Origin of the sequence: Ramlibacter henchirensis (assembly GCF_004682015.1) — a bacterium.
GTDB classification, from domain to species: domain Bacteria; phylum Pseudomonadota; class Gammaproteobacteria; order Burkholderiales; family Burkholderiaceae_C; genus Ramlibacter; species Ramlibacter henchirensis.
In genome coordinates this window covers 1,161,248-1,215,262 of record NZ_SMLM01000001.1, presented here as the reverse complement: position 1 = coordinate 1,215,262, position 54,015 = coordinate 1,161,248, and the positions used below count along the sequence as shown (strand labels likewise).

At 69.0% G+C, this 54,015-nt stretch carries 56 protein-coding genes and 1 pseudogene (2 of these 57 only partly in view); 24 read left to right on the top strand and 33 right to left on the bottom strand.

Annotated features, from left to right (window positions below):
- Positions 1-408, bottom strand: partial view of a metallophosphoesterase family protein gene (locus EZ313_RS06045; protein ID WP_135262291.1) — the 5' portion only. The gene continues 381 nt to the left of window position 1, outside the view; only the first 408 of its 789 coding nucleotides appear in the window; its start codon is at positions 406-408; its stop codon lies beyond the left edge, outside the window.
- Positions 409-607: 199 nt separating this feature from the next.
- Between EZ313_RS06045 and EZ313_RS06040 the strand changes: the two genes are divergently transcribed.
- Both EZ313_RS06040 and EZ313_RS06035 read left to right on the top strand, forming a co-directional pair.
- Positions 608-1,504, top strand: a complete 897-nt coding sequence (locus EZ313_RS06040) for a nucleotidyltransferase (RefSeq protein ID WP_135262290.1) — start codon at positions 608-610, stop codon at positions 1,502-1,504.
- Positions 1,501-1,785, top strand: coding sequence for a GNAT family N-acetyltransferase (locus EZ313_RS06035; RefSeq protein WP_167772532.1), 285 nt, complete (start codon positions 1,501-1,503; stop codon positions 1,783-1,785). Before EZ313_RS06040 ends, EZ313_RS06035 begins: the two co-directional genes overlap by 4 nt.
- A gap of 12 nt (positions 1,786-1,797) precedes the next feature.
- On the opposite strand, the gene EZ313_RS06030 is transcribed toward EZ313_RS06035, so the two are convergent.
- Positions 1,798-3,315 carry a hybrid sensor histidine kinase/response regulator gene (locus EZ313_RS06030; protein WP_135262288.1) on the bottom strand — a complete coding sequence of 506 codons (1,518 nt, stop codon included), beginning with the start codon at positions 3,313-3,315 and terminating at the stop codon, positions 1,798-1,800.
- A 174-nt stretch (positions 3,316-3,489) separates the two neighbouring features.
- Complete coding sequence (locus tag EZ313_RS06025) at positions 3,490-4,671, bottom strand: DNA topoisomerase IB (RefSeq protein WP_135262287.1); 1,182 nt, start codon at positions 4,669-4,671, stop codon at positions 3,490-3,492.
- Positions 4,672-4,819: 148 nt separating this feature from the next.
- Between EZ313_RS06025 and EZ313_RS06020 the strand changes: the two are divergent.
- The 3 genes and pseudogenes from EZ313_RS06020 to EZ313_RS06015 form a co-directional block, all read left to right on the top strand.
- A pseudogene (locus tag EZ313_RS06020) lies at positions 4,820-5,821 on the top strand (PAS domain-containing sensor histidine kinase); the annotation flags it as partial.
- Between the two features lie 57 nt (positions 5,822-5,878).
- Complete coding sequence (locus EZ313_RS23860) at positions 5,879-6,325, top strand: sensor histidine kinase (RefSeq protein WP_476748473.1); 447 nt, start codon at positions 5,879-5,881, stop codon at positions 6,323-6,325.
- Positions 6,326-6,463: 138 nt separating this feature from the next.
- Positions 6,464-8,071, top strand: a complete 1,608-nt coding sequence (locus tag EZ313_RS06015) for a 4-hydroxyphenylacetate 3-hydroxylase family protein (RefSeq protein ID WP_135262285.1) — start codon at positions 6,464-6,466, stop codon at positions 8,069-8,071.
- Between the two features lie 12 nt (positions 8,072-8,083).
- Here the strand turns inward: EZ313_RS06015 and EZ313_RS06010 are convergent, their stop codons facing one another.
- A complete protein-coding gene (locus EZ313_RS06010) occupies positions 8,084-8,368 on the bottom strand; it encodes a DUF2917 domain-containing protein (RefSeq protein ID WP_135262284.1) in 285 nt (94 codons plus the stop codon).
- 78 nt (positions 8,369-8,446) lie between these two features.
- Here EZ313_RS06010 and EZ313_RS06005 point away from each other — a divergent pair, with 78 nt between their 5' ends.
- Together EZ313_RS06005 and EZ313_RS06000 are read left to right on the top strand one after the other, a co-directional pair.
- Positions 8,447-9,421: a LysR substrate-binding domain-containing protein gene (locus EZ313_RS06005; RefSeq protein ID WP_135262283.1), complete on the top strand. Its 975-nt coding sequence runs from the start codon at positions 8,447-8,449 to the stop codon at positions 9,419-9,421.
- The gene (locus EZ313_RS06000; RefSeq protein WP_135262282.1) at positions 9,421-9,849 is read left to right on the top strand and encodes an SRPBCC family protein; all 429 of its coding nucleotides are present in this window, start codon (positions 9,421-9,423) and stop codon (positions 9,847-9,849) included. Before EZ313_RS06005 ends, EZ313_RS06000 begins: the two co-directional genes overlap by 1 nt.
- On the opposite strand, the gene EZ313_RS05995 is transcribed toward EZ313_RS06000, so the two are convergent.
- The 9 genes from EZ313_RS05995 to paaA form a co-directional block, all read right to left on the bottom strand.
- Complete coding sequence (locus EZ313_RS05995) at positions 9,809-10,975, bottom strand: PAS domain-containing sensor histidine kinase (RefSeq protein ID WP_135262281.1); 1,167 nt, start codon at positions 10,973-10,975, stop codon at positions 9,809-9,811. The genes EZ313_RS06000 and EZ313_RS05995 overlap by 41 nt on opposite strands.
- A 32-nt stretch (positions 10,976-11,007) precedes the next feature.
- The gene (locus EZ313_RS05990) at positions 11,008-12,078 is read right to left on the bottom strand and encodes an RNA methyltransferase (protein WP_135262280.1); all 1,071 of its coding nucleotides are present in this window, start codon (positions 12,076-12,078) and stop codon (positions 11,008-11,010) included.
- 173 nt (positions 12,079-12,251) lie between these two features.
- Positions 12,252-14,300: a phenylacetic acid degradation bifunctional protein PaaZ gene (paaZ, locus tag EZ313_RS05985; protein WP_135262279.1), complete on the bottom strand. Its 2,049-nt coding sequence runs from the start codon at positions 14,298-14,300 to the stop codon at positions 12,252-12,254.
- A complete protein-coding gene (locus EZ313_RS05980) occupies positions 14,297-15,010 on the bottom strand; it encodes a TetR/AcrR family transcriptional regulator (protein WP_135262278.1) in 714 nt (237 codons plus the stop codon). Before EZ313_RS05980 ends, paaZ begins: the two co-directional genes overlap by 4 nt.
- An 11-nt stretch (positions 15,011-15,021) precedes the next feature.
- Positions 15,022-16,110 (bottom strand): 1,2-phenylacetyl-CoA epoxidase subunit PaaE, encoded by a 1,089-nt coding sequence (gene paaE, locus EZ313_RS05975; protein WP_135262277.1) that lies wholly within the window; start codon positions 16,108-16,110, stop codon positions 15,022-15,024.
- Positions 16,107-16,613, bottom strand: a complete 507-nt coding sequence (gene paaD, locus EZ313_RS05970) for a 1,2-phenylacetyl-CoA epoxidase subunit PaaD (protein WP_135262276.1) — start codon at positions 16,611-16,613, stop codon at positions 16,107-16,109. The genes paaE and paaD overlap by 4 nt, the downstream gene beginning before the upstream one ends.
- A complete protein-coding gene (gene paaC / locus EZ313_RS05965; protein ID WP_135262275.1) occupies positions 16,613-17,389 on the bottom strand; it encodes a 1,2-phenylacetyl-CoA epoxidase subunit PaaC in 777 nt (258 codons plus the stop codon). The genes paaD and paaC overlap by 1 nt, the downstream gene beginning before the upstream one ends.
- 8 nt (positions 17,390-17,397) lie before the next feature.
- On the bottom strand, positions 17,398-17,697 hold the full coding sequence (gene paaB / locus EZ313_RS05960) for a 1,2-phenylacetyl-CoA epoxidase subunit PaaB (RefSeq protein WP_135262274.1): 300 nt from the start codon (positions 17,695-17,697) through the stop codon (positions 17,398-17,400).
- Positions 17,694-18,701: a 1,2-phenylacetyl-CoA epoxidase subunit PaaA gene (gene paaA, locus EZ313_RS05955; protein ID WP_135262273.1), complete on the bottom strand. Its 1,008-nt coding sequence runs from the start codon at positions 18,699-18,701 to the stop codon at positions 17,694-17,696. Before paaA ends, paaB begins: the two co-directional genes overlap by 4 nt.
- Before the next feature lie 262 nt (positions 18,702-18,963).
- On the opposite strand from paaA, the gene glgP reads away from it, so the two are divergent.
- Complete coding sequence (gene glgP / locus EZ313_RS05950; protein ID WP_135262272.1) at positions 18,964-20,640, top strand: alpha-glucan family phosphorylase; 1,677 nt, start codon at positions 18,964-18,966, stop codon at positions 20,638-20,640.
- Positions 20,641-20,663: 23 nt separating this feature from the next.
- Here the strand turns inward: glgP and EZ313_RS05945 are convergent, their stop codons facing one another.
- The 4 genes from EZ313_RS05945 to EZ313_RS05930 all read right to left on the bottom strand — a co-directional run bounded on the left by EZ313_RS05945 (position 20,664) and on the right by EZ313_RS05930 (position 22,790).
- Positions 20,664-21,167, bottom strand: a complete 504-nt coding sequence (locus EZ313_RS05945; protein WP_135262271.1) for a hypothetical protein — start codon at positions 21,165-21,167, stop codon at positions 20,664-20,666.
- 92 nt (positions 21,168-21,259) lie between these two features.
- A complete protein-coding gene (locus EZ313_RS05940; RefSeq protein WP_135262270.1) occupies positions 21,260-21,688 on the bottom strand; it encodes a VOC family protein in 429 nt (142 codons plus the stop codon).
- Between the two features lie 31 nt (positions 21,689-21,719).
- Complete coding sequence (locus EZ313_RS05935) at positions 21,720-22,166, bottom strand: SRPBCC family protein (RefSeq protein WP_135262269.1); 447 nt, start codon at positions 22,164-22,166, stop codon at positions 21,720-21,722.
- A 120-nt stretch (positions 22,167-22,286) separates the two neighbouring features.
- Positions 22,287-22,790 carry an Lrp/AsnC family transcriptional regulator gene (locus EZ313_RS05930; RefSeq protein WP_135262268.1) on the bottom strand — a complete coding sequence of 168 codons (504 nt, stop codon included), beginning with the start codon at positions 22,788-22,790 and terminating at the stop codon, positions 22,287-22,289.
- A gap of 181 nt (positions 22,791-22,971) precedes the next feature.
- Here EZ313_RS05930 and EZ313_RS05925 point away from each other — a divergent pair, with 181 nt between their 5' ends.
- Complete coding sequence (locus tag EZ313_RS05925; protein ID WP_135262267.1) at positions 22,972-26,556, top strand: indolepyruvate ferredoxin oxidoreductase family protein; 3,585 nt, start codon at positions 22,972-22,974, stop codon at positions 26,554-26,556.
- A 13-nt stretch (positions 26,557-26,569) separates the two neighbouring features.
- Here EZ313_RS05925 and EZ313_RS05920 read toward each other — a convergent pair whose 3' ends face one another.
- Entirely contained in the window at positions 26,570-27,628 is a 1,059-nt protein-coding gene (locus EZ313_RS05920; protein WP_135262266.1) for a GlxA family transcriptional regulator, read from the bottom strand.
- A gap of 88 nt (positions 27,629-27,716) precedes the next feature.
- On the opposite strand from EZ313_RS05920, the gene EZ313_RS05915 reads away from it, so the two are divergent.
- Together EZ313_RS05915 and EZ313_RS05910 are read left to right on the top strand one after the other, a co-directional pair.
- Positions 27,717-29,045, top strand: a complete 1,329-nt coding sequence (locus EZ313_RS05915) for a tetratricopeptide repeat protein (protein ID WP_135262265.1) — start codon at positions 27,717-27,719, stop codon at positions 29,043-29,045.
- Positions 29,046-29,058: 13 nt separating this feature from the next.
- Positions 29,059-29,751, top strand: a complete 693-nt coding sequence (locus tag EZ313_RS05910; RefSeq protein WP_135262264.1) for a response regulator transcription factor — start codon at positions 29,059-29,061, stop codon at positions 29,749-29,751.
- Positions 29,752-29,784: 33 nt separating this feature from the next.
- Here EZ313_RS05910 and EZ313_RS23240 read toward each other — a convergent pair whose 3' ends face one another.
- Entirely contained in the window at positions 29,785-29,937 is a 153-nt protein-coding gene (locus EZ313_RS23240) for a hypothetical protein (protein ID WP_167772530.1), read from the bottom strand.
- A 234-nt stretch (positions 29,938-30,171) separates the two neighbouring features.
- On the opposite strand from EZ313_RS23240, the gene EZ313_RS05905 reads away from it, so the two are divergent.
- From EZ313_RS05905 to EZ313_RS05890, 4 genes are all read left to right on the top strand, one after another.
- The gene (locus tag EZ313_RS05905; protein ID WP_135262263.1) at positions 30,172-30,552 is read left to right on the top strand and encodes a hypothetical protein; all 381 of its coding nucleotides are present in this window, start codon (positions 30,172-30,174) and stop codon (positions 30,550-30,552) included.
- 82 nt (positions 30,553-30,634) lie between these two features.
- Positions 30,635-33,292, top strand: a complete 2,658-nt coding sequence (locus tag EZ313_RS05900) for a hybrid sensor histidine kinase/response regulator (protein WP_135262262.1) — start codon at positions 30,635-30,637, stop codon at positions 33,290-33,292.
- 38 nt (positions 33,293-33,330) lie between these two features.
- Positions 33,331-34,098 (top strand): response regulator, encoded by a 768-nt coding sequence (locus EZ313_RS05895; RefSeq protein ID WP_135262261.1) that lies wholly within the window; start codon positions 33,331-33,333, stop codon positions 34,096-34,098.
- Complete coding sequence (locus EZ313_RS05890) at positions 34,098-34,406, top strand: acylphosphatase (RefSeq protein WP_135262260.1); 309 nt, start codon at positions 34,098-34,100, stop codon at positions 34,404-34,406. Before EZ313_RS05895 ends, EZ313_RS05890 begins: the two co-directional genes overlap by 1 nt.
- Before the next feature lie 7 nt (positions 34,407-34,413).
- Here the strand turns inward: EZ313_RS05890 and EZ313_RS05885 are convergent, their stop codons facing one another.
- Both EZ313_RS05885 and EZ313_RS05880 read right to left on the bottom strand, forming a co-directional pair.
- Positions 34,414-35,409, bottom strand: coding sequence for a Bug family tripartite tricarboxylate transporter substrate binding protein (locus EZ313_RS05885; RefSeq protein ID WP_135262259.1), 996 nt, complete (start codon positions 35,407-35,409; stop codon positions 34,414-34,416).
- Positions 35,406-36,191: an IclR family transcriptional regulator gene (locus EZ313_RS05880; protein ID WP_167772529.1), complete on the bottom strand. Its 786-nt coding sequence runs from the start codon at positions 36,189-36,191 to the stop codon at positions 35,406-35,408. Before EZ313_RS05880 ends, EZ313_RS05885 begins: the two co-directional genes overlap by 4 nt.
- Positions 36,192-36,268: 77 nt before the next feature.
- Here EZ313_RS05880 and EZ313_RS05875 point away from each other — a divergent pair, with 77 nt between their 5' ends.
- Genes EZ313_RS05875 through EZ313_RS05865 form a run of 3 tightly spaced genes read left to right on the top strand, consistent with a single transcriptional unit; the run spans position 36,269 to position 38,918 of the window.
- Entirely contained in the window at positions 36,269-37,501 is a 1,233-nt protein-coding gene (locus tag EZ313_RS05875; RefSeq protein ID WP_135263583.1) for an aromatic ring-hydroxylating oxygenase subunit alpha, read from the top strand.
- Complete coding sequence (locus tag EZ313_RS05870) at positions 37,501-37,959, top strand: aromatic-ring-hydroxylating dioxygenase subunit beta (RefSeq protein WP_135262257.1); 459 nt, start codon at positions 37,501-37,503, stop codon at positions 37,957-37,959. Before EZ313_RS05875 ends, EZ313_RS05870 begins: the two co-directional genes overlap by 1 nt.
- Positions 37,956-38,918, top strand: coding sequence for a PdxA family dehydrogenase (locus tag EZ313_RS05865; protein ID WP_135262256.1), 963 nt, complete (start codon positions 37,956-37,958; stop codon positions 38,916-38,918). The genes EZ313_RS05870 and EZ313_RS05865 overlap by 4 nt, the downstream gene beginning before the upstream one ends.
- On the opposite strand, the gene EZ313_RS23570 is transcribed toward EZ313_RS05865, so the two are convergent.
- The 3 genes from EZ313_RS23570 to EZ313_RS05850 all read right to left on the bottom strand — a co-directional run bounded on the left by EZ313_RS23570 (position 38,915) and on the right by EZ313_RS05850 (position 41,621).
- Entirely contained in the window at positions 38,915-39,757 is an 843-nt protein-coding gene (locus EZ313_RS23570; protein ID WP_167772528.1) for a glycine zipper 2TM domain-containing protein, read from the bottom strand. The two genes, EZ313_RS05865 and EZ313_RS23570, sit on opposite strands and share 4 nt — an antisense overlap.
- Before the next feature lie 198 nt (positions 39,758-39,955).
- Positions 39,956-40,558: a DUF2239 family protein gene (locus tag EZ313_RS05855; protein WP_135262254.1), complete on the bottom strand. Its 603-nt coding sequence runs from the start codon at positions 40,556-40,558 to the stop codon at positions 39,956-39,958.
- Positions 40,559-40,640: 82 nt separating this feature from the next.
- A complete protein-coding gene (locus EZ313_RS05850) occupies positions 40,641-41,621 on the bottom strand; it encodes an MYG1 family protein (protein ID WP_135262253.1) in 981 nt (326 codons plus the stop codon).
- Between the two features lie 104 nt (positions 41,622-41,725).
- Between EZ313_RS05850 and EZ313_RS05845 the strand changes: the two genes are divergently transcribed.
- Positions 41,726-43,237, top strand: a complete 1,512-nt coding sequence (locus tag EZ313_RS05845; RefSeq protein WP_135262252.1) for a protein adenylyltransferase SelO — start codon at positions 41,726-41,728, stop codon at positions 43,235-43,237.
- Positions 43,238-43,246: 9 nt separating this feature from the next.
- Here the strand turns inward: EZ313_RS05845 and EZ313_RS05840 are convergent, their stop codons facing one another.
- From EZ313_RS05840 to EZ313_RS05830, 3 genes are all read right to left on the bottom strand, one after another.
- Positions 43,247-44,875, bottom strand: coding sequence for an alpha/beta fold hydrolase (locus EZ313_RS05840; RefSeq protein WP_135262251.1), 1,629 nt, complete (start codon positions 44,873-44,875; stop codon positions 43,247-43,249).
- Positions 44,872-46,005, bottom strand: coding sequence for a PAS domain-containing sensor histidine kinase (locus tag EZ313_RS05835; protein ID WP_167772527.1), 1,134 nt, complete (start codon positions 46,003-46,005; stop codon positions 44,872-44,874). The genes EZ313_RS05840 and EZ313_RS05835 overlap by 4 nt, the downstream gene beginning before the upstream one ends.
- A gap of 69 nt (positions 46,006-46,074) precedes the next feature.
- Positions 46,075-47,181 (bottom strand): CapA family protein, encoded by a 1,107-nt coding sequence (locus EZ313_RS05830; RefSeq protein WP_135262249.1) that lies wholly within the window; start codon positions 47,179-47,181, stop codon positions 46,075-46,077.
- 180 nt (positions 47,182-47,361) lie between these two features.
- Between EZ313_RS05830 and EZ313_RS05825 the strand changes: the two genes are divergently transcribed.
- Positions 47,362-47,529 carry a hypothetical protein gene (locus EZ313_RS05825; protein ID WP_167772526.1) on the top strand — a complete coding sequence of 56 codons (168 nt, stop codon included), beginning with the start codon at positions 47,362-47,364 and terminating at the stop codon, positions 47,527-47,529.
- A 34-nt stretch (positions 47,530-47,563) separates the two neighbouring features.
- Here the strand turns inward: EZ313_RS05825 and EZ313_RS05820 are convergent, their stop codons facing one another.
- Positions 47,564-47,836, bottom strand: coding sequence for a hypothetical protein (locus EZ313_RS05820; protein WP_135262248.1), 273 nt, complete (start codon positions 47,834-47,836; stop codon positions 47,564-47,566).
- Entirely contained in the window at positions 47,833-48,231 is a 399-nt protein-coding gene (locus tag EZ313_RS05815; protein WP_135262247.1) for a GreA/GreB family elongation factor, read from the bottom strand. Before EZ313_RS05815 ends, EZ313_RS05820 begins: the two co-directional genes overlap by 4 nt.
- 413 nt (positions 48,232-48,644) lie before the next feature.
- On the opposite strand from EZ313_RS05815, the gene EZ313_RS05810 reads away from it, so the two are divergent.
- Positions 48,645-49,532 (top strand): universal stress protein, encoded by an 888-nt coding sequence (locus EZ313_RS05810; RefSeq protein ID WP_135262246.1) that lies wholly within the window; start codon positions 48,645-48,647, stop codon positions 49,530-49,532.
- Here the strand turns inward: EZ313_RS05810 and EZ313_RS05805 are convergent.
- Entirely contained in the window at positions 49,529-50,020 is a 492-nt protein-coding gene (locus EZ313_RS05805; RefSeq protein ID WP_135262245.1) for a PAS domain-containing protein, read from the bottom strand. The genes EZ313_RS05810 and EZ313_RS05805 overlap by 4 nt on opposite strands.
- Before the next feature lie 75 nt (positions 50,021-50,095).
- On the opposite strand from EZ313_RS05805, the gene EZ313_RS05800 reads away from it, so the two are divergent.
- Together EZ313_RS05800 and EZ313_RS05795 are read left to right on the top strand one after the other, a co-directional pair.
- Positions 50,096-50,857 (top strand): metallophosphoesterase, encoded by a 762-nt coding sequence (locus EZ313_RS05800; RefSeq protein ID WP_135262244.1) that lies wholly within the window; start codon positions 50,096-50,098, stop codon positions 50,855-50,857.
- Between the two features lie 302 nt (positions 50,858-51,159).
- Entirely contained in the window at positions 51,160-51,786 is a 627-nt protein-coding gene (locus EZ313_RS05795) for a DUF3014 domain-containing protein (RefSeq protein ID WP_167772525.1), read from the top strand.
- A gap of 24 nt (positions 51,787-51,810) precedes the next feature.
- On the opposite strand, the gene EZ313_RS05790 is transcribed toward EZ313_RS05795, so the two are convergent.
- The gene (locus tag EZ313_RS05790; protein ID WP_135262242.1) at positions 51,811-52,263 is read right to left on the bottom strand and encodes a universal stress protein; all 453 of its coding nucleotides are present in this window, start codon (positions 52,261-52,263) and stop codon (positions 51,811-51,813) included.
- Positions 52,264-52,303: 40 nt separating this feature from the next.
- Entirely contained in the window at positions 52,304-52,918 is a 615-nt protein-coding gene (locus EZ313_RS05785) for a DUF1326 domain-containing protein (RefSeq protein WP_135262241.1), read from the bottom strand.
- 260 nt (positions 52,919-53,178) lie between these two features.
- On the opposite strand from EZ313_RS05785, the gene EZ313_RS05780 reads away from it, so the two are divergent.
- The gene (locus EZ313_RS05780; RefSeq protein WP_240788538.1) at positions 53,179-53,871 is read left to right on the top strand and encodes a DUF2182 domain-containing protein; all 693 of its coding nucleotides are present in this window, start codon (positions 53,179-53,181) and stop codon (positions 53,869-53,871) included.
- Between the two features lie 41 nt (positions 53,872-53,912).
- Here EZ313_RS05780 and EZ313_RS05775 read toward each other — a convergent pair whose 3' ends face one another.
- A protein-coding gene (locus tag EZ313_RS05775) for a VOC family protein (RefSeq protein WP_135262239.1) crosses the window boundary here: on the bottom strand, positions 53,913-54,015 show its final stretch. The gene runs 377 nt beyond the window's last position; 103 of the gene's 480 nt are visible here — the last part of the coding sequence; its start codon lies beyond the right edge, outside the window; the stop codon is at positions 53,913-53,915.

Sequence of the window (54,015 nt, the reverse complement as noted above, 5' to 3'; positions counted from 1 at the left end):
CTTGATCGCCGGCTCGCCCCAGGAACCCAGCGAGCCGCGGCCGAAGCCGCCGGCGAAGCCCTTCGCGCCCGCGATGCCCACGCCCTCGATCTCGCAGGCCTCGCCATCGAGCACGCGCACGCCGGCGTGCGTGAGGATCTCCCTGACCTTCTCCGGCGTGCCGCTTTCGTGGTCATGGTTGCCCAGCACGGCGACGATCGGCACCGAAACGCTGCCCAGTTCATCGGCCAGCACCTTCGCCTCCTCCGCCGTCCCGTAGTCGGTGAGGTCGCCGCAAAGCAGCAGCACGTCGGCGGCGTCCGAGGCCTGGGCGAAGAAATCGCGCAGCGTGCCCGCGTGGTCCTTGGTGACGTGGATGTCGCCGACGGCGGCGAAGCGGATGCTGCTGGCGGATTTGGGTTTGGGCATGAATGGCGCGGCGGTCGAGGCAGGGGCTGGAAGACCCGCACATGCTGCCGTGCCATGCTTGCGCGGGACATGTCCATCCGCCGTCGCGATCTGTAGGCGCAGGCCGACGCTTGCTGGAGCCACGGCGCCGGTGGCGGCCCTGGGCCCGGCCGTTACGCTGACCTGACCCCAACGCCGGAGCATCCGGAACTGGAGTCGAATGAGCACCACGCCGCTCGCGCCTTCCCTCGAGGAAGAGGTCCTGCCCGAGACCGCCGCGTTCTACCGCCGGGCCCTGACCGTGCTGACCGAGGCAGGCGTGCCCTTCCTCGTGGGCGGCGCCTTCGCGCACGCCTGTTACACCGGGATCCGGCGGTCCACCAAGGACCTGGACCTGTTCATCCGCCGGGAGGATTACGAACGCGTGGCCGCGCTCATGCAGGCCGAGGGCTGGCGTTCGGAGCTGACCTACCCGCACTGGCTGGCCAAGGTCTACGCGGGCCAGGACTTCATCGACCTCATCTTCAACTCGGGCAACGGCGTGACGCCGGTGGACGGCCGCTGGTTCCACGACAACCCCGAAGCCGACGTGCTGGGCGTGCCGGTGCGCGTGGCCAACATGGAGGACAGCCTCCTTTCGAAGGCCTTCATCATGGAGCGCGAGCGCTACGACGGCGCCGACATCGCGCACCTGCTGCAGGTCAACGCCGAGCGGCTGGACTGGCCGTCGCTGCTCGATCGCTTCGGCGGGAACTGGCGCGTGCTGCTGGCCCACCTGACGCTGTTCGGCTTCATCTATCCGGGCGAACGCCACCATGTTCCCGCGTGGGTGATGGAAGAACTCATGAGCCGCCTGGCGACGGAGATCCGCCAGCCCCCCGCGCAGGATCCGCACATCTGCGCCGGCACGCTGCTGTCGCGCGAGCAGTACCTGCACGACATCGAACAGCTGGGCTACGTCGACGGGCGCCTCACGCCGGCCAGCACGATGACCCCTGAGGACGTCACGCACTGGACCGAGGCCATCCCCGCGCGGCAGGCCGAACCCGAGGTGCCGACGGTGCCCGCCCCAAAGGCGGTGGCGGCGGCGGCCGCGCACGAGATCCCGCCCCAGTGACGCAACCCACCGTTCGCCGCAACGCGGGCCGCCGGCGCTTCGAAGCCGAAGCCGGCGGAAAAGTCGTCGGCTTCCTCGACTACCGCGAATCCGGCGACCGCCTGGACCTGGTCCACACCGAGGTCGCGCCGGAACACCAGGGCCGCGGCTTCGGCGAGCGCATCGTGAAGTTCGCGCTGGACGAAGCGCAGCGCGAGGGCCGCAAGGTCCTGCCGTCCTGTTCCTTCGTGGCCGCCTTCATCGAGCGGCATCCGCAGTACCAGCCGCTCGTGGTGGACTGAAGGCGCGCGCGTCTAGTGCGGCGCGTCGGCCGGGCTGGGCCGCTGCACGGTTGCCAGCAAGCGTGCGAGCTGGTCCGGGTCCACCGGCTTGACCAGGTGATGGTCGAAGCCCGCGGCTGCGGCCTCGCGCATGTCCTCGCGGCGGCCCCACCCGGTGATGGCGATCTGCATGGTGCCGGGCAGCTTCTCGCGGATGCGCCGCGCGGCGGCGTAGCCGTCCATGCGCGGCATGCCGATGTCCAGCAGCACCACGTCGGGCGCGAAGGAGAAGGCGGTTTCCACCGCTTCCTGGCCGTCGACGGCGACGCGAACCTCGTGCCCCATCACCTCCAGCAGCACGGCCAGCGTCTGGGCGGCATCGTGGTTGTCGTCGGCCACCAGCACGCGCAGCCGCTCCGGCGACGCCTCGCGCTCCGGCGGCCGCGGCGCAGGAGCGATGGCGTGCAGCAGAGGCAGGCGCACGATGAATTCGCTGCCGCGGCCGGGGCCTTCCGACCTGGCTTCCACCGTGCCGCCCTGCATCTCCACCAGGCCGCGCACCAGCGACAAGCCGATGCCCAGGCCGCCCTGCGCCCGCTCGCGCGCCGGCCCGGCCTGCGAGTACATGCGGAACAGGTGCGGCAGCATCGAGGCTTCGATGCCCATGCCGTTGTCGCGCACCCGCACCACGGCCTGGCCGTCCTCGACCCCGGCGAGCAGGCCGACCTCGCCGCCGCGGTCGGTGTACTTGGCCGCGTTGTTCAGCAGGTTGGCGAACACCTGGGCCAGCCGCGGCGCGTCGCCCTCGACCAGCATCGGCTCCTGCGGCAGCTGCGCGTGGAAGCGGTGGCCGTGCGCATCCAGGATCGGGCGGCTGGTCTCGATGGCGCGTTCGAGCGATTCGTTCAGGTCCACCCGCTCGCGCCGCACTTCCAGCTTGCCGCGGGCGATGCGCGTCACGTCCAGCAGGTCTTCGAGCAGCCTCGACATCTGGTCGACCTGCCGTTCGATGATGCTGCGAGCCCAGGCCGAGCGGGCATCGTCGTCACGGCAGACCTTGAGCACGTGCACGGCATTGCGGATGGGCGCGAGCGGATTGCGCAACTCGTGCGCCAGCACGGCCATGAATTCATCCTTGCGGCGATCCGCCACGCGCATGGCCTGCTCGGCGGTGCGGCGGTCGTGCACGTCGATGCAGGTGCCGATCCATTGGCGGATCTCGCCCTGCTCGTCGGTGTTGGGAACGGCGCGCACTTCGAAGAACCGCCAGCGGCCGGTCGGTGCGTGCCACATGCGGCCTTCGGCGATGAAGAGCGACCGGTTGGCCCGTGCGGAGAGCCAGCCCTGCCACATCGCCTGCAGGTCGTCAGGATGGATCGCCTTCTGCCAGCCCAGCGCCTGGTGCTCTTCCCACGGCTGGCCGGTGTAGGCGGACCAGGTCGGCTGCGGGGCGGTGAAGTGGCCCTCCGCGTCCGTGATCCACGCGATGTGCGCAAGCGCCCGCGTGATCGCGTCGAAGCGCGATCCGGTCGGGTCGGATGCGGGGACCATCGTGTCGCCTCCCTGGGCCGCAGCAGCGGCCGAGGCAGATTAACAAAGGCTCGGCTTGCGCGCCAAGCCAACGACAAAAAAACCTCGTGGGAAGGTCGCTCGTTCGCACGTAAGAATCCGTCGCCGTGGTGACGGCGCGAAACGGCGGCGCGTGGTCATCAGCATGTCATCGTTTCAGTGCGCGGTTTCGGCCGCAACGCGGCGGGTCTTTCGCGGACGCGCCTGCTTCTTCTTTTTCTCGTTGAGCGCAACCAGGCTCCTGCCGAGCTGCCCTTCCAGCGTGCGCTCGAGCCGGCTCTGCAGCAGCGCCAGCACGGCCGACTCTTCAGGGCGCAGTGCCGCCTGGTCGCGCAGCTCCCGTTCGGCGCGCCGCTCGATCTCCAGCAACAGCTCGCCTTCGGCATAGGCCGCGAACACCTCGGGATGCACGTAGCACTTGCGGCATATCGCCGGGGTGTTGCCCAGCCGTGCCGCGACGCGCTCGACCGCAGTGCGAACGTTCTTCTTCATCGCGGCCTGGGTGTCCACCCGTTCCACTTCCTGCAGGGCCAGGGCGGCCATGACGGTGCCGGCCCAGGTGCGGAAGTCCTTGGCCGTGATGTCGCGGCCCGTGATCTCGCGAAGGTAGGCGTTGACGTCCGAGGAGGTCACCTCGCGCAGCTCGCCTTCGTCGTCGTGGTACTGGAACAGGCGCTGGCCCGGCAGTTCCTGGCAGGCCCGCACCACCTTGGCGACCCGCCGGTTCTGCACCTGCAGGCGCCACGTCTTGCCGCTCTTGCCCTTGAACTCGAAGCGGAGCTGGCCGCCTTCGATCGACACGTGCTTGTCGCGCAGCGTGGTCAGCCCATAGCTCTTGTTGTCGCGCGCGTAGTCGTCGTTGCCGACGCGGATCAGCGTGGTTTCCAGCAGGTGCACCACGGTCGCGAGCACCTTCTCGCGCGGCAGGCCGCGCAGGCCCATGTGCCCGGCCACGCGTTCGCGCAACGCGGGCAGCGCCCGGGCGAACTCGAGCATGTGCTCGTACTTGGTCTCCTCGCGGACCTCGCGGAAACGCGGGTGGTAGCGGTACTGCTTGCGGCCGCGGGCATCGCGGCCGGTGGCCTGCAGGTGGCCGTCGGCGGATGGGCAGATCCACACCTCGGTCCAGGCCGGAGGGATGGCCAGCTTGCGGATGCGTTGGAGCGTCTGCTCGTCGCGCACCTCGGAGCCGTTCGGCCGCAGGTAGGTGAAGCCGTCGCGCACTGCTTCGCGTCGCAGGCCGGGCTCCTCATCCGTGACATACGCAAGCCCGGCCGAGCGCGCCGCCTCGACCGGGTCGACGGCGGGGGCGGTCTCGTCGATGCGCTCTTCCTTCATGGCTGTCCTGCGAGCGTGCATGCTCGCCGTGCGCAAGCTGATGAGGCGTAGGACGGCGGCGTCGCTTGAACCGGGGCGAAGCCGACAAATCTGCGGTAGAGCTCAGCCATTCACATCCGCGCCGCATAATCCGGTCGTTCACGCGTCAATGGATTTGAACGAAACCAACCCCTCTTCGGCTTCCATCGACCAGCGGCTGCAGCTGCTGGTCGAGGCCGTGGTCGACTACGGCATCTTCCTGCTCGACCCGGACGGCCGGATCGTCTCCTGGAACAGCGGCGCCCAGAAGCTCAAGGGCTGGACGCGCGAGGAGATCCTCGGCCGTCACTTCTCCATCTTCTACCCGCCTGACGCGGTGGCGCGCGGCTGGCCCGACGAGGAGCTGCGCCGCGCGATCGCCGGAGGGCGCTTCGAGGACGAGGGCTGGCGCGTGCGCAAGGACGGCACCCGCTTCTGGGCCAACGTGGTGATCACGGCGCTGCACGACCCCACGACGGGCGAGCTGGCCGGCTTCGCCAAGGTGACGCGCGACCTGACCGAGCGGCGCCGCCATGAAGAGGAGCTCACCGCCAGCGAGGAGCGCCTGCGGCTGCTGGTCGACAGCATCTCGGACCACGCGGTCTTCATGCTCGACGCCGAAGGCCGAATCCAGAGCTGGAACCGCGGGGCCGAATTGATCAACGGCTACACCGGCAGCGAGATCGTCGGCAAGCACTTCAGCGTGTTCTTTTCGCTCGAAGACCGGCGCGCCGGCAAGCCCGCCCGCGAGCTGGAGCAGGCTCGCAACCACGGCGTGTTCGAGGACGAGGGCTGGCGCATCCGCAAGGACGGCAGCCGCTTCTGGGGCAAGGTGGTGGTGCGGACGGTTTATGGCCGCGATGGCGAGCTGGTGGGCTTCGCCAAGGTGACGCAGGACCTCTCCCTGCAGCGGCGACTGGAGGAGATGGAGCAATCCACCCAGCGCACCAACGAATTCCTGGCGATGCTGGCGCACGAATTGCGCAACCCGCTGGCGCCGATCCGCAACGCCGTGACGATCCTGCAGAAGATCGACGCGCAGGTGCCCGAGCAGGTGCGCAAGCTGCGCGACATCATCGACCGGCAGGCGGCGCAGCTCACGCGGCTGGTCGACGACCTGCTCGACGTCTCGCGCCTGGCCACGGGGAAGATCAAGCTGCGGCACGAACTGGTCGACATCGGCGACGTCGTGGCGCGCAGCATCGAGACGGCCCGGCCGCTGATCGAGGCGCGCCGCCACCAGCTGGAGCAGGTGGGCCCCTCCGAGCACCTGCTGGTCGACGGCGATTCCACGCGCCTCGCGCAGGTGCTCCAGAACCTGCTGGTCAACGCCGCCAAGTACACGCCCGAGGGCGGCCAGATCAGCGTGAGCGCCCGGCGCACCGGCAATGCCGTCGAAGTGGCCGTGCAGGACAACGGACGCGGCATCGCGCCGCACGAGCTCGATCGCATCTTCGAGCTGTTCGCACAGGGCGACGGCGACCACGCCGGGGACAGCGGCCTGGGCGTCGGGCTCGCGCTGGCGCGCGCGCTGGTGCAGATGCACGGCGGCAGCATGAAGGCGCAAAGCGAAGGGCCGGGGCGGGGATCGACGTTCAGTTTCCGGTTGCCGCTGGCTCCGGTGTCCGCGCACTAGTCTTGCTTGCCCCCTCCTCCGGGAGAGGGCTGGCGTGAGGGCACGCACAGGCGCTGGCTCTTGCTCGAAGCTCATTGGGCCCCCGCCTTCGCTGCAGGCGGTGCTTAAATGACGCCCAAGCTTCCAGGAGCGTGCGCCATGAACATCTCCGACACCGCCCCCACCCAGGCCCCGCTGATGAGCGGCGACGACTACCGCGAATCGCTGCGGCGCCTCAAGCCCACCGTGTACGTCGACGGCCGCCTGGTGGAGAGCGTGGCGGACGATCCCGCGCTGCAGCCCGGCGTGAACGCCTTGGCCTACACGTACGACTTCGCGCGCAATGCGGACTACGCGCCGGTCGCGCTGGCCACGCAGGCTTCGCGCAACCGCGTGGTCAACCGCATGCTGCACGTCAACGATTCGGCGGGCGACCTGCTGAACAAGCTGGAAGCGGTGCGGCTGCTGTGCCAGGAGACGGGCTGCGCGCAGCGCTACCTCGCGCACGACGCGCTCAATGCGCTGGCACAGGTCACCGCGCACATCGACGACGCGCGCGTCGGCAACGAGCACCGCTCGCGTTTCCAGGCCTACCTGGAGCGCTTCCAGGACGAGGACCTGACGCTGGGCATCGCGATGACGGACGCCAAGGGCGACCGCAGCAAGCGACCGCACCAGCAGGCCAATCCCGACACCTACGTGCACGTGGTCGAGCGCAATGCCAGGGGCATCGTGATCAGCGGCACCAAGGCCATCGTCACCGGCGCGCCCTACATGCACGAGTTCCTGGTCATGCCCAGCCGCAACATGACCGAGGCCGACCGCGACTTCGCCGTCTGCTGCGCGGTCCCGGTCGACGCCAACGGCATCACCATCGTCTCGCGCCCCGCGGGCCGGCCGGGCGAGAAGCTGGAACATGGCAGCGCCCACTTCTCGCGCCGGTACGGGCAATCGACGGCGGTCGTCGTGTTCGATCGCGTCTTCGTGCCCTGGGAGCGCGTCTTCTACGAAGGCGAATGGGAGCACAGCCAGGTGCTCACCTACAGCTACGCCACGCACCACCGCCACAGCTGCATCGCGGCGCGCGCGGGCTTCGGCGACCTGCTGATCGGCGCCGGCGCGCTCATGTGCGAGGCCAACGGCTTCGACCCCGGCGAGAAGTCCAACCTGCGCGAGCCCATGGTCGAGCTGATCAAGATCACCGAAGGCTTCTTCGCCTGCGGCGTCGCGGCCAGCGTGTACGGCACGCAGGACCCGCACAGCGGCTCGTTCATGCCCGAGCCGGTGTTCGCCAACATCGGCAAGCTGCTGCTGGCCACGCAGATCTACGACATGCACCGGCTGGCGCACGAGGTCTCGGGCGGCCTGATCGTGGCCCTGCCCGGCCCGGACGAGGACCACAACCCGGCGACCGGCGCAACGCTGACCGAGGTGTTGCGCGCGAATCCTTCCGTGCCGTACGACAAACGGATCGAGGTGGCGCGTTTCCTCGAGGACCTCACCGCGTCCTACCAGGGCGGCTGGTATTCGCTGATCAGCCTGCATGGCGGCGGTTCGCCCGCGGCGATGAAGCAGGAGATCTGGCGCAACTATCCGGTGGGCAACAAGGTCGACCTCGTCGAGCGCCTGCTCGAACGCGGCGTGCTCGCGCAGGAAGGCCGCGCGATCACGAAGAACCGGCAGCCCGGGCGCTGCTGCGACACGGGCTGCACCACGCCGGGCCAGCCGGTGATGGTGCCGCTGCCGGCCCCGCGCAAGCCGGACTAGCCGGCCGCGTCCTCACGCGGCCTGCAGTGCGGGACGCAGCCAGACGGATCCGCGCGCTTCGACGGGGACGCGCGACGGCATCACCTCGAGCACCGCGTCTTCCAGCGCATACGCCAGCACCCGGCGTGCACCGTCCAGGCTGATCCGCTCGCCCGCTTCGAGCACGATGTCGCGCGGGTCGTGGTCCAGCGTGAGCCACAGGCTGCCGGACGAGCAGCCGACCTGCAGTTCGCCTCGCGGCAGTTCGAGCAGGGTCCGCCGCAGCATCGCGAACCGTCCGGGATTGTCGATCTTCATGTTCACCTCGCATGCAACTCGCGGATGAATATACTGACCGGGTCCTCTCAACACCAATGGTGATTCGGCATGACTCGCATGCAGGTAGCGAATGTCAAAGCTCCGGCTCCCGGCCCGCGGGCCGAGCCGCGGTCGCGCCAGCTTCGGCTCGACCTGCTGCACACGTTCGAGGCCGCGGCGCGGCACCTGAGCTTCACCCGAGCGGGCGAGGAACTGGCGCTTTCGCAGCCCGCCGTCACGCGCCAGGTGCAGCAGCTGGAGCAGTCCCTGGGCACGCCGCTGTTCGAGCGGCGCCACCGTTCGCTGGCCCTCACTGACGCCGGCCGCGTCATGCAGCGCGCGGTGAACGACAGCCTGGAGCGGCTGCGCGACGCCGCGGCGCGGGTGCGCGCCGCCTCGCCTTCGCGGCAGGTGGCGATCACCTGCACGCCGGGCTTCGCCTCGTTCTGGCTGATCCCCCGCCTTTCGCGCTTCACCGCCGCGCATCCGGAGGTCGATGTGCGCATCTCCGCCACGCTCAACATCGTGGACCTGGACCGCGGAAACGTGGACCTGGCGGTGCGCTTCGTCCCGATCGCCGCCGGACGCGGTCCGCGGCTGTTCGAAGAGGCCGTGCAGCCGATGTGCGCGCCGTCCCTGCTGCGCGACCGCAAGCGGCCGCTGAAGACGCCGGCCGACCTGCGGCACCACACGCTGCTGGCGCTGGACCTGAAGGACGCACCGCTCACGGTGGACTGGGAGCCCTGGCTGCAGCTGATGGGCATGGAAGACGTGCACATGGCGCACACCATGCGTTTCAGCGTCTACGTGGATGCAGTCGCGGCCGCCGTGGCCGGCCACGGCATCGTCATCGGTCGCCTGCCGCTGCTGGCCGACATGGTGCGCGAAGGCAAGCTGGTTGCGCCCTTCCGCACGCCCGCGGCGTCCCAGCGCGGCTACTTCATCACCCAGGCGCCGCAGGCTGCCCGCAACCCCGATGCGCAGGCGTTCATCGCCTGGCTCCAGGCCGAAGCCGCTGCAAGCGCCACCCACCCCGACGAAAGGAGAACCTGATGGCTTCGATCTGCAAACGATTCGATGTGGCCGCTTCGCCCGACGAGGCGTGGCAGGCCGTCGCCGACTTCGGCGCGCTGCACACGCGGCTCGTTCCCGGCTTCGTCACCGCGTGCAGCCTGGAAGAAGGCGGAGCGCTGCGGCTGGTCACCTTCGCCAACGGGATGCAGGTGCGCGAGCGGCTGGTCACGCGCGACGACGCGGCGCGGCGGCTGGTCTACAGGACCGAGGGCGGCCGCACGAGCCACTACAACGCCGCGGTCGAGGTCCTTGAGCGCGCCGGCGGCGGCAGCCGCATGGTGTGGACGGTGGACCTGCTGCCCGACGAACTCGCGCCCGCGGTCGAAGGGATGATGGGCATGGGCGTGAAGGCGATGGAGAAGGCCCTCACGGCTCAGCCCGGGGCAACGCCGGCAGGGCAAGCGTGAATTCGCTTCCGGCGCCGAGCCCCTCGCTGTGCACGCTGATGCTGCCGCCGTGCATCTGCGCGAACCGTCGCACCAGCGCGAGCCCGATGCCCAGTCCACCGTCCGCATAGCCGCGGGCGGTTTCCGCCTGCGCGAACGGTTCGAAGACCAGGGGCAGCATGTCCCCGGCGATGCCGATGCCGTTGTCCTGCACGCGGATCACGACTTCGCCTTCCCCGCGTTCGATGCGGACGGAGATCCGGCCGCCTTCATAGGTGTACTTGGCGGCGTTGCTCAGGAGGTTGGTGAGCATCTGCTCGACACGCACGCCGTCGGCGTGGAGGCGGATCGGTTCTTCACCGAGGTCCAGGTGGACCTGGTGCCGGCGCCGCTCCATCAGCGAACGGGTCGCCTCCAGCGCGCTCTTCACGATCGGAAGCAGCTCCACCTCTTCGCGGCGCAGCAGCACTTTTCCGCTCGTGATGCGCGCCATGTCCAGCAGGTCGTCGACCAGCCGCGTCATGTGCCTGACCTGGCGTTCGATGATGGACAGCGAACTGCGCGCAAGCTCGTCGTCCTGGGCGGGACATACTTTTCTCAAGACATGTATGGCGGTGGCCATCGGGGCGAGAGGGTTCCTGAGTTCATGGCTCAGCGTCGCCAGGAACTCGTCCTTCCTGCGGTTGGCGCGGCGCAGCTCCTCCTCGATCGTCTTGCGCGACGTCACGTCGATGACGTAGACAACGAACTGCTCGGGCTGGTCCAGCAGCGTGGTGAACGCGATCTGCACCGGCACGCGCACGCCGTCGCTGTGCCGCTCGTATTCTTTCTCGTAGGGCACGCAGGAACCCTTGCGGTTGGCCTCGGCGATGGCCATCTCGTCGACGGGCAGGAACTCGGGCGGCGTCAGGCGCGCCCACCAGACCCGTCCGGCCTGCAGTTCCTCGCGCGTGTGCCCCAGGATGCGCAGGTACTCGTCGTTGGCCTGCAGGACCTGGCCGTTGGAATGCGTCACGCCGACGCCCATGATGTTGGAGTCCAGCAGGCGCTGGAAGCGGGCCTCGCTCGCCAGGAGCTTGCGCGCATCCACCTTTGCTTCGACGGGACCGCGGGTGGGGCTGGGGGGATGCTGCATGTCGGCTGTCATCGTGGGTCTGCTTCAGCCGGCGGCCCGCAGCCTCAACTGGGATGGAGGCGGCGATTGTTGGAGAGGGCCGGTGCAGGACGAAGGACTTCCGTAACCGGAACCGCCACTTTCCCGCGTGCCCGCAGCTGACCGCATCCGCCCTCCACGTCCTGCCCGGCCGAGCGGCGCAGCTTGGTGAGCACGCCGCGGCGGTGGAGCTGCCGCGCCAGATCGGCCGCTTTCTCCCATGCGGGCCGGCGGTACGGGAGGCCATCCACGGTGTTGTACGGGATCATGTTCAGCACAGCGTAACGCCCGTGCAGCAGTCGCACGATGCCCTCGATCTCCTCGGCCGTGTCGTTCACGCCGTCGAGCAGCGTCCACTGCACCTGCAGCGGATAGCCGGTGGATCGCGCGTAGTGGTCGCCCGCCTCGACCAGGTCGGCCGGCGAGATGCGCGGCGCACGCGGCAGCAGCTCGGCCCGCAGGTCCTCGCGCGTGGTGTGGAGCGAGAGGGCCAGCGCCGGCTTCACCGGGCCGCGCGGCAGCCGCTCGAACACGCGCTCATCGCCCACGGTCGAGAACACCAGCGACTTGTGGCCGATGTTGCCGACCGTGCCGAGAAAGTCGATCGCATCCATCACATGGGCCAGGTTGTGCGCGGGCTCGCCCATGCCCATGAAGACGACCTTGCGCACCGGCCGCAGCGTGCGCGCGAGCGCGGCCTGGGCCACGATCTCGGCACTGCCGATCTGGCGCAGCAGGCCTTCGCGTCCCGTCATGCAGAAGCGGCAGCCCACCGCGCAGCCGACCTGCGTCGACACGCACAGCCCGCCGCGCGGCAGCAGCACGCTCTCGCAGGTCTGGCCGTCGGCGAGGCGCACGAGCAGGCGCACGGAACCGTCTTCGCCGGGGTGCTGCGAGACCAGCGTGGCGAGCCCGTCGAGTTCGCTGGTGACCGCCGGCAGCGCGTCGCGCAGCGACTTGGGCAGGAAGCTCTCGATCGCGCGCGGGCCGCTGTCCTGCGGCAGGCCGTGCGACCACAGGCGCAGCACCCGGCGCTCGTGCGCGGGGCCGGCGCCGGCGGCGCGCAGGCGTTGGTGGATGTCGCTGAGTGAATTCATGGCGGGCACAGCAGAGGAACAGCCGTACGCAGAAAGCGCAGAGGGAACGCGGAAAACGCAGAAACAGCAATGGATTTCATCAGCACCTTCTGCGCTTTCTGCGCCATCTCTGCGTTTTCTGCGTACGCCTGTCCGCTTTTCTATCGGCTTGAACTGCTCTCGATCGAAGAGTCTCAGTTGCGCTTGGCCACCAGCGTCAGGATGTCGTAGCTCGCCACCAGCTCGCCTTCCTGGTTGGTCACTTCCACGTCCCAGGCCACCACGCCCTGCCCCACGCCCTTGGCGTCCTTCTTGCGCTTGTCGATCTTGCGCTTGGCGGTCAGGCGCGCCTGGATCGTGTCGCCGATGCCGACGGGCTTGATGAAGCGCAGCGTGTCCAGCCCGTAGTTGGCCAGCACGGGGCCCGGCGCGGGCGAGACGAACAGGCCGGCCGCCGCCGACAGCACGAAGTAGCCGTGCGCGATGCGCTTGCCGAACGGGCTGTCCCTGGCCGCGAGTTCGTCGAAGTGCATGTAGAAGAAATCGCCCGACAGGCCGCCGAACGCGACGATGTCGGCTTCGGTGACGGTGCGCCGGTGCGTCAGCAGCGAGTCGCCGATCTGCAGGTCCTCGAAGTGGCGGCGGAAGGGATGCACTTCGCTCTCGCGCACCTTGGCGCCGCGCACGTGCTCGCGTGTCACGGCCGAGAGCATGGTCGGCGAGCCCTGCACCGCCGCGCGTTGCAGGTAGTGCTTGACGGCGCGCAGGCCGCCCAGCTCCTCCCCGCCGCCGGCGCGTCCCGGGCCGCCGTGCTTGAGCAGCGGCAGCGGCGAGCCGTGGCCGGTGGACTCGGCCGCGGCTTCACGGTCCAGCACGAGGATGCGTCCGTGCGTGGCCGCCGCGGCCGGCACGAAGCGGGCCGCCGTCGCCGGATCGCGCGTCACGAGCGTGCCCACCAGGCTGCCCTTGCCCTTGGCCGCGAGCACCAGTGCTTCGTCCAGGTCCTCGTACGGCATCAAGGTGCTGACCGGCCCGAAGGCCTCGATGTCGTGCACGCTGTCGTCGCCGGCCGCGTTCTTCGCCAGCAGCAGCGTCGGCGCGAAGAACGCGCCCTCGGCCACGCCGTCGCCGCGCGGGGCGAAGCCGTCCTGCTCGCCGAAGACCAGCTCGGCGTTCTTCATCAGCGCCTTGACGCGCTCGGCCACGTCAACCCGCTGGTCGAGCGATGCCAGTGCACCCATGCGCACGTCCTCCAGCGCCGGATCGCCCACCACCACTTTGGCGAGCCGGGCACGCAGGCGCCTGGCGACTTCATCGACATGCTTGCGCGGCACGATGGCGCGGCGGATCGCGGTGCATTTCTGGCCCGCCTTGACCGTCATCTCGCGCACCACTTCCTTGACGAAGAGGTCGAACTCCTCGTCCTCGGGCGTGACATCGGGTGCGAGCACCGCCATGTTCAGCGAGTCGGCCTCGGCGTTGAAGGCGACCGAGTGGCGAACGATGTTGGGATGAACGCGCAGCTTGGCAGCCGTGTCGGCCGAGCCGGTGAAGGTGACGACGTCCGCGCCGTCCAGCTGGTCGAGCAGGTCGCCGGTGGAGCCGATCACCAGCTGCAGGCTGCCCTCGGGCAGCAGGCCGGATTCGACCATCAGCCGCACGGCCTTCTCGGTGAGGTAGCTGGTCGAGGTAGCGGGCTTGCCGATGCAGGGCACGCCGGCCAGGAAGCTGGGCGCGAATTTCTCGAGCAGGCCCCACACCGGGAAGTTGAACGCATTGATGTGGACCGCGAGGCCGCCACGCGGCACCAGGATGTGCGTGCCCGCGAAAGCGCCCTTCTTGCCCAGCGGAATGGCCGGGCCTTCATGCACCAGGTTGCCCGAGGGCAGCTCGTTGGCGCCGACCCCGGCATAGGCGAACAAGGTGCCGCTGCCGCCTTCGATGTCGATCCAGCCGTCGGTGCGCGTCGCGCCGGTGTGGGCGGACACGGCGTACAGCTCCTCCTTGCGCTCGGCGAGGAACTTGGCAAGGGCCTTCAGGCGTTCGGCACGTTCCTGGAAATCGAGCTTGAGCAGGTTGGGCACGCCGACCTTGCGCGCGTGCCGCACCGCCTCGGCGAAGTCCAGCTTGTCCGCATGCGTGCTGGCGACCGGCTTGCCGTTGACGGCGCTGCGCAGCGTCTGCGCCGCCTCGCGGCCGACCCAGCGGCCGGCGACGTAGCTTTGGAGGATGGGGGTGGTCATGGGATCTCCTTGTCTTGCTCCCTCTCCCGCGTGCGGGAGAGGGTTGGGGTGAGGGTGCGGCGGCGCTCGCCCTCATCCCCCGCCTTCTCCCGCGAGCGGGAGAAGGAGCCTTCGGGCTGCTTCACGGCGCCCAGCCCACCCAGGAACAGATCCGAAACGATCGGCGCCATCGCCGCATGGTCCAGCGCGCCGTCGGGCTTCATCCAGGTGAACATCCAGTTGACCATGCCGAACAGCAGCATGGTCAGGGGCTTGGCCAGGGCGGCCTGCTGCAGGTCGGGCCGCACGGCGGAGACCGCTTTCGCGAAAGCCGAGACGACCTCGCGTTCGCGGTCGAGGATGCGGCGGCGGTCGGCGGGTTCGAGGAAGCGCACCTCGCTGGTCAGCACCCAGTGCTCGTCCTGCGCATCCGCGTATTCCTCCACCAGCCGCGCGATCAGCGTGCGCAGTTTGGCTTCGGCCGTGCCGCGGCCCTCGGCCGATTCAGACGCGATCCGCTGCAGCCGCTCCACGTGCGTGTCGGCGATCGAGAACAGCAGGGCGTACTTGTCGCGGTAGTAGTGGTAGAGCGTAGCCTTGGAAAGTCCGCAGGCGTCGGCCACCTGGTTCATCGACGTGGCGGAGTAGCCCTGCGTCGCGAACAGCCGCGCCGCGCTGGCCAGGATCGCCTCGCGCTGGTCGTCGTATCCGGCGTGGCGGCCGCGGCCCATGAGGTGTGCCTTCAGCGTTCGTCGAACGACAGCACCACGCGCTCGGTGGTCGGGTGCGCCTGGCAGGTCAGGATGAAGCCGGCTGCGACTTCCTTCTTGTCGAGAGCGAAGTTGCGCTCCATGCGCACCTGGCCTTCCACCAGCTTGGCGCGGCAGGTGCCGCACACGCCGGACGTGCAGGAGAACGGCACTTCCATGCCGGCGGCCGAAGCCGCATCGAGGATGCTGGGCTGGTCGCGGCTGAAGGTGATCTCCCGCTGCAGGCCGTCGCGGATGATGACCACCTTGGCCTGCTCGGCGTCGTCGGGGCTGGCCTGGTGCATCACGGCGCCCACCGAGCCGGCGGCGGGCAGCGGCACGCCGAAGCGCTCGATGTGGATGCGGTCCTCGGGCACGCCCGCGGCCAGCAGCGCCGCCTCGGCCTCGTCGTTCATCTGGAACGGGCCGCAGACGAAGACGTGGTCGATACGGTCGGCCGGCACCACGCTGCGCAGGAAGTCGCCGATCTTCTCGCGGTTCATGACGCCCATGTTGAGCGGCGCGTCCGTGTGCTCGTCGGAAAACACGTGGTGCAGCACCAGTCGCGTCATGTAGCGGTCCTTCAGGTCCTCGATCTCCTCCTTGAACATCGTGGACTTCAGGCTGCGGTTGCCGTAGATCAGCGTGAAGCGGCTCTTCGGCTCGCGCGCCAGCACCGTCTTCATGATCGAGAGGATCGGCGTGATGCCGCTGCCGCCCGCGATGCCCAGGTGGTGGCGCTGCGCCTCGCGCTCGATCGGCACGAAGAAGCGGCCCTGAGGCGCCATCACGCTGATGGTATCGCCGGGCTTGAGCTGCTCGTTGATCCAGTTGGAGAACACCCCGCCGCGCACCTTGCGCACGCCGACGCGCAGCTCGCCGTCGTCCACGCCGGCGCAGATCGAATACGAGCGGCGCAGGTCCTGCCCGTCGATGTCCTTGCGCAGCGTGAGGTACTGGCCCTGGGTGAAGCCGAACACCGGCTGCAGGTCGTCGGGCACCTCGAAGGCGACCACCACCGCTTCCGTGGTGTCGGGCGTGATGGAGCGGACCCTGAGGTCGTGGAACAGCGGGGTGTTCATATCGGCTTGAAATGCTCGAACGGCTCGCGGCAGGAAAGGCAGCGGTACAGCGCCTTGCACGCCGTCGAGCCGAAGGCGGCCAGTTTTTCGGTGTGCGCGCTGCCGCAGTGCGGACAGGCGATGCCGGGCTCGCGGCGGAAGATGCGGATCGGCACGCCCTCGTCCGGCATGGTAGGCCCGGGCGGTGCGATGCCGTACTCGCGCAGCTTGCGGCGGCCCTCGTCGCTGATCCAGTCGGTGGTCCAGGCCGGCGCGCGGCGCAGCGTGGCGCGCGCGGGGCCCAGGCCTTCGGCCTGCAGGGCGCCCAGCACGTTCTGCTCGATCACCTCCGTGGCGGGGCAGCCGGAATACGTGGGCGTGAGCACCACCTCCAGTTCCGCGCCGTGGTCGATGACGTCGCGCACGATGCCCAGGTCGCGCACCGACAGCGCGGGCACCTCGGGGTCGAGCACCGTGTCCAGCACTTCCCACGCGCGCCGGACGCGTTCCGCGGTTGCGGCCATCACCAGACGCCGCCCGGGTAGGCGCGCTGTAGGTACTGCATCTCCGCCAGGATGTAGCCCATGTGCTCGCTGTGCTGGCCGCGCTTGCCGGCCGACACGAACTTCGAGGGCGCCGGCGCCTCCAGCCGCGCCTGCTCGAGGACGACCGCCATGTCGGCTTTCCATCCGTCCTGCAGCTCGCTCCAGCGGGGACCCAGGCCCGTCCTTGCGGCGTGCTCGTCGACTTCGTCGTCCGCGAACAGCTCGGCCGAGTAGCGCCACAGCTGGTCGACGGCGGCCAGCATCCGCCGGCGCGATTCGTCCGTGCCCTGCCCCAGGCGCACCACCCAGTCGGCGGAATGCTGGAGGTGGTAGCGCGATTCCTTGGCGGCCTTCGCGGCGATGGCGGCGAGTTCCGCATCGGACGATTCCTTCAGGTGCTGCCACAGCTGCTTGAGGAACGCCGCCATCATGGTGTTGCGCAGCACCGTCACCGCGAAGTCGCCGCGCGGCAGCTCCACCAGCGTGACGTTGCGGAAGTCGCGCTCCTCGCGCAGGAAGGCGAGCTGGTCCTCGTCGAGGTTCTGGCCTTCGAGCGAGCCCGCATAGGTGAGCAGCGCGCGGGCCTGCCCGACGAGGTCGAGCGCCATGTTGGCGAGCGCGATGTCCTCCTCGAGCACGGGAGCGTGGCCGGTCCACTCGGCCAGGCGCTGGCCGAGCACGAGGGCCGTGTCGCCGATGCGCAGCAGGTACTGCACGGCGGGCGCCTGGCTGACGGAGACGGATGCGGCGGACATGGCGGCGCTCACATGTGGTCCACGGCGCCGGGCAGCTTGTAGAAGGTGGGGTGCCGGTACACCTTGTCCTCCATCGGGTCGAAGAACATGTCCTTGTCGCCCGGGTCGCTGGCCACGATGTGGTCGGAGCGAACCACCCACACGCTGTTGCCTTCCTGGCGCCGCGTGTAGACGTCGCGCGCCATCTGGATGGCCATCTTCGCGTCGGCCGCGTGCAGGCTGCCGCAGTGCTTGTGGTCGAGGCCGGACTTGCTGCGGACGAAGACTTCCCACAGCGGCCATTCGGCCTTCGCGTTCTGCTCGCTCATGCGGCCTCCTTGATCGGCTCCTGCTTCGCCGCATACGCCAGCGCCGCATCGCGCACCCAGGCGCCGTCATCCCACGCCTTCACCCGCGCGGCCAGCCGGTCCTTGTTGCACGGCCCGTTGCCGTTGATCACGTTCCAGAACTCGTCCCAGTCGATCGGGCCGAAGTCGTAGTGCTGGCGTTCCTCGTTCCACTTCAGGTGCGGGTCGGGCGGCGCGACGCCGAGCACCTTGGCCTGCTCCACCGCGGCGTCGACGAAGCGCTGCCGCAGTTCGTCGTTGGAAACGCGCTTGATGCCCCAGCGCATCGACTGCGCCGAGTTGGGCGACTGGTCATCCGGCGGGCCGAACATCATGATCGAGGGCCACCACCAGCGGTTCACGGCGTCCTGCACCATGGCCTTCTGCGCCTCGGTGCCCTTCTCCATCATCGTCAGCAGCGACTCGAAGCCCTGGCGCTGGTGGAAGCTCTCCTCGCGGCAGATGCGGATCATGGCGCGCGCGTACGGCCCGTACGAGCAGCGGCAGATCGGCACCTGGTTCATGATGGCCGCGCCGTCCACCAGCCAGCCGACCACGCCCACGTCGGCCCAGGTGAGCGTCGGGTAGTTGAAGATGGAGCTGTACTTGGCCTTGCCGGTGTGCAGCGCGTCCAGCATCTGGTCGCGGCTGGTGCCCAGCGTCTCGGCGGCGGAGTAGAGGTACAGGCCGTGGCCGCCCTCGTCCTGCACCTTGGCCAGCAGGATGGCCTTGCGCTTGAGCGACGGCGCGCGCGTGATCCAGTTCCCCTCGGGCAGCATGCCCACGATCTCCGAATGCGCGTGCTGGCTGATCTGCCGCACCAGCGTCTTGCGGTAGTGGTCCGGCATCCAGTCCTTGGGCTCGATGAAGTCGCCGGCGTCGATGCGCTCGTCGAAGCGCTCCTGCAGCCGCATCTCGTCGGTGGAACGCAGCGCCTTGCCAGCCGCTTCGTCCTTGCCCATGGTGTCCATCGCTTGCGTGTACATGCCGTCTCCTGAGAGGGGTGGCCGGGCTTTAACCGACCGATCGGTCGATAATAGGTGAAGCCCGCGGGTGAGGCAAGCCCAACAACAGCGAAGCGAAGAACCTCGCACTGCCGGGCAAAAAAATCCGCCGCGTCGCAGCGCGGCCTTGGCCGGCAGGGCTGCGTGCTATGTTCCCGCGCCCGAGCTACCCCGGTAACTCGAAAAAGATCAATGGGCGTACGGCCCCGGAACCCGCGGCCGGCCCCGCGCGGAGGAACACGCAATGGACACCGAACTTCTCCTTCCCCGAGTCGCCTACTTCTCGATGGAGATGGCGCTCGAGCCCGGCATGGGCACGTACAGCGGCGGCCTGGGCGTGCTGGCCGGCGACCACATGCGCAGCGCCGCGGACCTGGCGATGCCGATCGTCGGCGTGACCATGCTCAGCCGCCAGGGCTATTTCCGCCAGACCATCGAAGCCGGCGCCCAGGTCGAGCACGACGCCACCTGGGACCCGTCGCAATACGCCAGGCGCCTGCCCGCGAAGGTGCGCGTCACCATCCGCGGCCGCGAGGTGTGGGTCGGCGGGTGGAAGCACATGGTGGGCAGCCATTGCGAGGACTCCAAGGCCGTGCCGGTGATCCTGCTCGACACCGACCTGCCGGAGAACGATGCGGAGGACCGCAAGCTCACGTCGGTGCTGTACGGCGGCGACGAGACCTATCGCCTCTGCCAGGAGATCGTGCTGGGCATCGGCGGCGTGCGCATGCTGGCGGCGCTGGGTTACCAGATCCAGAAGTACCACATGAACGAGGGCCACGCCGCCCTGCTCACGCTGGAGCTGCTGCGCGAGCGCGTGGCCGCGGGCGAATCGCGCGACAAGGCGGTGATGGGCGTGCAGGCGCACTGCGTCTTCACCACCCACACGCCCGTGCCCGCCGGCCACGACCAGTTCGACTACCCGCTGGCCACTGCCTGCCTGGGCCCGATCGTCAAGGACCTGAACCTGCCCGAGCTGGCCGGCAAGGAGCGCCTGAACATGACGCACCTGGCGCTGCGGCTGTCCAACTGGGTGAACGGCGTGGCCAAGCGGCACGCGGAAGTCTCCCGCACCATGTTCCCCGGCTACCAGGTGCACGCGATCACCAACGGCATCCATCCCTGGACCTGGGCGTCGGACGCGCACCGCAAGCTGTTCGACCAGCACGTGCCGCACTGGTGCCACGAGCCGGAACTGCTGCTGCACGCCGAGCGCATCCCGGCCGGTGAACTGACAGCCGCGCACCGCGAGGCCAAGCAGGCGCTGATCGGGCTGCTGCAGCGCTCGGGCGGCAAGCGGCTCGAGACCGACCGCTTCACCATCGGCTTCGCCCGCCGCATGACGGACTACAAGCGCCCCTCGCTGCTGTTCAGCGACATGGAGCGCCTGCTGGCGATCGCGAAGAAGTACCCGATCCAGGTCGCGCTGGCCGGCAAGGCCCACCCGCGCGACGAACTGGGCAAGCGCCACATCGCGCGCCTGCACGAGTGGGCGAAGGAACTGGGCGACCGGATCCCGATCGTGTTCGTGCCGAACTACGGCGTGGAAGCGGGCCGGCTGCTCGTCTCCGGCGTGGACCTGTGGCTGAACACGCCCCAGCGGCCGCTGGAGGCGTCGGGCACCAGCGGCATGAAGGCCGCCCTGAACGGCGTCCCCAGCCTGAGCATCCTGGATGGCTGGTGGCTGGAAGGGTGCGAGGAAGGCATCACCGGCTGGGCGATCGGCGAGGACGGACCGCATGACGACGCGCTCGATTCGAAGGCGCTGTACGACAAGCTGGAGAAAGTGGTGCTGCCGCTGTACTACGAGAACCCGGAGGGGTGGCTGGCGGTGATGCGGGGGGCGATCACGAAGAACGGGGCGTTCTTCAACAGCCATCGCATGGTGCGCAGGTACATGCTGGAGGCGTACTCGCGCTGAACGCATTGCTCCGGGCGTTCGACCTATCGCTCGTCGGTTCGCAACAGAGTTGCACGGCATTTGTCGAGCTGCTCCTTCGTACGATCCGTTCCCAGAGCCTCGGCCGGGACGCGCGTCCAGAGCAGGGGCGGAATGTCAGCGAAGCCTTCATGCTCCACCAGCAGGCGCGATCCGTGGGCGCGGACCAGCATGCCCCGGATCTTGCCTTTCTCCGAGTAACGCCTGTCGTGAGCCTCCCCACCCGTACGGGGGAGTTGCATCGGAGCTTCAGGACCGAGCTTCTTGACCAGAAGCAGGTCGGGTTGAACGATCAAGCCCGTGCTGCACGACAGCGATATCCAGTGAAACACGGAATGCAGCGGCTTCGCGCGCAGCTCTGCGGACAGCTTCTCGGTCGCGTCGGCATCGAATAGCCAGCTTCCATCAAGATCGACTCCCTTGCCTGGCTGCGCGCACCCGATGCCCACCGACGCGAGAACGACGGACGCAAATATGGCGATGCAGCGGACTTTCCCGGTTTGATCCATTCGACTCCCTCCAGCGGCTCACGGGTACTCATTCGCGGAGAAAGCTAGCTGAGGACCGGGCGATGCGACAAGTATCCGGAGGAGACGCTCGCCTAGAAAGTGACACGCACCGAAGGCGCGCTGCGAGTCGCCTCACCGTGGAACACGGCTTCGATGTTGTTGCCGTCCGGGTCGAGCACGAAGGCGGCGTAGTAGCTCGGGTGGTAGGGCCGCAATCCGGGCGCGCCGTTGTCCTTGCCGCCGTGGGCCAGCGCGGCCGCGTGGAAAGCGTCGACCATTGCGCGGTCTTGCGCCTGGAAAGCCAGGTGATGGCGCCCCGTCAGCGCACCTTGCGACGCGGGGCTCTCCGGCGTGGACACCACCATCTCGTCCGCCCAGAAGAATCCATCGCCCTCACCCCCGATGGGGATCTTCAGGACGTCGAAGACCGCTGCGTAGAACCTGCGCGAGGCGGACAGGTCCCGCACGACGAGCTGGACGTGGTCGATGAGACGTCCGCGATGCAGTTCGTGGAGTTCCATGTTGTGCTCCTTGGCGTGCGCGAGCCCTCGATCACTCCGGAATCTCGGGCTCGACGAGCCTGGCCAGCTGTTCGAGCGACTCCTGCCATCCGAGATAGCACATCTCCGCGGGAATGGCTTCCGGAATCCCCTCCTGGACGATGCTCAGCTCGGTTCCGCACGAAACCTGGCGCAATGCAACCGTCGTGAGCATCTCGCCGGGCAGGTTCGGATCCTCGAACCGGTCCGAGTACTGGAGGCGTTCATGGGGCACCAGCTCGCGGTACACCCCGCCGAACGCGTGGGTCGTTCCCTTCGAGAAGTTCGTGAAGGACATCCTGTATGTGCCGCCGACCCGCGCATCGAGCTGGTGAACCTTGCAGGTGAATCCGTACGGGGGAAGCCACTTGGCCATCGCGTCCGCGTCGAGGAAGGCACGGTAGAGGCGCTCCGGACTGGAACGAAGGACCCGGTGAAGACGGACAGTGCCTGTAGCCATGATGAGACATCCTTTCGCTGGTGGGAAAGCGGTGCGGAACCGCGGAATGGTTTCACTTCACTTCCTACGACGGTCTGCCATGCGCCGGATCGACAACGGCGCGCGCGTCCTGACCGCCGGTTACGCCCTCGACCGGCGTGCGGCCTCTTTTTTCCCGGCCGCCTCCAGCGGCAATCTCGTCTCCGACTTCACCTCCTTCAACACGACGCTCGACCGCACGTGTGTCACACCGGGCAACCTGAACAGCGTCTCGTGCAGGAAGCTCTCGTAGCGCTTGATGTCCGGCACCAGCACCTTGATCACGTAGTCGGCTTGTCCGGTCGTCGCGTAGCAGCTCACGATGCTCGGCTCCGCCGCGACCCGCTCCTCGAACCGCCGCACGTCGTCTTCGTTGTGGCGGGTGAGGTTCACCTCGGCCAGCACGCACAGAGAGAGCCCCACCTTCTCGCGGTCCACAAGCGCCGTGTAGCCGCGGATGATCCCGGCGGACTCCATCTCCTTCACGCGCTTCCAGCAGGGCGTGCTGGACAGGCCCGCGGCCGAGGCGAGTTGCTGGACGGTCTGGCGGGCGTCGCGCTGCAGTTCGGACAGCAGCAGCACGTCGTGGCGGTCGAGATCGCTCATTCCTGAAATCCTGCTGGATGGAGAACAGGATTCTCCTCCAGACGCTCGTCCCGGGGAGAAGAGAAGCCTTTTTCTCGGTTGCGCGCCTATGCTCTTCCGATCTGCCCGCCGGAACGCAAGCCCTGGATTTCCGCCTTCGCGGGAATGACGACGCGGCCACGGAAGAGACAGGAGACAGGCGATGGAGACCACCACAGCACCCTGGACGAGCACCCTCGCCCGCCCCGAATACAAGCTCAGCGACAGCTTGTGGGCGCGCAGCGGCGCGATCTTCCTGACCGGCACGCAGGCCCTGGTGCGGCTGATGCTGATGCAGCGGCAGCGCGATGCCGCTGCCGGGATGAACACGCAAGGCTTCATCAGCGGCTACCGCGGCTCGCCGCTGGGCATGGTCGACCAGGCCGTGTGGAAGGCAGGCAAGAAGTTCGAGGAAGCGGGTTTGCGGTTCCTGCCCGCGATCAACGAGGAGCTCGGCGCGACCGCGGTGCTGGGCACACAGCGCGTCGAGGCCGATCCGGAGCGGACCTGCGACGGCGTGTTCGCGCTCTGGTACGGCAAGGGCCCGGGCGTGGATCGCGCGGGCGACGCGCTCAAGCACGGCAACGCGTACGGCGCGTCGCCGCATGGCGGCGTCTTGATGGTGGCGGGCGACGACCACGGCTGCGTGTCGTCGTCCATGCCGCACCAGAGCGACCAGGCCTTCCAGTCCTGGCATGCGCCGATCGTCTCGCCCGCTTCGGTGGCCGAGTACCTGGAGTTCGGCCTTTATGGCTGGCAACTCTCCCGCTTCTCGGGCAACTGGGTGGGATTCACCGCGCTGTCGGAGGTGGTGGAGAGCGCCTCGACGGTGGACCTGGACCTGGTCAACGCCCGCGTCGCCGCCTGGCAGGACGGGGACACGGTGCGCCAGCTCACCGGCTACCAGCCGCCGCCGGGCGGACTGCACTACCGCTGGCCCGACCTGCCGTCGCTCGTCATCGAGCAGCGGCTGCACGCCAAGCTGGATGCGGTGCGTGCCTTCTCGCGCATCAACAGCATCGACCGCCACATCGTCGAAAGCGGGCATGCGACCGTCGGCATCGTCACCGCCGGCAAGGCGCACTACGACTTCATGGAGGTGCTGCGCCGGCTGGACATCTCGCCGGAGACGCTCGCGCAGCACGGCGTGCGCATCTACAAGCTGGGCCTGACCTATCCGATCGAGCCGACCCGCATGCGCGAGTTCGTGCGCGGGCTCAAGGAGGTGCTGGTCATCGAGGAGAAGGCCCCGGTGGTGGAGGAGCAGCTGCGCTCCATGTTCTACAACGCTGCCGACCGGCCGGTGATCGTGGGCAAGACCGATGCGCAGGGCCGGCCTTTCGTCTCCGCCCTCGGCGAGCTGCGGCCTTCGCGCCTGATCGAGATCATCGCCAACTGGCTCGTGGCCCACTACCCCGACCTGGACCGGCGGCACCTGGTGCGCGACTTCACGCTGCCCGAACTGCTCTCGAACGAGAGCGACACCGTCAAGCGCCTGCCCTACTTCTGCGCCGGCTGCCCTCACAACACGAGCACCAAGGTGCCCGAAGGCTCGCACGCGCAGGCCGGCATCGGCTGCCATTTCATGGCCAGCTGGATGGACCGCGACACCGAAGGCCTGATCCAGATGGGCGGCGAAGGCGTGGACTGGGTATCGCACGCCATGTTCACCAAGGTACCGCACGTGTTCCAGAACCTGGGCGACGGCACCTACTACCACTCGGGCTACCTCGCGATCCGGCAGGCGGTGGCCGCGCGCGCGACGCTCACCTACAAGATCCTGTTCAACGACGCGGTGGCGATGACGGGTGGGCAGCCCGTGGACGGCATCATCAGCGTCGACGGCATCGCGCGGCAGGTGGAGGCGGAAGGCGTCAAGCAGGTGGTGGTGCTGTCGGACGACATCGGCAAGTACGACGCGATCCGCAACCGCTTCCCCGCCGGCACCGAGTTCCACGACCGCGACCAGCTCGATGCCGTGCAGCGGCGCCTGCGCGAGATGCCCGGCGTCACGGTGCTGATCTATGAGCAGACCTGCGCCGCCGAGAAGCGCCGCCGGCGCAAGAAGGGCGAGCTGGTCGATCCGGCGCGGCGCGTGTTCATCAACGACCGCGTGTGCGAAGGCTGCGGGGACTGCAGCGTGCAGAGCAACTGCGTGGCGGTGCTTCCGCTCGAGACACCGCTGGGCCGCAAGCGCAAGATCGACCAGAGCAGCTGCAACAAGGACTACTCGTGCGTGAAGGGCTTCTGCCCGAGCTTCGTGGGCGTCGTGGGCGGAAACGTCAAGAAGCGCGCGGGTGCGCTGCGCAACGGGTCCGCGGATTTCCACCGTCACGTTGACGCCCTCCCCCACCCCGCCCCCCACACCTGGACCGCCCCGTACGACCTCCTCGTGACCGGCGTCGGCGGCACCGGCGTCGTGACGGTGGGCGCGCTGATCACCATGGCCGCGCATCTGGAAGGCAAGAGCGCCAGCGTGCTGGACTTCATGGGCTTCGCGCAGAAAGGCGGCTCCGTGCTCAGCTTCGTGCGCGTGGCGGACCGGCCTTCGCGGCTGAACCAGGTGCGCATCGACACGCAGCAGGCCGACGCGATCCTCGCGTGCGACCTGGTGGTGGGCGCCTCGCCCGATTCGCTGGCCACCGTGCGGCATGGCCGCACACGCATCCTGGCCAACACGCATGAAGTGCCGGTGGCCGAGAGCCTGCGCAATCCCGACGCCAGCCTGAAGGTGCCGGCGCTGCTGGAGAAGTTGCGCTTCGCGGCCGGCGAAGACCGCGTCGAGACGCTGGATGCGCAGGCGCTGGCCGAAGCTTTCCTGGGCGATTCCATCGTCTCCAACATCCTGGCCCTGGGGTATGCATGGCAGCGCGGGCTGGTGCCGGTGGGCGTCGACGCGCTGATGCGCGCGATCGAACTCAACGGCGTCGGCGTGGACAACAACAAGCTGGCCTTCTCGCTCGGCCGCCTCGCCGCCGCCGACCCGCAGGCCGTCGCCGCGCTGCTGCGCGAGCCGCAGGCGCAGCCGCTGCCCGCGCACGACACCTTGGATGCCATCGTGACGCGCGGCGTCAAGCATCTTTCCGGCTACCAGAGCCCCGCCTATGCGCGCCGCTACGCCGACTTCGTCGCGAAGGTTCGCACGCTCGAGGCTTCACTGGGCGCCGATCCTTCGCTGCCCTTCGCGCGCGCCGTCGCGCAATCGCTGTTCAAGCTGATGGCCTACAAGGACGAGTACGAGGTCGCGCGCCTGTACACCGACGGCGAGTTCCTGAAGGCGCTGCATCAGCAGTTCGAAGGCGACCCGTCGCTGGAGTTCTACATGGCCCCGCCGCTCCTCAGCCGCGCGAAGCACGGGGAGCGCCCGCGCAAGATCCGGCTGGGCGGCTGGATGCTCCCGGCGATGAGGCTGCTGGCCCACGGCCGCCGCGTGCGCGGCACCCCGCTGGACGTCTTCGGCTACACGCAGGAGCGGCGCATGGAACGATCTCTGATCGCGGACTACACGCGGCGCATCGAGTCGCTGCTGCCCGCGCTCGCGCCGGAGCGGCTGAACATCGCCACCGAGATCGCGCTGCTGCCGCTGTCGATGCGCGGCTTCGGCCCCGTCAAGCAGGCCAACGTGGCTGCCGCACGGCTGCGCGAAGCGGAACTGCTGCACCGCTTCGATCCGAAGACGTATCCGAAGCCGCAGCAGCCGGCGCAAGCCGGGCAGATCCGGGGGATCCGAGTGACGGCCGCGGCGTGAGCCGCACCGCCGCTCAGCAGTAGGCGGGTTCTGCGGACGGGGTCGCCAGCTCGCGCAGCTGCTGGCTCAGCGGGCCGAAGCGGCGGCGGTAGGCGGACGGGCTCAGCGCGACCTTGCGCCGGAACAGGCGATTGAAAAAGCTCGCGTCCTGGTACCCGACCTCGGTGGCGATCGCCTCGATCGGCAGCTCGGTGGTCTCCAGCAGCTGCTTGGATTCCTCCAGGCGCAGCATGTGGACGTACTCCAGCGGGCTCATGCCCGTGGCTTCGGTGAACCGGCGCTTGAAAGTGCGCTCGGGCAGCCCCGACATGGCCACCAGCCGCGCCACCGGCGAGTCGCTGCGGTAGTTGAGCGCGGCCCACACTTGGCATCTTTCGACCACCGGGTCCGCAGCCCGCGCGCCGCGCGTGAGCGATGCGTACGCGATCGCGCTGACATCGCTGCTGCCCAGGAGATTCACGCGTGCGACCTGCATCGCCTCCTGCGGCGAGGCGAACCGCGCGATCAGCGCCAGCGCCAGCATGTACCACGCCGTGCCGCTGCCGGCCATCATCAGCCGGCGGTCCTGGCCGGTCACCACCAGCATGCGTTCGGGATTCCAGCGCGTGCGCGGGAAGTCGCGGGCGAGCAGGTCGCAGTAGGCCCAGTGCGAGGTGGCCTCCTGGCCATCGAGCAGGCCGGTGCTCGCGAGCAGCATGGCCCCGGAACAGGCCGAGCACAGCGTCGCACCGGAATTCCACGCCTGCAGGAGCCAGTCGATCTCGGGCTTGTAACGCTCGGCCAGGTGCAGGCCGGGCTCCTCCATCAGGTCTGTGATGCACACGATGTCGGGCCGCGTACAGCGCTCGAAGCTGGTGTCCGGCGTGACGACCACGCCGTTCATCGCGGTGAAGGGCGACCCGTCTCGCGTGACCACCAGGGGCTCGAACGGTGACTCGGCCGGAGCTCCTCCGTGAAGGATCTGCCAGTCGCGCCGGGTGCTCGCCAGCAGGTCCACGAACCCGTACAGGGTGCCGGCCGAAGCGGCCGGCGTGCCGAGCAAGGCAACTGTCGAGCGACGGGCTTTTGGCATGTTTGACCTGCTCCTTGCACAAATCACTTTAGCACCCGCCCCCATCTGCACACAGACTTTGGCCACTCGCATTCACAGGAGTTCTACGATGGAAGTCAGAGATGCTGCCGGCCTGGCCGTCACGGCCGCCACCCCCGAGTCGCTGTCTCATTTCGAGGCCGCCTGCCAGAGTTTCCGGTGCTACACGGGCGACCCCGTCTCCAGCGTCAACACGGCGCTGGAGCTCAGTCCCGCGATGCCGATGGCGCACGCCCTCAAGGCCTGGCTGCACCTGGTGGGCACCGATCCTTCCGGCCTGCCCGTCGCCCAGGAGTGCATCCGCGCCGCCAAGAAGCTGGTGATGGACGACCGCGAGCGCGGCCATCTGCGCGCCATCGAGCTGGCTTCCACCGGGCACTGGCGGGAGGCGGGCCGGGTGCTCGAAGACGTCGCGGCGCACAACCCGACCGACGGGCTGGCCCTGCAGGCCGGCCATCTCATCGACTTCCTCGTCGGCGATTCGCGGATGCTGCGCGACCGCATCGCACGGGCCCTCCCCGCCTGGTCGCCGACGCTGCCGGGCTACCACGCGGTGCTCGGCATGTACGCCTTCGGTCTTGAGGAAACCGGCGACTACGGGCAGGCCGAGAAATTCGGCCGCCGCTGCGTGGAGCTGGAGCCGCGCGACGGCTGGGGCTGGCATTCGGTCGCACACGTGATGGAGATGCAGAACCGGTACGAAGAGGGCATCGCGTGGATGCGCGGCGATGTGCCGTCGTGGTCCGAGAACAGCTTCTTCGCCGTGCACAACTGGTGGCACCTCGCGCTGTTCCACCTCGAACAGGGCGACACGGAGGAAGTCCTGCGCCTCTTCGATGGCCCCATCTACGGCGCGCGGTCGATGGTCGCCTTCGACCTCCTGGACGCCACGGCGCTCCTGTGGAGGCTTCACCTGCTCGGCGTGGATGTGGGCGACAGGTGGAACATCGTCGCCGGCCAGTGGGAAGCGGTGGGGCCGGTCGGCGACTACGCCTTCAATGCGTATCACACGATGATGGCTTACGTCGGCGCCGACAGGGTGCGCCTGCAGAACGAGACCTTGAACACGCTGAAGGCCGCCGGCCTCGGCACCGGAGACGCAGCGCTGTTCGCCAAGGAGATCGGGCTCGATGCGGCCCAAGCCATCCTGGCCTTCGGCGCGGGCCGGTATTCGGAGACGCTCGACCTGCTGCGGCCCTTGCGCCACTACAGCCACCGGTTCGGCGGCAGCCATGCGCAGCGCGACCTGATCGATCTGACGATGATCGAAGCGGCGATCCGCTCCGGGCGCAGCGCCTTCGCTTCCGCACTCGTGGCGGAAAGGGCCGCGCGGCGTCCGCACAGCCCCGCGGTGAAACGGCTCGCGTCCAGGGTCCGGCCGGTTGGCGCCAAGCACTGAAAGCGGTCGCGACATGCTCACACCGTCCGGATCCCTCGGAAGCAACACCGCCCGCTTCGGTTCGGCGGGACCGCAACCCGCCGCGGCGGCCCGCCGTCGCATCCTGCTGGTGGACGGCAACGCACTCGTGCGCATGTCGGCCATCGACTTGTGCGCCGCCGCGTGCGCCGAACTGGAGGTGCTCGAAGCGACTTCGCTGCGCGATGCGCTGGCACTCCACGCGGAGCACGAGGACTCGGTCGAACTGGTGCTGCTGGACCTGAACCTGCCTGACAGCAAGGGCTTCGCAGCACTCCAGATGATCAAGCGCCGGCATCCGCGCAGCCGCGTCGTCGTGGTGTCCGGCGCCTACGATGCAGCGGTCTCGGCGGAAGCGTATGCGCTCGGCGCCGAGAAATACCTGCACCGGGGCGCGGAACCTGGGGTGCTCGCGTCGATCCTGTCCGACCTCACGGATCCCCTGGCCAGAAAGCCTGGCCGGGACGCGGCCGCTGCGGCTGCGGCGCGCCGTTCCTCGCCATCGACGGCCAATGCCCTCTCGCCGCGGGAGATCGAGATCCTCAGCCTGGTCCTGCAGGGGAAGACCAACCAGGAGATCGTGGCCGAGACGTGCCTCAAGCTGGGCACGATCAAGAACTACATCTCCTGCCTCTTCGTGGTGTTCGGCGTGACATCGAGGTCCAAGCTGGTGAGCCTGTTCGACTAGGACGCGCCCACGCAGGTCCGGGGCGCGCCTCCTTCAGGCTGATGCCCTGTGGTAACGCTCGATCTGGCATCCCCACGAGTGCTCGCCGTCCGTGAGGCAAGGCGATGCGGTGGACGGGCGCTGGGTGGCCATGCCGGAGCAGCCGGCGAGCGCGAGCAGCAGGACGAGACCGAATGCTTTGACCATGTTCGCTCCTGGAGAAGACGGGGAAGGCGCTGGCACTTTACGCCCGCGACTGCGGCCGGGCTGATTCCCGCCCGCTGCTCAGTCAGCGCGCTCGATACCTGCGAAATACAAACTGGTACCGCGCTGAAGTCGCGCGAATACGGTGGCCGCCCACAGTACGTCTCCACGGGGACGGCAACGCTGGAGCGAGCCCACCGCCCCCGACCTGTCCACCCCTCGCTCCCGGAGAAGACCATGAACCAACGCATCGCATCCGCCCTCGCCTTCGCCTCCAGCGCCGCCGCCGCCGCGCTGGCCGCCATTGCCATGACCGGCACCGCCCAGGCCGAGTCCCCGACGATCGACAGCAGCAAGTTCGTCAGCGATCGCAGCCGCGCCGAGGTGCGCGACGAGACGCGTGCTGCCAAGCTGTCGAGCGCAGGCGGCGAATGGTCCGGCCAGAAGAGCAGCTTCGAGCCGAGCAGCAGCCTCACCCGTGCGCAGGTTCGCGCCGAGTACATCGGTGCGCGCGAAGAAGTGCTGGCGCGCAATTCGGAAGGCGGCGAGACTCTGCGCATGGCCGCGGCCCCGGTCCGCACCATGCCCGTCATGATCGCCGAGCAGCCGGCCCGTTGAAGCCGCGCCGCAGCGTGATCCGGCGCTTGTCCGGCCAGGAGCCCCGCGCGAAACGCCCCGCGCGGGGCCTTGGAGTGCGAACATGAAGACGCCGGCCCAAGACTTTTCGGTTCTCCCCGCGCGCGCCGCGCAACCCGCCGACGCCTTGCGGCGCGCCGCCGCGGCCCTGGCGCATCCCATCCATGACGAACTGTTCGCCGTGCTGGCGCGCGAACTCGCGGCCCTGCTCGACGTGGCGCTCGTGGTCGTCGCCGTCTTCGCCGAAGACTCGCACGACAAGCTGCGCACGATGGCGGTGAGCCTGGACGGCCGCCCCCGACCCAACTTCGGCTTCAGCCTCGAGGACCTCGGCTGTGCACCCGAGCCGGGCCATGCGCACCAGCTCTTTCCATCAGGCTTTCATGACCGACTCGGCCGCGGCTCCCTGTTCGCGCGCGTGCGCATGGACTCGCTCGCGTCGTTCCAGCTGGCCGACAGCGCCGGCGAGCCGCTCGGGCTGCTGCTGGCCATGGACCGCAGGCCCCTGGACCACCGGCCGCTCGAAGATTTGGAAGCGACGATGAGCCTCTTCGGCACACGCGCCTGCGCCGAGATCGAGCGGCAGCGCACGGAGGCGGCGCTGCGCGCCGTAGCGCTGGCCGTGTCCGCGGCCGGCAGCGGGACCGTGTTCGACGAACTCGTGCGCCTGCTGGCCACCATCCTCCACGTCGACGTGGCGGTCGTCGCCCGGCACGAACCCGACCAGCCCGACGGCCTGCGCGTGCTGGCCCTGTACTGCGACGGGCACGTATCGCGCGACTTCAGCTATCCGTTGGCGGGAACGCCCTGCGGGACCGTGCTCGGCCAGCATTTCCGCGCCTACCCGCGCAACCTGCAGGCCCGGTTCCCGGACGACAAGGAACTGGTCGAGCTCGGCTGCCAGGGCTATGCCGGCCATCCGCTCACTGCTCTCGACGGCACGTCGATCGGCATCCTCTCCGTGGCCTCGCGGCGGCCGCTCACGCAGGTGGGCCGCCTTCGGGCCACGCTCAAGATCTTCGCGGTGCGCGCCGCGGCGGAGGTGGAGCGGCTGCGCGCCAGCGAGGCGCAAAAGCGCGCGATGGAAGACCTGCGCCAGCGAGAGCGCGAGCTGCAGCGCAGCGAGGAGCAGTACCGCACCATCTTCAACGCCTCGATCGACGCCATGGTGCTGCGTGACGCGCAATTCCGCATCGTCGACGTCAACGCCACCTACGAGGCCATGACCGGCTACTCGCGCAGCGACGTGATCGGCGCCGACCGCGTGGTGGCCAACCCCGAGCAAGCCGGTGCCGCGATCCGGCGGCTGCACGAGCGCGCCCTGAACGGCGAGACCGTGCTGCTCGACACGCAGCTGGTGCGGCGCGACGGCCACCGGTACGAGCTCGAGCTGCGCGGCGTGCCCATCCTGCACCGCGGCCAGCCGCACGTGCTGTACGTCGGCCGCGACGTCACGCAGCGCGTGGCGGCCGAGCAGCGCCGCGCCGAGCTCGAGCGCCAGTTGCGCCAGGCCCAGAAGATGGAAGCGATCGGCCAGCTGACCGGGGGTCTCGCCCACGACTTCAACAACATCCTCACCAGTGTGCTCGGCTACATCGGCATGGGGCAGGAGCGCGCGGCCACCGCGGCCGATCCGCAGCTCGCGCGCCAGCTGGAGCAGGCCCGCCTCTCCGCCGAGCGGGCGCGCGAGCACGTCGCGCAGCTGCTGTCCTTCTCGCGCCCGCGGCGCGGTGAGCGCAAGCTGCTCGACCCTGGGCAGATCGCAGCGGAAGTGCTGCAGCTGCTGCGGCCCAACCTGCCGACGTCGATCGCGGTCGACTGCAATCCGGACAGCGTCGCGGCACTGCCTCCGGTCGTCGCCGATCCTGTGCAGTTCGAACAGGTGCTGCTCAACCTGTGCCTGAATGCGCGCGATGCCATCGGCGAGCACGGCACGATCCAGGTGCACACCGGCCATGCGGTCGCCGCCGGCCACTGCGCTTCATGCAGCGCGCGGCTCGGCGCCGGCCGCTGGGTGTTCTTCGAAGTCACCGACGACGGCGTCGGCATGAGCCGCGAAGTGATCGACCGGATGTTCGAGCCCTTCTTCACCACCAAGGACGTGGGCCGCGGGACCGGCATGGGCTTGGCCATGGTCCACGGCATCGTGCACGACCATGGCGGGCACCTGCAGGTGCGCTCCGCGCCCGGGCGCGGCTCCACCTTCCGCGTGCTGCTGCCGGCCGGCGAGCAGGATGAGGCCGACGCGCAGCAGCCGGTGGCGCCGCCCGCTCCGCGTATCGCCGCTCCGCTGCGCGGCCGTGTGCTGCTGGTCGAGGACGAGCCCACCGTCAGCGCTTTCATGCAGGAGCTGCTGAGCGGCTGGGGCCTGGAGGTGGTGCTCGAGCGTGATCCGTTGTCGGCCGCGCGCCGCCTGGCCACTCCGGGCGAGCTGTTCTCGCTGCTGCTCACCGACCAGACCATGCCGGGCATGACCGGGCTCGCGCTCGCGCGACATGCGGCCCGCCACCGCCCGGGCCTGCCCGTGCTGCTGTACACGGGCAATGCGTCGGACATCGGCGAGCGCGAGTTGTCGGATTGCGGTGTGGCCGGATTGCTGCGCAAGCCGATCGACTCGGCGGTGCTGCGCTCGTTGCTTCGCGACGTGCTCGCGGGTGATGCACACCCGATCGCGGCACATGCCGATTGTTCGCGCGCACACGGTGTAACGACCCTGCAATGAATGCGCATCTCGCGGTTGGCGGCGGCAGAATCCGCCGCATGAACGACACGCGCGCGCGGCTGCTCGTGGTGGACGACGATCCGTCCATCCGGTCGATGCTGCGCGAGTACCTCGAGGGTCACGGCTTCGCCGTCTCCGAGGCGGGAAGCGGACTTCAGATGCGGATGTGCCTGCAGGGCGACTTGCCGCACGCCGTGCTGCTCGACGTCGCGCTGCCCGGCGAGGACGGCCTGGTGCTGGCGCGCTACCTGCGCGAGCACTACGACCTGGGCCTGCTGATGGTCACCGCCTCGGCCGAGGTGGTCGACCGCGTGGTCGGCCTGGAACTCGGCGCGGACGACTACATCGTCAAGCCGTTCGACCTGCGCGAACTGCTGGCCCGCATCAAGAGCGTGCTGCGCCGCGTGCAGTCGCGGCAGCCCGTGCCCGCGGCCGAGGTGCGCGGTCAACAGCAACAGCAACAGCAGCCCCAGGCCCAGCCTGAGCCTGCGTCGCGGCAGCGCTTCGGCCGCTGCGAGGTGGACCTGGATGCGCACCGGATGTTCGACGTGGGCGGCGCCGAGGTGACCATCACGCCGATGGAGTACCAGCTGCTTACCGCCTTCCTGGCCAATCCCAACCGCGTGCTCACGCGCGACCAGTTGCTGCTCAAGACCCGCAACCGGGAGTGGGAGCCGTTCGACCGCTCGATCGACATCCGCATCGGCCGCCTGCGCCGCAAGGTCGAGCCCGACCCTGAAGGTGATCCGCGCTGCATCCGCACCGTGCGCAACGCGGGCTACATGTACGTGCCCATCGGCAAGTAGTGGAAAGCGAACGCGAAGGCGGCGCGATCGAATGCCGGCTGGTGCGCGTGCGCGGGCGCGTGCAGGGCGTCGGCTACCGCTACGCCTGCATCCAGCAGGCCCGCGTGCTGGGCCTGACCGGCTGGGTGCGCAACCGCAAGGACTATTCCGTCGAGGCGATGCTGCAGGGCACGCCTGAACAGCTGGCGAGCATGTGCGCATGGATGGAGCGCGACGTGCCCGGCGCGCGGGTCGAGCACATCGAGGCCAGCGAAGTCCGCCCGCCCTTCGAGCGGTTCGAGGGCTTCGAGCAGTTGCCGACGGCCTGAGCGGCCGTCAGTCCGCCTTGACGTTGGCGGCGCGGATCACCTCGCGCCACTTCGCCTGCTCGCTCTGCACCAGCGCCCGCAGCTGTTCGCTGCTGGAACTGACGGGCTCCATGCCGAGCGGCGCCAGCTTGTCGCGTGCATCGCTCGTCTGCGCGACACGCGCGAGTTCCGCGTTCAGCGCCGAGACGATCTCGCGCGGCGTGCTGGCCGGCGCGAAGAAGCCGAACCACGAGGTCACGTCGAAATCCTTCAGGCCCTGCTCGGCCAGCGTGGGCACCTGCGGCAGCTGGTTGCTGCGCTGCGGACTCGTGACCGCGAGCGCACGCAGCTTGCCGGCGCGAACCAGTTCGATGGAGGTGCCCAGCACGTCGCACATCATGTCGACGCGGCCGCCCATCAGGTCGTTCAGCGCGGGCGCGCTGCCCTTGTACGGCACGTGCAGCGCCTTGATGCCGGCCTGCCGGGTGAACAGCTCGGCCGCCAGGTGCAGCGGCGTGCCCGCGCCTGGCGAAGCGAAGCTGATGCCGTCAGGCTTGCTCTTCGCGTAGGCGATCAGCTCGGCCACGCTGCGCACCGGCAGCGAAGGCGGCACCACCAGCACCAGCGGCGAACGCGCCGCGAGGCCGATCGGCACGAAGTCGCGCAGCGGGTCGTAGCTGAGGCTGGGGAACAGGCCCGGGTTGATCGTCATCGTGCCGCCCGCACCGAGCAGCAGCGTGTAGCCGTCGGCTTCCGCCTTCGCGACCGACGTGGTGCCGGGAATGCCACTGGCGCCCGGACGGTTCTCCACGACGAAGGCCTGCTTGAGGCGCTCGCCGAGCAACTGGCTGTAGACGCGCGCCGTGACGTCGTTCGCGCCACCGGGCGTGTAGGTGACGATCACCTTCACCGGCCTGTTCGGATAGCCGCCCTGGGCGAATGAAACGCCGGTGGCCAGCGACGCCGCGGCGCCCGCGGCGACAACGACGAGCTGCCGCCGGGTGAGGATGGTGTGGGAGTTCATGTCTTGTCTCCTGTACTGCGTTGTCGATGCTGATGGGGCCCGGGCGCGCTGCGCCAGCGTGTGGAGCGCAACGCCGAGGAAATCCGGGATGCGGCTTCCTGCACCTGGGCGAGCAGGTCCTGTCGCGGCGGCTGCGTCACGTGCGCCTGCGATCCGATGACACCGACAGACGCGACGGGCCGGCCCGAATCGTCGAACACAGGCGCCGCCAGCGCCGCCACGCCAGGGATGCGTTCGTTGATCGCCACCGCATACCAATGATCGCGGATGCTCTGGAACGAAGCCTCTTCCTGCGTGTTGTCGCGGAACGCGAGGATGGCGCGGCCCAGGGCCGCGGTCGGAGCGGGGATGACGGAGCCCGGCTTGACCGTGATGGCGACCACGCCCGGCGCCTCGATGGTCTCGATGACGGTGATGGCATCCGGCCCGGCGGGCATGGCCAGGGCGACGGTCTGGCCGCTGTCCTTGTGCAGCCGCAGAAGGTGGCGGTGCGCGATGCGGCGCAGGCCGAAGTTCTCCGCCACCGCCATGCCCAGCTTGTAGCTCTTCCAGCCGAGGCGATAGCCGTCGGTGGCGCTGTCCTTCTCGACGAAGCCCAGCAGGCGCAGCGTGCTCAGGTGGCGGTGCACGCGCGCCTTCGTCATCCCCAGTCGGCGTGCCAAGTCGCTCGTGCCGATGGCGTCCGGCGTCTGCGAAAGCGACTCCAGCACGGCGAAAGCCACGCCGACGGCCTGCACCGAAGCAGCGCCGGGTTGCTCGTCGCCGGTCTCATTGACAGCCATGGGCGGCGATCCTATCATCTTCTCGCGTATCGACACAAGCGTATCGCATAGAGAGACACTCCACGATGACAGCCTCCCTGACGGAGCAGCCCCTGCGCTGGGCGCCCGGCACCTATTCCCGCGTCCCGTACGGCGTCTTCCAGCGTGACGACGTGCTGCAGCTCGAACAGCAGCGCGTGTTCGAAGGCCCGGTCTGGAACTTCCTCGGCCTCGAAGCCGAAGTGCCCAAGGCGGGCGACTTCAAGACCACTTTCGCCGGCCGCATGCCCGTGGTCGTCACGCGCGACGAGGACGGCGAGGTCTACGCGTTCGAGAACCGCTGCGCCCACCGCGGCGCCCTGATCTGCATCGACGACTTCGGCCACGCGAAGGAGCACACCTGCGTCTACCACGCCTGGCGCTACGACCTGCAGGGCAACCTGCGCGGCGTGGCGTTCGAGAAAGGCGTGCAGGGCAAGGGCGGCATGCCCGAAGGCTTCTGCAAGGAATCGCACGGCCCGCGCAAGCTGCGCACCAGCACGTTCTGCGGCCTGGTCTTCGGCAGCCTGCACGACGACGTGCCGCCCATCGAGGAGTACCTCGGCGATGAAGTCGCGGCCCGCCTGGAGCGTGTGCTCGGCAGGCCGGTCGAGGTGATCGGCCGCTTCACCCAGGCATTGCCGAACAACTGGAAGCTGTACTGCGAGAACGTGCGCGACACCTACCACGCCAGCCTGCTGCACACCTTCTTCACCACCTTCGGCATCACGCGGCTCACGCAGGAAGGCGGCGTCTTCATCAGCGAGGACGGCGGCCACCACGCGAGCGCCACCTACAGCAAGCTGAAGGAAGGGGCCGAGACGGCGTATGCGCAGCAGGCCATCCGCGCGGAGAACCAGGAGCTGCAGATCGGCGACCTCTCGATGCTCAGGAGCGTGGACGAGATCGGCGACGGCATCGTGCTGCAGATGCTCTCCGTCTTCCCCGGCTTCGTGCTGCAGCAGATCCACAACTGCATCGCGGTGCGGCAGGTGCTGCCCACCGGCACGGATTCGACCGACCTGCACTGGACCTACCTCGGCTACCAGGACGACACGCCCGAGCTGCGTCAGCTGCGCCTGAAGCAGTCCAACCTCGTCGGCCCGGCCGGTTTCGTCTCGATGGAAGACGGCGCGGTGGGCGGCTTCGTCCAGCGCGGCATCCAGGCGGCCGGCAATGAAGAGGCGCTGCTCGAACTGGGCGGGCACGACACCCAGTCGCAGGATTTCCGCGCCACCGAATCGTCCATCCGCGGTTTCTGGCGCGCGTACCGCACGCACATGGGGCTGTGATGCAGAACGAACTCATCGCACTGAACGCCGAGTACGCGGCGGCCATCGACGACGACCGGCTGGAGGACTGGCCCGCCTTCTTCACCGAAAGCTGCTTCTATCGCATCACCACGGCGCAAAACTTCGCGCAGGGCCTGCCTGCCGGGCTGGTCTATGCCGATTCGCGGCAGATGCTGGCCGACCGCATCCTGTCGCTGCGCAAGGCCAACGTCTACGAGCGCCAGCGCTACCGGCACCTGGTGGGCCTGCCGCTGCTGCGCGGCGGTGACGGCGACGCGCTGCGCGTGGAGACCGGCTTCGCGGTGCTGCGCATCGTGCGCGGCGGCGAGACGGACGTCTTCGCCAGCGGCCGCTACCTCGACGAGGTCGTGCGCGACGGCAACGCGATGCGCCTGCGAAAGCGCGACGTGGTCTGCGACAGCTCGCGCATCGACACGCTGCTGGCGATTCCGCTATGAGCACCCGCCCTTCCCGCGTCGGCATCGCCATCGGCGACCCCAACGGCATCGGCGCCGAGATCGCGCTGAAGGCGGCCGTGGCCGTCGGCACGCGCGGCGCTGCGCGGCCCCTGGTGATCGGCGAATCCTTCATCGTCGACAGGCTCTGCGACGTGCTCGGCCTGGATGCCGCGGCGCGCGAATGCTTCGAAGTGCACTCCGTCGGCGCGCTCTCACCCACCGACTGGAAGCCTGGCCTCGTGGACAAGGCGGCCGGCGCCGCCACGGTGGCGTACGCCAAGGAAGCGGTGAAGCTGCACCGCGAGGGCCGCATCGCCGCCATCGCCGCCGCGCCGCACAGCGAGACGGCCGTCAACGCGTCCGGGACGCCTTTCAACGGCTACGCCGGCCTGATGGCAGACCTCACGGGCACGCCTCGCGACGAGGTTTTTCTCATGCTCGAAGCGCGCGGCCTGCGCATCGTCCACTGCACCTTGCATGAGAGTGTGCGCACCGCGCTCGGGCGGCTCACGCCCGCGCTGGTCGAAGCGGCCGCTTCCGCCGCGCGCGCCACGCTGCCACTGCTGGGCCGGTCCGATCCCACCTTGTGCGTGGTCGGCATCAACCCGCATGCGGGCGAAGGCGGGCTGTTCGGCGACGAGGACGAGCACATCACCCGCCCGGCGGTTGAAGCGATGCGCGCCAGGGGCTGGAAGGTCGACGGCCCGATCGGCGCCGACCTGGCCCTGTCCGAACGCAAGCACGACGCCTACGTTGCCATGCTGCACGACCAGGGGCACATCGCCGTCAAGATGCTCTCGCCCAAGGGCGCGAGCGCGCTGGCGGCGGGTCTGCCGATCCTGTTCTCGAGCGTCGGACACGGCGCGGCGTTCGATCTGGCCGGCAAGGGCCGCGCCGATGCGTCTGCGATGACGGATACGGTGGCCCTGCTCACCAGGGCCTTGGGCGCGAGCAGCTAGCTGGTCTGGACCCAGACCCCGTCGGTGCGGCGGCAGGCCATGCCCTGCGTCGTCTGCCAGCCTGCCGAGGTCCGGATGTGGGCCTCGTACGGCCGGCAATAAACGCCGCCCCGGTCGACCACCGCGCCGGGCACGACGGCGTACTGCGAGGTGCCGGAGGGCCACTGCACGCGCTGTCCGGCCGGCGCCAGTTCGAGTGTCTGGCCGATGCACGCCTGGTTGCCGGCATCCATCCGGCGGCCGACTTCACCGCCGATCAGCACGCCGGCCACGGCGCCGCCGATCGTCGCGAGCGCGCGGCCGCCGCCCTGGCCGACCTGGTTGCCGACGACGGCGCCGGCCACGCCCCCGAGCACCTTGCCGACCGTCTCGCTGTTGCAGACGGAGACCTGGCCTCGTTGCACGGGTGCGGGTTCATAGCCCTTGCGATAGCCGTGCGGGCGCCCCTGCTCGACGACCACCCACGGCGGATAGACCACCGTGGCCGGCTGCACCACCACCGCGTGCTGGCGCGGCGCGCCGCGGCACTTGCGCTCCTCCTTGTAGTCGCCGTCCCGTTCGAACTTGCGCTCCACCTTGCAGTTGCCGTCCCGGTACTCTTCCTTGTAGTGAGCGTGGCGATGGCGATGGTCGCCGCCCTTGCACTCGATCTTTTCCTTGTAGTCGCCGTCCTTCTCGAACTTGCGTTCGACCTTGCAGTTGCCGTCCCAGAACTCCTCCTTGAACTCGCGGCCGCCATGCCTGCGGTGGCCTCGGTCGTCGTGGTCCGCGAGCGCACTCGGCGAGTAGCTGATGACGGTCAGCAACATCGAGGCGATCAGGGGGGTGCTTGCACGCATGGAGTTCGTGGGCTGTTGAGGTTCGCCCATGCTATCGGCTCGGTGCCCCGACCCACCGCGCGTCAAGTGCCGAGGTGTGAATTCGTGCCGCCCACAACCGCCGGCGGGGAAAGGTGTTGTCGCGGCGTCACGGATTTGAGAACGCGCGTGCCGGTCTCCTGTCGCCGACCTCTTGCCACGGAGCTGCCGCAGCCTGGATCAACCTGCACTCCGCGATTGCGCGTGGTACTCCGGATCGGCGAGCTGCAACACGTGCTCGCGGATGTCGCGGGGCCATCGTTCGACCCTGCTGCGCAAGGCCGGCATGTCGCCGGCAAACAGGGCCCTGGAGGCCTCTTCAAAGCCGGGGCGGTCGCCGGCGAGCGCCGCCATCACCTTGTAGCTGCGCTCCTGCGCCTGCCGCATGCGGTCACGCGGCGTGCCCGCGCGCTGCGCTTGATGCACGAGCTTTCGCAGTGCGACCGACGCGCCGCCGGGCTGGGCCGCGAGCCACTCCCACTGCTGCGGCAGCAGGGTGACCTCCCGCGCGACCACGCCGAGCCGCGGACGGCCTCGGCCCCGCGGGGTCGTTTTGGCGGCGGCCACCGGCGCTGCCGGAAGCGGCCTGTGCCGCTCCCGCACTTCCTCTTCGCTGCCGCGGAGGTCCAGGTCGACCTGGCTGCCGGTCGCGTCGCTGAACACCAGCAGCGCGGCCTCGGTGCGTGAAGACGCTCGGGCTGCTGCGGCAGCGACTTCCTCCAGCGAGCCGGAAGCCAGCCGGCGCGCGCCGAGAAAAGCCGTGTACGCGTGAGCTGTGTCCATGGACGCGGAATATACCCGGGTGAAATTCGCCGGTCAATATCACCCGGGTAAAACTTCGTGAAGGAAGGAAGGGAGTGGGCGCCTAGCCGCCGACTCGCGAAACCTGCTCCAGTGCAATCGCCGCCATCCTCAGCGCGCCCTCGAAGCTGCGCGCGCCCGCGATGAAGAGGTTCATGTGGCAGAAGACCGCATCCGGCACGCCGCAGACGGCCGCCAGCTGTTCGTCGCGCAAGCCGGCCCACTCCGCCGGCAGGTCCATGCGGGAGGCGAAGGAACCATCCGCGGCCGGAACGGTGCGCAGCTGGTACTGCTCGCGTCCCGACTCGCGGTAGATCACCAGCAGCACCTCGGGCATCTCCTGCACGACCACCCGCGTCCACGGCATGCCGCCTTCGGCGAGGAGCAGCACTTTCCCGTCGAGCAGCCGCTCGGACCGGCGGACGATGTCCGCTGCCACCGATTGCCCGATGGCGCGCAGCACGAACCGGCGCAGCAGCCGGTCCACGAGCGCCATGGCTTCGTGAAAGCGATCCAGCTGAAGCTTCGCGACGGCGTCTGCATCGAGCGCCTTTTCCTCCATCCACGTGCTGTTCAGCAGCGAGAGCTGGCTGGACAGGCCGAACATGCCCGGCGCGACGTCGGCCGCGCCGTTGTCCACCAGGTCCAGGTACCTCACCAGCGCCGCGTCGACGTCGGCAGCGACCTTCTCCGCCGTGCCCGCATCCAGCTCGTGGCCCATCGACTGCGCCGCCTTGCGCACGTAGTCGCTGCCGAACTCGCGCCAGACCAGCCCTGCGCTGGCGTAGGCCTCGGCGGGGACGAGGCGTCCCTCGCTGTCCAGCCGCCGGCGAGCGCCCTGGAAGCCGCGCTGGTGGTGGTCGAACCGGCCCCTGCCTGGATCCCACACGCCGCCGACATCCACCACGAAGTCGGCAGCGTCGATCTTGCCGGGCGTGCGGGTGCGGATGATCCGGTGGTCGGGAAAGACGGCGGCGAGCACGGCCACGGCGAAGACGTCGTCGGCGTGGAAGCTTCCACTGTGGGTGGCGATCAGTTGGGTCATGGGTTGAAGCGTACTGCCGGGCTCCGCGGGACACGGCGCCAGCCGTCATCGATTGATTGTCCTTGCCCACAACAGGCATCGCCGCAACTCGGCAGACTTGCGGGATGCAACCCCGTGCCACGCCGTCCTTCCGCTTCGACAACAGCTATGCCCGCGACCTGCCCGGTTTCTACGTTCCGTGGAAGCCGGCCCAGGTGCCTGCGGCCCGTCTTCTGTTCCTCAACGAGCCGCTCGCCGACGAGCTGGGCCTCGATCCCGCCGCCCTCCTCGGCGAGCAGGGCGCGGCCATCTTCGCGGGCAACACGCTGCCGGAGGGCGCCGAGCCGATCGCGCAGGCCTATGCCGGCCACCAGTTCGGCGGCTTCTCGCCGCAGTTGGGCGATGGCCGCGCGCTGCTGCTGGGCGAGGTGATCGACCGCCAGGGCCGCCGGCGCGACGTGGCCTTCAAGGGTTCCGGCCGGACGCCGTTTTCCCGCGGGGGCGACGGCAAGGCGGCCGTGGGACCGATGCTGCGCGAAGTGCTCGTCAGCGAAGGCATGCATGCGCTGGGCATTCCGACGACGCGCGCGCTCGCGGTCGCCGGCACCGGCGAGCCCGTCTACCGCGAGCAGGTCCTGCCGGGCGCCGTGCTGACGCGCGTGGCGTCCAGCCATTTGCGCGTGGGCACCTTCGAGTTCTTCAGCTCGCGGCAGGATTTCGAGAAGCTGCGCCAGCTGGCCGAGTACGCCATCGCGCGCCACGACCCGGACCTGGCCGGTCACCCCGGCCGTTACCTCGAGTTGCTGCGCCGCGTGTCGCAGCGCCAGGCTGCGCTGGTCGCGCAGTGGATGAACGTCGGCTTCATCCACGGCGTGATGAACACCGACAACATGACGATCTCGGGCGAGACGATCGACTACGGCCCCTGCGCATTCATGGAGGCGTACGACCCGCGGGCGGTGTTCAGCTCGATCGACCACAACGGGCGCTACGCGTACGGCAACCAGCCGCCCATCGCGCAGTGGAACCTCGCGCGCCTGGCAGAGGCCTTGTTGCCGCTGATGGTCGAGGGCGAGAGCGAGGAAGCGGCTGACCGGGCCGTCGCGGATGCGACCGCCGTGATCGAAGCGTTCCCGGGCCTGTTCCAGGCGGCCCTGCTGCGCGGGCTGCGCGCGAAGCTGGGTCTCTCGGAGGGATCCGATGACGCAGCCGACGCCACGCTGGCCAACGACTGGCTCGGCCTGCTGAAGGAGCAGCGCGTGGACTTCACGCTCGGCTGGCGCAAGCTGGCCGACGCGGCCGCGGGTGACGAGGCTTCGCTGCAATCGGTCTTTTCCGAAGCGCAGCCGCTGCAGCAATGGCTGGCCCGCTGGCGGGCAAGATGCGAGAGCGAGGGCACTGCATCCAGCGAGGCCCGGGCGGAGCGCATGCGGCGCGTCAACCCGTGGATCATTCCGCGCAACCACCAAGTGGAAGAAGCGCTGAAAGCCGCATCCGCGCACGACGACCTCGGGCCATTCGAGCGCCTGTTGTGCGCCCTGCGCCATCCGTACGAGGAAAAGGCGGAGAACGCGCTGTATGCGGAACCCGCTCCGGCCGCGGTGACGGCCTGCTACCAGACCTTCTGCGGCACCTGAACAACCTCATCAGCGGGGCTGCGACGACACCTCCCAGACGTCGGGCGTCGTGGCGACCAGCTCCCTGATGTCGGTCCAGCGGGGCGAGTCCGGCAGCTGCGTGCGCCCCTGCACCGCGGCGACGGCGAACCGCACCATGCGGTCGCGCACGCGGTCCTGCTCCTGCTGCGGCCAGGTCTCCATCGAGTGCGGACCGCGCGACACGACGATCTCCTTCAGCCCGCGAACGCGGTCGTGCGCGGCGATGGTGCCTTCCAGGCTCTCGGCCCGGTCCCACAGCCCCTTGGCGAAGAACGCCGCGGGCCAGCGGTGCATGTTCGCCAGCACCGCGGAGTTCGGGTAGAAGGCCACGTAGTGCTCCGCCGCCATGCCGCCGAGGAAAAGGTTGCGGTCCGCCAGGTCGGGCGCATCGGGCAGGTAGCCGGCGCCGCTCACGAAAGATGCATAGAGCAGCGCACCCTTGATGTTCGGGTAAGCCTTGGCGGGGGCACAGGTCACGAGCGGCATGTCGTAGGTGCAGCCGCCCGAGTAGTTCTTCGTCATCGCCCAGCCCGTGGTCATCGAACCGCGCGAGTAGCCCAGGAGCAGCAGCGGGATCTGGCGGGCCTTCATGCCCGCCATCAGCCGGCCGCCCGCCGCCGGTCCCTCCAGCAACTCGCCTGCGGGTGTCAGCACGCGCAGGCCTCGCCCGTGCTCCATCTGCTCCAGCACGCGGAAGATGTCTTCGCTCTGCTCGAGGGTGTTGGTGTCGCTGAAGCCGCCGGACAGTCCCTCGCCGCGCCTGTCGTAGGCCAGCACATCGAAACCCGCGCGATGGAGTGCGTGCAGGTGGTCGCGCCACAAACGCATGCCCATGCCTTCCGTCGTGGGGCTCGGGAACCGCACCGGTGTCGCGCGCCGCGTGGCCGGGTCCACGCGCACCGGCACATCGGCCGGATGCTGGATCGCCGTGAGCTGGCCACCGCCGCCGGCGCTCATGATCACGAGCGCGCGCGTGCGGCCGCCGCGGCCATCGTCCACGCCTGCTCCTTCCACGTACCAGCCGCGCAGTTTGATGTCGCCGTGCATGTCGAGCTTCAGCCGCTCCAGCGGATCGCGCGGCACGGTGAACTCCACGACATGCGTGCGGCCGTCCGCCTCCGCCACCGGCTCGTGGTACGGCGCCTTGCCGAAGAACGCGGGCCTGCGGATGTCGCGCAGGTCCACTTCGCCATCCGGCTCGATCCTGCCCACCGGGTCCACCATCCCCGTGACGCGCGTCGCGCGCTCCTTGTTGGGCGGCAGCCAGCGCTGCATCTGCCCATCGATCCGCTGGAAGCACGCGGCATCGGCCTTGCACGCCGCCCAGCGCTGCTTGAGCCGGGCATCGGTGAATTCATCGACGTAGAAGTCGCCCGCGTAGCCCGGCGGCGGCTTCGCGGCGGTCAGCAGCAAGGGAACGCAGCGCGTCGCGCCGTTCGCTTGCGGCAGCAGGTAGCCGGGCAGTACCCGATTGCGATCAGTGCCCACCCACGCGGTGCAGTCGGTGGTCGGTGCGACGCGAGCGAGCGGCGCGGGCGCCAGCGTGGTGCACGCGGCTGTTAGCAGCACCGCCGCCGCGCTGGTCATTTTTGCGCCGAAGGGGCCGTAGCGGCTCATCCGTCGATGTGTTGCCCCTGGGTGTCGACGCCGGGCAGGCGCACCGTGAACTCCGACCCCTTCCCGGCGCCCGAGCTGCGGGCTTCCACGCTTCCGCCATGCAGGTCGATCAGCTCGCGAACCACCGACAGGCCGATGCCCATTCCGCCTGGCGCCGCCTCCTCGGCCGCCGCCCCGCGCGAGAACAGCTCGAACAGCCGCGGCAGCAGTTCGGCGCTGATGCCCAGGCCGGTGTCCTCGACGCGCATGAGCACGTCGCGTCCCTCCTGCGTGGCCTTGATCCAGACCTTGCCGCCCCGCGGCGTGTACTTGATCGCGTTGCTCACCAGGTTCGATGCTGCCTGGTGGAACTTGGGCCTGTCCACGTCGACCCAGAGAGGCCCCTTCGGAACCATCAGGATCAGGTTCAGGCCCTTCTCGTGGGCGCTCTGCCTGAACGCGTCGTGGGTCTCTCGCAGGAGCACGCGCAGATCGTGCCTCTGCAGGTCGAGCCTGACCTTGCGCGCGTCCAGCCGCGAAACTTCCATCAGGTCGTCCGCGAGCCGGGTCAGCACCTCGATCTGGCCGAGGATGATCTCGACGGCCTTGTCGGCGCGCGGATCGTCGTTCGTCCTCTGGATGATGGTGGAGGCGTTCCGCAGCGGGGCCAGCGGATTGCGCATCTCGTGACCCAGTGTGCGCAGGAAGGCGCGTGTGCGCTGGGCCGCCGCCTCGCAGTCCAGCAGGCGCGATTCGAGCCTGTCGACATGGATCCGCAGGTCCGTCCGGTCCCTCATGACCTTCACGTAGCCGACGACAGCGCCGGATTCCTCGCGAACGGCCTCCATCGAACCACTGACCCAGATCCTGGCGCCATCCTTGCGGACGTGCCAGCGATCGTCCTCGCAGCGGCCGCTCTCCCGCGCGATCGCCATCTCGAGTTCATCGAAGCCCTTCTCGCGGTCGGGCGAGATGAAGATCTCGCCCGCGTGCCTGCCGATCATTTCCTCTGCGCTGAAGCCCATGAGCTGCTGCGACGCGCCCAGCCACTGCACGATCCGTCCTGCGGCATCCAGGACGATGAGCGCGTACTCGCGGCTGTGGGAAAGCAGCTTCGGCAGGGCCGATTCAAGCAGGGGATGCAGATCCATGGGGAGTGCAGGCCAGTTTAGACCGTTCGCCTGCGACGAGGTGCCGGCCATGGCTCAGCGAGCCCGTTCTCATTTCCAGCACATTGCGAAGGATCCGTCGGCCATCGACTGCATCCGCGTGCCCAAGGCCCGGCCGCCTTCGTTGAACACGGACAGCAGCCAGGACCGCGCCATGGCGTCCGCCTTCCCCAGTCGCAAGCGTCGCAGCTGCAGGGGCTCGACCTCGAGTTCGTGCAGATTGCCGGCTTCATCGAGCGTGAGCACATAGAGGCAGCCGACGTCGCAGCGCAGGTGGCCGTGCGCGCCGATGCCCTCGTAGTCGTTGAGAAGGTCGCCGCAGCCGTACAGGATGGCCCTCCCATGCCACACCTCGACGGGCAGCGGATGGTGCGACGAATGCCCGTGCACCACGTCGGCAGCGCCCAGGTCGATCAGCTCGCGCGCGAAGGCCTGGTGCGCCGGGGGAATGTCGAGCCCCCAGTTGCCGCCCCAATGAATCGAAACCACCACGCGATCGCCGGGCTTTCGATGCGCCTCGACCCTCCGCGCGATCGTCTGCGCTGTGCGAGTGCCCAGACCCGGCAGCAGCGCGACGCCTGGACGATTGGAGCGCGCCGCCCATTCGCGCGGAACACCGCTGCTCTCCGTGGCGAAGGAAAAGAGCAGCAAGCGGCGGCCGTCAGCCAGCGGAAGTACGGCGGGCGTCCAGGCCTGCGCGCGGTCGCGGCCGGCGCCTGCGATCTGCACACCGGCGGCCTCCAGCGTGGCCAGAGTTTCATGCAGGCCCTCGAGGCCCCAGTCGAGCACATGGTTGTTGGCCAGCGCGCAGGCATCCAGGCCGGCCGCACGAAGGCAAGCCATGTTGGCCGGATGCATGCGGTAGTGGATGCCCTTGTCCGGCCAGGGCTGCCCGGTGGCGGTGATCGCCGTTTCGAGGTTCACGATGCGCAGCGCCGGGGCGAGCCGCTCCATCACTGCGAGCGCGTCACCCCAGATGTACTCGGGACCCACGGGGGCCGGCACGGGCCCGTTCGCACGCTCCGCGAGGCGAACGTACTCGCGCGCGTCGCGCATCCAGGACTCGTGCAGTCGCGGATCGCCCGGATGCGGCAGCACCTGGTCGATGCCGCGGCCCGTCATCACGTCGCCGGCGAGCAGCAATCGCAGCGTGTCCATTTCACGAGGTCCATGGTTCACCCAGGCACATTCCCTGCGTCACTTGGAAGCGACAGCCCGGGAGGCCGCACCAGCCGCCTGGAGGCCCCGCGAATCCGTCTGTCGAGCCAGTGGCGCTGGCCCCCGATGGTTTCCGGCAAGCTCATGCCGCAAACCGATCAACTTTTGAGGGTTCACGCAATGAAGAAGATTCTGGGCTTCGCGGGCTGCGTCTGGCTGATGACCCTGCTCGGGGGCTGTGCGGTGTATACGCCGTCCGGCGCGATCGTGGTCGATCCTGCGCCCGCCCATGCGACGCGCAGCGGCGGCTTCTGCCCTCCCGGCCAGGCCAAGAAGGGCAATTGCTGAGAGCTGGCGGAAAGAGCCGACGGCGTCGGCCCGCCTAACGGCCGCTGACCAGGAAGTCGCGCCGGTGGCAGGCGAAGTCGCTGCCCCAGGTGAACACGACGGAGACGCCGCTTCGCACGTACAGGAAGGTGTGGATGTGAAGTCCGCCGTCGAAGCGGCGGTCCACCTCGTCGGGGAATCCCAGCGTGCCGGTCAGCGAGGCCATTTCGGCGTCGCAGTCGAATGCGTTCGCGCCGATCACGACACCCCCGCCGCAGCCCGCCAGCAGTGCTGAGGCAAGGGCGAGGGATCGCGCGGCCCGGTTCACGTCACGTAGTCACCCGTCGCTTCGGGCTGGAACAGCACGGCGGCCACCGTGGCCCTCCTCGTTCCCGCCGGCGTCTGCCAGCGCACCTCGGACCCGACACGCACGCCGATCAGGCTGCTGCCCAGCGGCGAGAGCACGGAGATGAACCCGCTCGAAGGCTCTGCATCCTCGGGGTAGCAGATGGCGAGGGTGCGGCGCTCGCGCGTGTCGGCGTCTTCCAGCTCGAACTGCGTGTACATGGTGATCACCGTCGGCCCGATCTCCGTGCCCGGGACGACCTCCGCCGCCGCGATCACGTCGGCGAAACCGGCTCCTGCGCCCGATGTGTCCAGTTTGCGAAGGCGGGCGAAGTCCAGCTCGGTAAGTTGCCGTTCGACTTGAATGTCTGCTTGCATGTTTGCGCTCCAGTGATGCGCCGGCAGGAGGCCCGGCGGAGAGGATGGCGCGTCAAGAGGATGCAAGGGGCCGCCGGGCCGGGGGAAGTGCGGCGACAGGCCGCCCTCCGCGCGAAAGCGGATGCACGAGGGTTCGAAGACGGCTGCAGAACGGCACGACCCGGAGTATGGGTGCGCTTCGACTTCCTGCGTTCGATTCTGGCAAGGACCGCAGGGCCTTTGCCCCCCTCGTCGCGTCTGCCGATGCATCGGTCTAGACTGCTCGCGTGACATCCATGGGCTTTCCTTCCCCGCGACCGCCTCTCGAGGCACTCCTGTAAGGCCCGGCGCCCTCCTGCCTTGCGCCGGGCCTTCCCCGCTCGCGCTCCCGTTTCGCCTGCAGCAGCCAGGCGCGGTTCCAAGGAGAGAGAGTCATGTCCCGCCCCTTCCCCCGCGGCGCAACCGGCGCCGCCCACGTCCTCGCCCTCTGCGATCTATCGCCGGCTTCGATGAACGCAGCCTGGCGTGCGGCCATCGTGTCGCGCGACCTGCAGGTGCCGATGCGCCTGCTCTACCGGTGCGCGACGCCAATCACCAGCGAGGTTCCGGCAGCGGTCGCTTCGTTCATCGGCGAAGCCGCGCGGCGACATGACGTGGCGGTCACGCCGATCGGCGTGCACGGCGACCCCGTGGCCGAATGCGTCTCGCTGGCGAAGAAAGGCCTGCTCGTGCTGGCGACGCCGAACGGCAACCCGCTGGGTGAGTGGCTGATGGGAAGCCCTGCCGAGCGGCTGATCCGGCTGGTGCGCGCGCCGGTATTGGTGGTCAAGCAGCCCGCGCGGGATTCATACCGGCGCGTGTTCGCGCCCGTGGACCTGCTTGCCTGCAGCGATCACCTGGTCGCGCAGGGTGCAGCGCTCGCGGGCGGACACGGCGTCGCCGTCTTCCATGCACTCGCGCCGGCCGACGAGCTGGTGCTGCACGAGATCGACGCACCGCCGCAGGCGCTTCGGGCGCACCGGCAGGAGCGCGCGAGCTGGGCCAGCAGCCGGATGGAGCGGCTTGTCGACAGCGCGTGCAGCTCCGAAGCGCACGGCGCACGACGCGAATCGCTCGCGCCCATCGTGGCGTTCGGGAATGCGGCCCACACCATCCTGGCCGGCGAGACCGCCCACAAGGCCGAGCTCATCGTGATCGGCAAGCGCAGGCGCGGTCTGCTGGCCGACTTCCTGCTGGGCAGCGTCACGCGGCAGGTCCTCGCGCGGTCCGAGGCCGATGTGCTGGTCGTGCCGCTGCCGACCGAAGGCGCGGCAGACGACTAGTTGCCGCTTCGCTGGCCGGACACCGGGCAGCCTTCGGGCGCTTCGCCCTTGAGCCGGTTCGCCACCTTCTCGAGGTGTGACGCCGTTGCGTCGCGGCCGACTGCCACCACGCCTTGCACCTGCCCATCCCCGTCCTTCAACAGCCCGAACGTGAAGGCGACGTACAGGCGGCATCCGTACTTGTGGTTGGACCGGGTGGTCAGCACGCGTCCCTGGGTGCGCATCCGGCCCGTGGCGATCGCATGGCGGTAGCCCTCGTCGTGCTGCCGGCGGAACCGCTCCGGCACCAGGAGTTCGAGCCCGGCGCCGACCGCCTCTTCGGCGCTGAAGCCGAACAGCACCTCGGCGCCCCGGTTCCACAGCCGGATGACGCCGTCGCGGTCGGCCACCAGCACGGCGTCCTGCATGGCGTCGACGGCCGCGCGGCACAGGCCCGCATCGAGCCCGATCGGGGCGATGGGCTCGGAAAAATGCCCGCTGTTCAGCATGCGCCGGTACCCGAAGAAGCCATGTGCGCACCACTATATATCATGTCGTGATATACGTGAGCCGGAGGAGACCCCATGAGGCTGAACCTGCTTTCCGACCTTCACCTGTCCAAGGCCGGCCTCGACGTGCCCGACAACGATGCCGATCTGGTCGTGCTGGCCGGGGACATCGCGCGTCCGGATGCCGCCGTTCAATGGGCCATGCAGATCCGCAAGCCCGTGCTGTACGTGCCCGGCAACCACGAGTTCTACGGCGGCAGCCTGTCCGGCACGGTGCAGCGCCTGCGCGAGCTGTCCGCGGGCAGCAACGTCCGGATCCTGCACGACGACGAGGTCGTGGTCGGCGGCGTCCGTTTCCTCGGGACTCCCCTCTGGACCGACTTCCTGCTCTACGGCGACGGCCAGCTGCGCGACGCCGCCGTGCAGGAAGCGATGCGGCGGATGTACGACTTCCAGCGCATCTACCTGGACGAACAATGCCAGCAGGTGTTCACCCCGCTCGATTCGGCGTGCCTTTTCCTGCGGCATTCGGCGTGGCTGGAGCATGGCCTGGGCAAGCGCTTCGACGGGCCGACGGTCGTGGTGAGCCACCACGCGCCGAGTCCGCGAAGCATCGACCCGCGCTTCGAGGGGTCGCTGCTGAACGCCTGCTTCGCCTCGCACGCGGAACACCTCCTGAACGGCGGCCGCGCGGTTCTCTGGATGCACGGACACATGCACCACAGCGTGGATTACCGGCTGCACGGCGTGCGCGTCGTGAGCAATCCCAGGGGCTATTTCATGGGGGGCCGGCCGGAGAATCCGCGGTTCGACATCAACTTCACCGTGACCGTCTGAGCGAGGGTATTGAGGTTGCGCACGGATGCGCGCAGGATGCTGCAATGATCGACACACGACGAGAACCCACCTTTTCTCCTTCCCGTCCTGTTGAGCCACGCAAGCGCCGACGCTCGAGTTCGACGACGGCGCCCATCCTCGTCGCGCTCCTCGCCGTTGCTGCCGCCGTCGCGGGCTGGTTCTGGATGACGCGGGAGGTCCCGGTGGTGCGAACCCCGCCCACCGTATCGGAGCCGCAGGCTGAACCGGAGACCGCCGCCGCAGCACAGCCGCCCGCGTTGGTGCCGGCACCCGCAGAGGCCATGGTGAAAGCGGAAGACGTCCGCGGCGCGCTCATGCAGCTCCTGGGCCGCGACGCGGTGCTGCAGTTCCTGGAGACCACGGACTTTCCGCGCAAGGCCGTCGCCACCCTGGACAACCTGGGCCGCGAGCATGCGCCGGTCTCGGCTTGGCCGGTGCTTCCCGCGCCTGGGCGATTCCTCGTCGCAGCAAGCGGCAGTTCGCAGGTGATCGCCACCGAGAACGCGATGCGCTACTGGCCGTTCGTGGCATTCGTGAATTCCATCGACGCCGCGCAGGCGGTGGAGCTCTACCGCCGCATGTACCCCGTGCTGCAGCAGGCCTACCGCGATCTTGGATTCGGCGACCGTTCGCTGCACCAGCGGGTGTTCCAGGTGATCGATGTCCTCCTGGCCACGCCCGATCCCGCGCAGCCTCCGAAGATCACGCTCACCGAGGTGAAGGGACCCATCCCTTCGGCGCAGCCGTGGACCCGCTACCAGTACGACGACGCCAGGCTGGAGCGGCTCACCGCCGGCCAGAAGATGCTGCTGCGAATGGGACCTGACAACCGCAAGGCGCTCAAGTTGAAGCTGGAGGAGTTCCGCCAGCAGCTCCTGCAGGCTTCGGCCGCTCCTTCGCGGCAATAGCCCCCTTACCGCGCGGGGTAGCCCTCAGCGGCCCGGCTCGCGCGTGACCAGCACCGGGACCGGAGCGAGCCGGATCACCTGTTCGGCTCCACTGCCCAGCAGCAGCCGGCTGGGGCCGCTGCGTCCGTGCGTGCCGACGACGATCAAGTCGGCGCCGAACCCGGCCGCTGCCTCGGCCACCGAATCGCCCAGGCGGGAACCGATGCGATCGACCAGCACGTGGTCGGCCTGCAATCCTGCCGCCTGCGCCGCCGCGACGCCCTCCTGCAGGATCTGCAGGGCGCTCTCGCGCAACGCGGTGAACATCTGCCCGCTGGAACCGCCGGACGGGTCGTAGCCGGTGAGGAAGGCGGTGTTGTCCACGACATGCACCAGGCGGATCCGCGCGCCGACCTCCCTGGCCAGCGAGATCGCGGTTCGCAGCGCATGGTTGGATGGTTCGCTTCCGTCGACCGGAATCAGGATGTGCTTGAACATGGCCCCGGATGGATCTGCGAGCAAGCCGGCGAGAGCGCCTTCAGCCCTGCCAGGCAAACGGCGCGAAGTGCCCGTTGCGCGTCCCGGTCATGTCCTCCCAGTCGATCCCGAACGCATGGAACCTGCTGCGCGTGGCCTTGGCCAGCGACAGGCGGGAGTTCACCGGGTGCGCGACGTTGTCGATGACGATGGCCTCGCCCGGCTTGACCGCGCTTTCCAGCCCCTCGATGGCCTGGTCCACCAGCTCGCCCGCCGTGAGCGAGATCGCCAGGCCCTTCTGCGTGAACTTGATCGGCCGCTTCTCGATGCCGGCCACCTTGCCGACCAGGGGCGCCAGGGCGGCCATCGGGCCGCCGGCCTCGCCGGTGGCGATGGCGCGGATCGCGTCGACCTGCTGGTCGTTCGCGGCCTCGTCGACGATCAGGCCCACGGTGAGGTTGCCTTGGGCCATCGCTCCGGGCGAATGCAGCATGACGACGAAGGCCAGCCCGTCCAGCTTCACGCCATCCTTGCTGCCCTGGTCGATGCGAAGGGCCACCGCCGCATCGCACGCGCCTTCGGTGGGCCGCGCGGTCAGGTTGGACCAGATGCAGGGGCACAGCAGCGTGCAGTTGCACGTCTCCATGTATTGGCCCTTGATATTCCAGCTCGCCATGCTTGTGCTCCTTGCCGGTTTCGCACCGGATACGCAAGTTAGGCCGGGCCGGGCGCGCCTGCAAATGCAACATGTAACGCCGCCGGGTTGACAGCCGCGCTGGCGTCCACGATCTTCGGTCCGCCCGCGCTTCGCCAATCGCGCGGACGGAAGGACTCAGCATGCAGCAGGGCTCTCGTTCACCGGCCGGCACAAGGGGAGGCTTCGGCCCTTTCCTGCGGGAGCATCCCGCGGGTTTGCTGGTCCTGCTCGGCATCAGCGTGGCCGGCTGGCTGTTCCTCGCCTGGCTGGCAACGGACATGGAGACGCCTTTCGCGCAGCTGGCCATGCCCATGTCAAGGGACTGGAGCACGGGCAACCTGTTCGCCGTGTGGGCGATGTGGTCGGTGATGATGGTCGCGATGATGCTGCCGTCGGCGATGCCCATGGTCCTCACCTTCGTACGGGTCGCGCAACGCAACGGCGAGCAAGGCCGCGGGCACGCTTTCGTCGCAGCCTATCTGCTCGTCTGGCTTGGCTTCGGCGCAGCCGGCACCGCAGTGCAGTGGGGATTGCAGCAATTAGGCTGGGTGGATCCGATGGCGGTGAGCCGGTCCACGCTGCTCAACGCGCTGCTGCTGCTCCTGGCCGGGGTCTACCAGTTCTCACCGCTCAAGCGCGCCTGCCTGCAGTCCTGCCGGACGCCTTTCAGCTTCCTCCTCGGGCAGTGGCGGCCCGGGCGGGCCGGCGCGTTCGCCATGGGCTTGCGGCATGGCGTGCTGTGCCTCGGCTGCTGCTGGGCGTTGATGGCGCTGCTTTTCATCGGCGGGATGATGAACGTGGCCTGGGTGGCGGCGCTGGCGATCGCCGTTGCGATCGAGAAGCTCGCGCCCGGCGGCCAGCTCATCTCTGCCCTCCTGGGCCTGGGGCTGCTGGTTGCCGGGGTGGCCAAGTTGATCCTCGCCGCGCAGTGAGCAGGCGCGGGCCGCGGAGCTGGGCTACCGACGAGTACGCCTCAGCCCCGCCGCGCCGCTTCGATGGCAGCGACGTCGATCTTGGTCATCTGCATCATCGCTTCGAAGGCGCGCTTGGCCGCCGCGCGATCGGGACCGGTGAAC

Coding starts and splice junctions, on each gene's coding strand:
- EZ313_RS06040 (WP_135262290.1), top strand. CDS start 608: ATGAGCACCACGCCGCTCGCGCCTTCCCTCGAGGAAGAGGTCCTGCCC.
- EZ313_RS06030 (WP_135262288.1), bottom strand. CDS start 3,315: ATGGTCCCCGCATCCGACCCGACCGGATCGCGCTTCGACGCGATCACG.
- EZ313_RS06025 (WP_135262287.1), bottom strand. CDS start 4,671: ATGAAGGAAGAGCGCATCGACGAGACCGCCCCCGCCGTCGACCCGGTC.
- EZ313_RS06015 (WP_135262285.1), top strand. CDS start 6,464: ATGAACATCTCCGACACCGCCCCCACCCAGGCCCCGCTGATGAGCGGC.
- EZ313_RS06010 (WP_135262284.1), bottom strand. CDS start 8,368: ATGAAGATCGACAATCCCGGACGGTTCGCGATGCTGCGGCGGACCCTG.
- EZ313_RS06005 (WP_135262283.1), top strand. CDS start 8,447: ATGCAGGTAGCGAATGTCAAAGCTCCGGCTCCCGGCCCGCGGGCCGAG.
- EZ313_RS06000 (WP_135262282.1), top strand. CDS start 9,421: ATGGCTTCGATCTGCAAACGATTCGATGTGGCCGCTTCGCCCGACGAG.
- EZ313_RS05995 (WP_135262281.1), bottom strand. CDS start 10,975: ATGACAGCCGACATGCAGCATCCCCCCAGCCCCACCCGCGGTCCCGTC.
- EZ313_RS05990 (WP_135262280.1), bottom strand. CDS start 12,078: ATGAATTCACTCAGCGACATCCACCAACGCCTGCGCGCCGCCGGCGCC.
- paaZ (WP_135262279.1), bottom strand. CDS start 14,300: ATGACCACCCCCATCCTCCAAAGCTACGTCGCCGGCCGCTGGGTCGGC.
- EZ313_RS05980 (WP_135262278.1), bottom strand. CDS start 15,010: ATGGGCCGCGGCCGCCACGCCGGATACGACGACCAGCGCGAGGCGATC.
- paaE (WP_135262277.1), bottom strand. CDS start 16,110: ATGAACACCCCGCTGTTCCACGACCTCAGGGTCCGCTCCATCACGCCC.
- paaD (WP_135262276.1), bottom strand. CDS start 16,613: ATGGCCGCAACCGCGGAACGCGTCCGGCGCGCGTGGGAAGTGCTGGAC.
- paaC (WP_135262275.1), bottom strand. CDS start 17,389: ATGTCCGCCGCATCCGTCTCCGTCAGCCAGGCGCCCGCCGTGCAGTAC.
- paaB (WP_135262274.1), bottom strand. CDS start 17,697: ATGAGCGAGCAGAACGCGAAGGCCGAATGGCCGCTGTGGGAAGTCTTC.
- paaA (WP_135262273.1), bottom strand. CDS start 18,701: ATGTACACGCAAGCGATGGACACCATGGGCAAGGACGAAGCGGCTGGC.
- glgP (WP_135262272.1), top strand. CDS start 18,964: ATGGACACCGAACTTCTCCTTCCCCGAGTCGCCTACTTCTCGATGGAG.
- EZ313_RS05945 (WP_135262271.1), bottom strand. CDS start 21,167: ATGGATCAAACCGGGAAAGTCCGCTGCATCGCCATATTTGCGTCCGTC.
- EZ313_RS05940 (WP_135262270.1), bottom strand. CDS start 21,688: ATGGAACTCCACGAACTGCATCGCGGACGTCTCATCGACCACGTCCAG.
- EZ313_RS05935 (WP_135262269.1), bottom strand. CDS start 22,166: ATGGCTACAGGCACTGTCCGTCTTCACCGGGTCCTTCGTTCCAGTCCG.
- EZ313_RS05930 (WP_135262268.1), bottom strand. CDS start 22,790: ATGAGCGATCTCGACCGCCACGACGTGCTGCTGCTGTCCGAACTGCAG.
- EZ313_RS05925 (WP_135262267.1), top strand. CDS start 22,972: ATGGAGACCACCACAGCACCCTGGACGAGCACCCTCGCCCGCCCCGAA.
- EZ313_RS05920 (WP_135262266.1), bottom strand. CDS start 27,628: ATGCCAAAAGCCCGTCGCTCGACAGTTGCCTTGCTCGGCACGCCGGCC.
- EZ313_RS05915 (WP_135262265.1), top strand. CDS start 27,717: ATGGAAGTCAGAGATGCTGCCGGCCTGGCCGTCACGGCCGCCACCCCC.
- EZ313_RS05910 (WP_135262264.1), top strand. CDS start 29,059: ATGCTCACACCGTCCGGATCCCTCGGAAGCAACACCGCCCGCTTCGGT.
- EZ313_RS23240 (WP_167772530.1), bottom strand. CDS start 29,937: ATGGTCAAAGCATTCGGTCTCGTCCTGCTGCTCGCGCTCGCCGGCTGC.
- EZ313_RS05905 (WP_135262263.1), top strand. CDS start 30,172: ATGAACCAACGCATCGCATCCGCCCTCGCCTTCGCCTCCAGCGCCGCC.
- EZ313_RS05900 (WP_135262262.1), top strand. CDS start 30,635: ATGAAGACGCCGGCCCAAGACTTTTCGGTTCTCCCCGCGCGCGCCGCG.
- EZ313_RS05895 (WP_135262261.1), top strand. CDS start 33,331: ATGAACGACACGCGCGCGCGGCTGCTCGTGGTGGACGACGATCCGTCC.
- EZ313_RS05885 (WP_135262259.1), bottom strand. CDS start 35,409: ATGAACTCCCACACCATCCTCACCCGGCGGCAGCTCGTCGTTGTCGCC.
- EZ313_RS05880 (WP_167772529.1), bottom strand. CDS start 36,191: ATGGCTGTCAATGAGACCGGCGACGAGCAACCCGGCGCTGCTTCGGTG.
- EZ313_RS05870 (WP_135262257.1), top strand. CDS start 37,501: ATGCAGAACGAACTCATCGCACTGAACGCCGAGTACGCGGCGGCCATC.
- EZ313_RS05865 (WP_135262256.1), top strand. CDS start 37,956: ATGAGCACCCGCCCTTCCCGCGTCGGCATCGCCATCGGCGACCCCAAC.
- EZ313_RS23570 (WP_167772528.1), bottom strand. CDS start 39,757: ATGCGTGCAAGCACCCCCCTGATCGCCTCGATGTTGCTGACCGTCATC.
- EZ313_RS05855 (WP_135262254.1), bottom strand. CDS start 40,558: ATGGACACAGCTCACGCGTACACGGCTTTTCTCGGCGCGCGCCGGCTG.
- EZ313_RS05850 (WP_135262253.1), bottom strand. CDS start 41,621: ATGACCCAACTGATCGCCACCCACAGTGGAAGCTTCCACGCCGACGAC.
- EZ313_RS05845 (WP_135262252.1), top strand. CDS start 41,726: ATGCAACCCCGTGCCACGCCGTCCTTCCGCTTCGACAACAGCTATGCC.
- EZ313_RS05840 (WP_135262251.1), bottom strand. CDS start 44,875: ATGAGCCGCTACGGCCCCTTCGGCGCAAAAATGACCAGCGCGGCGGCG.
- EZ313_RS05835 (WP_167772527.1), bottom strand. CDS start 46,005: ATGGATCTGCATCCCCTGCTTGAATCGGCCCTGCCGAAGCTGCTTTCC.
- EZ313_RS05830 (WP_135262249.1), bottom strand. CDS start 47,181: ATGGACACGCTGCGATTGCTGCTCGCCGGCGACGTGATGACGGGCCGC.
- EZ313_RS05825 (WP_167772526.1), top strand. CDS start 47,362: ATGAAGAAGATTCTGGGCTTCGCGGGCTGCGTCTGGCTGATGACCCTG.
- EZ313_RS05815 (WP_135262247.1), bottom strand. CDS start 48,231: ATGCAAGCAGACATTCAAGTCGAACGGCAACTTACCGAGCTGGACTTC.
- EZ313_RS05810 (WP_135262246.1), top strand. CDS start 48,645: ATGTCCCGCCCCTTCCCCCGCGGCGCAACCGGCGCCGCCCACGTCCTC.
- EZ313_RS05805 (WP_135262245.1), bottom strand. CDS start 50,020: ATGCTGAACAGCGGGCATTTTTCCGAGCCCATCGCCCCGATCGGGCTC.
- EZ313_RS05800 (WP_135262244.1), top strand. CDS start 50,096: ATGAGGCTGAACCTGCTTTCCGACCTTCACCTGTCCAAGGCCGGCCTC.
- EZ313_RS05795 (WP_167772525.1), top strand. CDS start 51,160: ATGGTGAAAGCGGAAGACGTCCGCGGCGCGCTCATGCAGCTCCTGGGC.
- EZ313_RS05790 (WP_135262242.1), bottom strand. CDS start 52,263: ATGTTCAAGCACATCCTGATTCCGGTCGACGGAAGCGAACCATCCAAC.
- EZ313_RS05785 (WP_135262241.1), bottom strand. CDS start 52,918: ATGGCGAGCTGGAATATCAAGGGCCAATACATGGAGACGTGCAACTGC.